The organism is Microcoleus sp. CAWBG640, from assembly GCF_020883015.1.
Taxonomy (GTDB): Bacteria; Cyanobacteriota; Cyanobacteriia; order Cyanobacteriales; family Microcoleaceae; genus Microcoleus; species Microcoleus anatoxicus.
Map to the genome: position 1 here is coordinate 1 of NZ_JAHRFC010000046.1, position 44,652 is coordinate 44,652.

Consider the following 44,652-nt stretch of genomic DNA (forward strand, 5'->3'; position numbering starts at 1 on the left):
ACATTCCTTCTTTTTACGATGAACCTGCTTACATTCAGCTAATGGCAGATTTGGTGGAAGAGGAAATTAAGAATGATTTAGCAGTAGCACATTTGCCTTCTCAGATTGGAATTGTGCTGATGAATCACGGTTGTCCGCACAAGGCGAAGGGCTTCACTTCCGGGATTGTGGAAAGTCAAGCTTTGTACGATCGCGTGCGGGAACGTTTGATGTATCGCTATCCTTTGATTTCGGTGGGCTGGCTGAATCACGACACACCGCTGATTGAATGGACACAACCGGATGCGACTTTAGCTGCGAAGAATTTGATCGATTTGGGTGCAACTGCGATCGTGTTTATGCCGATCGGATTTGCGACAGAAAATCACGAAACTTTGTTAGATGTAGATCATGTGATTGAGGGTTTGCAGAAGCAACGTCAGGGAGTTACTTATCGGAAATTGCCTTGCGTGAATGACCATCCTGAGTTCCTGAAAATGGCGGCGGAGTGGGCTAATCCGCAGATTGAAGCGTTGTTGAGTGAAAGTGCGATCGCGGTGAATCCAAATTTGGTTGTCCGGGATCACGTACATTCTCATGGGGATCATGGGCATAATCATGGGGATCATGGGCATTCTCACGGCGATCATGGGCATAATCATGGTGGGCACGGGCACAATCATTAATTAGGATCTGAGAAACCGGGTTTTTTGCGAAAATACTGCGTTGAAGACGACAGATTAAGTAAAAAACCCGGTTTTTTTTGTGGGAGTGCGTGAGTCGAGATTGATTTAGGTGAAAAGGGCGATCGGCCTTTGGTTGTTTGGAGAAGGGGCGATCGGCTTTTTGATCGGCAGGTGTGAATTCTTAGGAATCACGCAACATCCCGCAGAGATATTGCGCTAAAATAAAAACTAAAGTTTTTCCAAAATTTGAAAAATTGAGAAACTCTCAAACTCAACTACCGCCCCATCTGCAATTCTCTTAGAAAACGGAAGTTGTATTAATGACATCCCACACCTTAAACCTACCCATTCAACTACAGCAAGAAGCTGAAAAATTGGCGGCACTCCAAGGCATTTCCCTCGATGGGTTTATTCTCTGGGCTGTAGCTGAAAAAGTCGCTACCCTCAACCAGCGGAATGACGATCGCGCTTTTCCTGAAATCACCTATGTGCGAGGCGCTAGCGGCGAACTCATACCCGTTTTGCGAGGTACTCGGTTGCGGGTGCAAACAGTAATCATCGCAGCTCAAAAATGGGGTTTTTCGCCAAACCAAATTGCCGATGAATATGACATTAGTGAAGCTCAAATAAACGAAGTTCTCGCTTTTTATGCAGCCCACTCTCAGGAAATAGACGCATCTATTGCCACCGAGCAAATTATCGAAGCTGCCAATGTCTAAACCGCTATTGCATCTGGATGCTGATACTTCTATTAAAGCTTTGCAAGCTGCCCTTTTATCTCGCAGTCACGATGTCACTCGAACACCGACTGAGTGGATGCCTTTAGATGCTAGCGATGATGTTCAATTACTAGAAGCAACAGCGCGAGGGCGGTGTATTTTCACGTTTAATATCCGCGATTTTCAGGTTTTATCTCAGCGCTACCCAGAACATGGTGGCATCATTTTGGCGGCTCAAAACAGTTGGACATTATCTAGTCTAATTGCTTCGCTCGATCGACTGCTGTCAGAAACACAAGCTGCTGACTGGAAAGGGCAAGTCCGCTGGCTTAATCAGTGGCGTACCTAATTTTATCTTGATATTGAGGCAAAAAGTCGATCGCGGTCAAGGAAGATTGGGAACTTTGCTCATACCACCAATTCTCTCACAATTGCACCTTCGGAAATGCTCAATTCATCTGCCATCGGCTCTAAGTAAAGTTCGATCGCTTCTTGGATATTTGCCAATGCTTCGTCAATCGTTTCCCCTTCACTGATGCAGCCTGACAGTGAGGGAACATAGACGGTATATCCACCTTCGTCACTGGGTTCTAATACGACTTTGATGTTCATAATTTCGGTGTCATGAGCGCTGACTTTTCTATTATAGATGATTTCGGACGATCGCACTATCATAGCAAATAGCTGTAGGGTGCGTCGCCATCAGATATCTTCAAATGCGATCGAACATCTCACAGCGACGCACCTACAAAATGTACCACCATCAGATATCTTCAAAATAGGTAAGTCAGCGGAAGAACTGATGCTTGCTGACAACCTCTCAAATCTTGATGAGTTGCTTGAAGCTATTAGAGAAAAAATATGACTGCCAAAATAATTACTGATACTGCACTAGAGCGAATTTTAGCAATTAAATGGGAGCCTGACGATAGTCGCGTCAACTCTCACATTGCTCTTTTGCGAGAATACTTGAGGCGTGCGGCACTGTGGGCCAAGGCTTTAGATTGTACAGATGAATGGCCGTTTTTTGATGTGGCTGCTCATATCTGCCCTTTAGAATGTGCCGATGAAACTAAGGTTAAAGTGCTTAAGACTCATTTCACAGAGACACCGTTTTATGTGGCGGGTATAATTGAGAAAACCTGCGAGTGGTTCCTCCATTGGGATCGGATGAAAAATTTACCAAAAGTTAGTGAATTTACTTTACCTGAACCCTACGAACCTCTAATCATAATGTATGAACGCGGTGGCATATTCTCTATGGAACATGGATTTTTTGATTTTGCTGTTGGGAGTTTTCCTAGAGGTAAATGGCAGCAATACGACGAAAAAATTGCAGCAGAGTGGGCAAATCCTAAAATTGAAGCGTTGTTGAGTGAAAGTGCTGTGGCGGTGAATCCGAATTTGGTTGTCCGCGATCATGGGCATTATCATGGGGATCACGGGGATTCTCATGGGAATGGGCACAGTCATTAATTAGGATTTGAGAAACCGGGTTTTTGCGATAATACTGCGTTGAAGACGACAGATTAAGTAAAAACCCGGTTTCTTTGGTCGGAGTGCGTGAGTCGAGATTGATTTAGGTGAAAAGGTCGATCGGCCTTTGGTATTTTTAGGGAAAGGGCGATCGGCTTTTTTACAAGCAAGTGTGAATTCTGCTACCGGATCTCTTTAAGCTGATTGTAATTTTGGGGTACTGGTGCATTCAAACTCGGCTTTTCAAAACGAACAGCTTGACCGAGTATCAAAATGATGATCGTCAAGACAACAAAGAAAGACTGCGAACCTTGGAAGGGTTCGACTAATTCATTGATTTTGTAGAAATTGCCACAGTCGCACAAGCGGATGTTCGAGTCTTCAGGGTGGGAATGCCAATTGCAGGGTAATTTTTTGAGGCTGGAATTGTCTTTGTAAGGGCAGGTAGTCATCGGATTTTTCCTCGTCAAGTAAAGAGTGTTGATGTATTGAAGATTGGCAATATTTAGCTGTGGGGAGGCGATCGCATTTGAACGCGATCGCCAATCTTTTAAGATTCAGTCCGGTGAGGGAAGTGAATATTCAACATCAGAGTTGGGGATATTACAGAACCCGGACAACAGAGGTTATGAGCCCTATACCGCGTCAATAGAGAAAATTTTCCTTTGCTGAGTTTCTGTTCTTCAACGAGTTTCGGTTTACCCCCACGAATTTTGTATAGGCTGTCCACTGCGGCTTCTCCGGCAATGAAAATATTCACGTTGTACAATGAAGAATGACAATGGATTCCAGTGGCTGTGTCCGGTGGCATTTGGATCAGAAGCATCTCCAACAAGCAGCAGGAAAACAGCCGAATGTAGCTATAGCCGCGCCAGTGAGTCTCAATTAGTTCTGGACAAAGTTGTTGGATTTGGGACCACTTCTCGCTGGAAGTGTTGGCTTGCAAGAGAATGAGGAGAATTGCCCAAAGCAGGATGAGGCCGTTAGCCTGTCGGGGTTTTTCCGACGGGCGATCGTCATGTAATAAGTCGTCCATGATGCTACCTTGGAGGTGTATTTATTTGACTAGCGGCGGCTCCTCTGTGGAACGCCGTTTTTTGTGAGCGCTTATCTATTCATTTGCAGATATATCTACAAATGAATATCTAAATAGTAACCACGTTGCACAGAAGTGTCAAGTGGCTTCAATAAAAAAAGCAAAATGTAAATTAATGTTAATAAAATGCTCGATTCTGCATAAAAATCCAATCAGGTGCAGATTATTATAATAATATGCAGTATCATAGGTTATATGGATATGCAAAACCTTGACAAGTCTAAATTTGAGCAAACTTTCGCGGAACTGCCAGCCAAGCGCATGAAGGTGTTGCGGATGCTATTGGCTGGTCAGACGGATTCGGTGATCGCCCAGTCCTTGAATATTGAGCCCGGAACCGTCAGAACCCAAATTGCACAGATATGCAAAGCTTTCGGGCTAAACGACTCTTCAGGTGAACGTCGCTCTAGGCGGGCTGACTTGATGACCGTTTTTGCCAAATACAAGCCTGAGCTAGTGGGCGAAAAGTCCAAACCCTTTGATTCAGAACCAGAAGCAGAGGAAACAGCAACCAAAGTGATATCAAATTCATATTCGGATCGCACTGGTGAAAACATTCATTTTCGGACACCCAACTCTCCAAAACCTGATGACACTCAAACCAGATTTTTTACGCTAGTGTTAAGCGGTACTGTTAACGAAGTTGACAGGGCACGAGCGGAAGCTATTATTGCTCATTTAAAAAATGTTGTGGGAGATGTCGAGATGACACTAGAGGAAATCAAACCAGGTAGTGTATTGCTAGTTCTCAGCAGTTCCCCCGAAGACATTGAGGTGGTTGAGTGGATGTTCAAAACCGGGCAACTCCCAGAGTTATTAGGGTTTCCTGTTTTGGATGTGCGTTTAGAAAGTGTCTCAGAAGTTGGGTACGATCGCAACTCTTCAACGCCTCAAAACACTCAGTCTAGATTTACGCTAAAGTTAAGCGGCACTGTTAAGGAAGTTGACAGGGCAGGAGCGGAAGCAATTATTGCTCATTTAAAAAATATTGTGGGAGATATCGAGGCGACATCAGAAGTTGCGATCGCACCCAACTGTATCAACTTAAGCCAATGGTTCCAAAATGTTATTCAACCTGGTTGGCAGACACTTGAAGAATTCTTAAAAACACAGCAATCGGGTTTAGATTTCTGTTTTAGGCCTGCTGATGTCGTTGAATCTACTAGAGTTGCCAAGCTGATTGACTTTGGGGTGCAACTAGCCAAACATCGAGTAGCACTGGTTATTAGCATTACTCCAGAAAGTAATGAAAAAGTGGGAATTAGGTTACAAATTCATCCCGTAGACAGGCAAACTTATCTACCACAAAATATTCAACTGATTGTCCTAGATGAATTCCAAGAAACTTTTATGACAGTACAATCTAGACAAGCTGATAATTGGATTCAGTTAGAGTTCAGTGGCGAAGCGGGTGAACCCTTTAGTATCAAAGTTGCACTTGACAATACCAGATTCACCGAAAATTTTGTAATTTGAATTAGTATAAGATATCGAAAAAAACAGCAATGAGTAAGTTAGTTATCTTAAAAATCGGCGCTGGTGAATTGGAACAAGGTTTTCCAGTCACGCTACAGATTGCAGAAGATGGTTATTTTCCATTGACTGAAATCAGAGGTATGTTGCCACCAGCTCCAGAAATTTACCAACACTATAGCAGTTGGCATTTAGCCTACAACACACTAAGATTAGGTATGCGAAGGCTGGAACGGAGATTTGCACAAGCTACCAACTTTTCTATGGTTGATATTAAAGAAAAAGCCCAGATATTAAGCCATAGCCTAAATGAGTGGCTTAACTCAGAGCTGTTTCGTCCTATTAAAGAACAACTACTTGTAAACTTAGCTCCATCTGATGAATTCCGGTTCATAATTCAAACTGGAGATACTCGACTGCGACAACTGCCTTGGCATCTCTGGAATTTTTTTGAACTTTACAACAAAGCTGAATTTGCTTTCAGTTCAAATCAATATAAACGAGGCGAAAAAGCAACCAAAGCAATCTCTCGAAATACAGTTAGAATTTTAGCTATTCTTGGTAATAGTACAGGCATTAACATAGAGCAAGAACTAGAACTATTGAAGAAGTTACAAAATTGCGAAATTACATTTCTTGTAGAGCCGCAGCGAAGCGAGTTAAACAGATATCTTTGGGATGAAAAGGGATGGGATATCCTATTTTTTGCTGGTCATAGTTCGAGCCATAACAATTTTGAACAAGGTCGAATTTGTATCAATCAGATGGATAGCGTAACTATTGAAGAATTAAAATTTGCTTTAATAAAAGCCATCAAACAGGGGCTTAAATTGGCAATTTTTAACTCCTGTGATGGATTAGGATTGGCTTGCGAATTAGAGGAATTGAACATTCCACAAGTTATAGTCATGCGAGAGTCAGTTCCCGATCTAGTTGCACAAGAATTTTTAAAACATTTTCTTGTGGCGTTTTCAAGCGGAAAGTCTTTGTATGTTTCGGTGCGGGAAGCACGGGAAAGGTTGCAAGGTTTAGAGGATCAATTTCCTTGTGCAAGTTGGTTGCCTGTGATTAGCCAGAATCCTGCTGAAGTTCCCGTGACTTGGCAAGAGCTTCAACGCAGCACTAAGGCGATATCCCCAGAAATAAGCACCTTGGCAAAAAATGAGTTACTACTGGCGGGTGCTGTAAGTTTTTTAAATGAATTTCTGCTTGCAGGTACTGTAAGTATTTTACTTGCAGGATCATGTTATTTGTTAAAAATTGACCTCATGTTGTCCGCGATATTGAGTCCCGTAGCTTCACACGTCATTACCGAAGGAGTGAAGCAATCCCAGAAGGTGAAGCTCACTAGGTTGCATAAATCAGAAGGTGAATTTCATGAGGTTTCATAAATGACATGAAAGGCATTTCCCTCGATCGCTTTATTCTCTGGGCTGTAGCCGAAAAGTCGCTACCCTCAACCAGCGGAGTGACGATCGCACTTTTCCTCAAATCACCTATGTGCGCGGCGCTAGCAGCGAACTCGTGCCCGTTTTGCGCGGCACTCGCTTGCGGGTGCAAACAGTAGTCATCGCAGCCCAGAAATGGGGTTTTCCCCCAAACCAAATTGCGACTGAATATGACATCAGTGAAGTTCAAGTAAACGAAGTTCTCGCTTTTTATGCGGCCCACTCTCAGGAAATAGATGTATCTATTGCGGCCGAGCAAATTATCGAACCCGATAACTCGTCGGCGATATTCCCTTGAGGAGTTGGTTGAGGCGATCGCGCCAGAGAATCTTTATAATGAGATGGATAGTACAGTTGCTGTGGGTAACGAAGTTTGGTGACACAATCAAATCCTGGTGACGGTGCGAAGATTGGGAAAAAAACCCGGTTTCTTTGATAGTGCGCGGGCGACCAGAATTTGACAATTGACTATCCAGTTGTTACATTACCAACTTTTTCCTTAACTTGCGCTACTTTTGAATGGCTATCTCGCTGCAAAAACTCATCAAGTAACTCATAAAAACGATAAAATGCTAGTTCTTCATTGTTAGTATAAAACTCGATTATTCTTGCCCATGAACCTGATGTTGATACTTCATATCGCTTTTGCAACCAGGGTTGAAAGTCGCCATAAAATTCCATTTCCTTTTCTGTGGGTTCAACTCCCAACTCTTCTCTAGCTGTTCTATAACCGACTATAAACATAAAAAGATCGGTTGCAGAAGCTCGTCCGATATACATTCCTGGTTTTTTATGAATTTTATTCAACATCTCAAAAAGTCCGCTCATCTAAATAGTCTCCATAGATAGATAGATACAAACAACTTTAGTCTTCAGGTCTAAACACCCGCTCAAAAGGTTGATTTCGATAACGTCGATAAACATCAAAATCACTATCCAAAGTAGCAATTGCCGGAATATTCAGCCGTTCAGAAATAACAATTAGAGACAAATCAGCAAAATCTCCCGGTAAATCTGCATACCGTTCATTCAGTTCAGTAATCCGCGAAAAATCTTCAGGAAGCAATTGGATACATTCATAAAGTTCGATAGCAAGATCGCGAAGAAACTCATTTTGTGTACGCCAATCTTGACCAAGTAGCCACATAACCTCAGTGGCACAACTAGCAGTAGTTATCAGATTACTTGTACATCTTTCAAAGAAAACTCGCGCCTGTTGATGATAGCGATCTTTGACACTGTAGTAAGCTACTAGAACTCCACTATCTACAATAATTACAGGATGATAAGTCATTGCGGATGATATTGAGGATGTCTTTTCTGCAAATAAGTTTCGATCGCTTTTTTTCGATTTGCCCGTTCTGATAAATCAGGCGGCGCATCTTCTAACAGATGTTCAGGATGTCCCCCACGTCTTTCTACAATAGTTTGGCGCGGTTGCAAACTCAGCCAGCGTTCTTTAACTAAGCGTTTAATCAATTCATCGCTGGTAGTTTTCTCCCTTCCCAAAATTTCTACTAAATACACTTCTGTTTCCTTGTCCAATTCTATACTCAGCATGACAACCTCCGATTAATTATCCTAAATTATACATTACATTTTCGGTTCTTTCGTACTTACCATGCTATATTTTTAATCCTCATCCAAGTCGAAATTCTCTGGAACTAATCCATCGAAGCTATTGCGAGTAGGAAGCTCAGGCATATCTCCCAGCATAGCAACTGCTTCAGCAAGTAGATTCAGATTCTCTGGATCGGGGTGTTTTTGTGCTGCACGCACAGCCAAGATGACGATACGCAATCCTCCTCTCATGCGATCGACATCACGGGCTAGTCCATACATTGCTTGAAAGTCATTTTCCTCAATAATCCGATACTGTCCTGTTTTTGTCTGGAGGGTAGCAATGACACCATTGGCGATCGAACTGAGTGCTTCTGCGCCCTGCAAACGAAACTTCTCAAACGATGTCCAATTTGCACCGCTTCGCAACCTAAATTTTTTATTTGTAATTTGCATAGTTTCACCTCTTTACTATATGCTAACATAAACCCAACGAAAAAACAACGGCTATTAAATCCTAGCTTAAAATAATAGGACAGTCCTGGATACACTCCGACTAAAGAAACCGGGTTTTTTCCTGTTTTTGCGACGGTGAGCAAATATTCTCGCAAAAACCCGGTTTCTGACTACCGGTGCGTAAGTCCCACTTTAGTTAATCAGCGATCTTTTAGCGACACCACTCATACTGCTTGCTCTAAATCCATCGTTTATTTTACTCCGTTATTTATGCTTTCGTTAATATCTACGCAAATAATACGACCACAGACACACTAAAACCCGGTAACAAAACACTGGTTAAATTATCTTCCTTAAACAAAGTCATTGCTAATTTCAAAATCCCATTTTCCCGCAGGTAAACTTCAACTTTTTGCTGTACTCTGTCAAAAATCCAATATTCCCGCACACCCTGAACCGAATATAATTTTAACTTAGATTGCCGATCGCGCCTTTCATTTTCCTCACCCGGAGACATTACCTCAACCACCAACTCCGGCGCACCAGCCAAATGTCCAGACTCATCTAATATTTGTGCTAAACGCTCATAGCTTACCCAAACCACATCAGGGATAACATTGTCACCATCAGTGAAGATCAAACCAGCAGTGGTTGCAGCCTTACCTAAACCCGTCTCTATCGACCAATTATTTAAGGTTCTGCAAACATTGTCAACAATATTTTGATGTTCCCAGTGGGGGGCTCTTGTCACGACTAATTCTCCTTCGATTATCTCATAACGGTTGCCATTATCGGGTAATAATTCTAAATCAGCAGTTGTCCAGCGAACTCTTTCTGTAGTTGACATAGCTTTGACTCCGCTCTGTTCTATTTTGATTATATCTGATATCTTCCAGAAGTTCCTTGGGCGGGGGCGGGTTTATTATATTGTTGGTTTATAACATAAATTGTTGGTAAAACCCGCCCCTACAATGGCCTGTAGATACTGTCTTGATCTGTCAAGACAGTATCTACAGCCTTTTAACTATTCGGCCGCTGAATGATGGTTTCAACTACTCTGCGCTTGGCTTTTGGATCGATGCCTATTAGTCGCACGTATTCGCCACCGTGCTCCGCCAAACAAGTTTCCAAAGATGCAATCACTTGCTGTTCATCTGCGCTTTGAATGGTGGCGCAACTTTGCCATGAACCTGTTTTAAATCGGCGATTGTCTGCATATTCTATCCCGATTTTGCAGCCTCTTGTTAATAATTGTTGCACTTGTGCCAATACCTCGGAACTGAGCCGCGAAACCTTACTGTTACTAACTTCAGCAACTGGTGCAGCATAGGCTTTATAATATTTAGATGATGGATCGTTTAATTGACTTTGAGTCGGAACTTCGGCGGGTTGTTTTTCCGGTGTTTTCAAATTGAACAACCGCGATTGATTGTATTCATCGACTAAGCGCATTTCCTGAATCCGCTTTTGTTGTCCTACCATCAAACTGCCCATTTCTATTAAATGAGCGAGGCTGAAATTTGGGTTTTGAAAGCCGGGTGGTTCTTCCACACTGTTTACTAAACGCTTGGAAACTTGCTCGATTCCTATTTTGTGAATGAACTCACGAATCTGTTCGTCATAAATGCGCGATCGCAATGCACTGAAAAAGTCGATCGCCTGTTCGGAAAATTTATCCACCAAAGCCACAATATCGGCTTTCGACAAATTGTCAGACTCAAAAATGCCGCCCACAACCCCAATTTTATCATCCCGGCTCGGTTCCCAATAAAACTTCTCCATCCGGCCGTCGCGAATGAGTGGGGCGTACAGCGTGGCAAAGTCGTTTCCAGTCACAATAATCGGCACTCTATGCAAGGGAGTATCGTCATAACTTCCCGGTAACTGCACGTTATGTGGATTGTCAGCAATATTCATCAGAGTGGCATTGACCATCTGAGTATTAACAGTATACTGAGTAGTAGAATCGAATCTGCCAGCACCAGCATCCAAATCATTAATAAACACAGCGCACATTTCCCCGCGCACCCGAATTTGTTCCGCAGCTTCCCGATAGCGCAAGCGAATTAAACGCGAAGGATCTCCGGCATCGGGACTTTCTAATTCGCCTCCAGATATCATCACGGGTTCAAAACCCATGCGCCGGAAAACCAGTTCGCATTGAAATGTTTTGCCTTCTCCTTTGCGGCCGTGAATTCCCAATATTAGGGGAACTCTGACACCTGGTAAATTTAAAAAGTTTTTAGTGACGTGCACTGCAACTTTGTCGAGAAAACTAGGAGAAATATAATAACTCATCAGTAGATTTGTGGAAGATTAATTGCTTTTGCTGTTATGATTTTATGACAAAACTAACAGCCTACATCGTTAAACTGGATTTTTACCGTACAATCGAGACCTGCACATAATTTTTTAAGGAGCAATTCGTGAGTCCACAAACCTTACTAAAAGAACCCTTAGTCCAATCCGAAGCTAGTCCGTTTAGTTCCGAGAGCTTTGATAAATATGTAATGACAACCTACGGGCGCTTTCAAATCGCCCTAGAACGGGGCGAAGGTTGCCGTGTTTGGGATACCCAAGGCCGCGAATATCTGGATTTTGTCGCTGGCATTGCGACTTGTACTCTGGGACACGCTCATCCGGCTCTAATTGAGGCTGTAACCAAGCAAATTCAAACGCTACACCACGTTTCTAACCTTTATTATATTCCAGTACAAGGTGAGCTGGCACATTGGCTGGTAGACCATTCTTGTGCCGATCGCGTTTTCTTTTGCAACTCAGGCGCAGAAGCTAATGAAGCAGCGATTAAACTCGCCCGCAAGTATGCTCACGAAAAATTAAATATCTCTAATCCGACTATCATCACCGCCCATGCTAGTTTCCACGGGCGGACGCTGGCGACAATTACTGCAACGGGACAGCCGAAATACCAAAAGGGTTTTAGTCCTCTGATGCCGGGATTTCATTACGTGCCCTACAATGACATTGCTGCCCTGGAACAGGCGATCGCAGAACTGGACAAAGATGAACGCCAAGTCGCTGCCATTATGATGGAAGCGCTGCAAGGAGAAGGTGGAGTTCGCCCCGGTGATGTCGCCTACTTCCAACGAATTCGGGAAATTTGCGACGAAAAAGGTATTTTGCTGATTCTCGATGAAGTGCAAGTCGGGATGGGACGCAGTGGTAAATATTGGGGCTACGAAAATCTTGGTATTGAGCCGGATATCTTTACTTCTGCTAAGGGCTTGGGTGGCGGTATCCCGATCGGCGCTATGCTGTGCAAATCGAGCTGCGATGTATTTGAACCGGGAAGTCACGCTAGCACCTTCGGCGGCAATCCCTTTGCTTGTGCTGTGGCTTTGTGTGTCTGTCAAACTTTAGAACGGGAAAACCTTCTAGAAAATGTACAGCAACGCGGTGAACAGTTGAAAGCAGGACTGAACCAGATGGCGGCCACTTATCCCCATTTAATTGCTGAAGTGCGCGGCTGGGGCTTGATTGTGGGGCTAGAATTGCAAGCTGATATCCCCCTCACATCCGCTGATATCGTGAAATCGGCGATCGCCGCTGGTGTGCTGTTAGTTCCCGCAGGACCGAAAGTGCTGAGGTTTGTGCCACCACTGATTGTCACAGAGGCTGAAGTAGCCCAAGCTTTGGCAGCCGTGGAAAAAGCCCTTGCTTCCCAATCGGTTTAGTAAATCGACTGTTGTTTATGAAAGTCGGGATGGGATATTCCGACGACTATAAACATACATCGAGGGAAGATAAGGCTGCTGGTGGCGCATCTCAATGAAGTGTCAAGAATTCTCGCCCTTGAGTCGAAGGGGGAGTATATCAAAATCGCAACACCATTGAGTTGATTCGGAATTTGATAGTTTTGAGGGGCTTCTTCCCAGTCTTGCTAAGCTGGGGGAAGCCTTTGTTTATATTTCCCGATTTCCTGATTTAATTGGCTGCACGGGGGAGTAATCCTATCGTTAATAGTTCGGCGGAATTCACGATGGACGAACAGCGTCGCAAAACTGATCTTAATATGCTCCGAGCGCTGCTGGAAAATCCTGGGGACTCAGGAACAGATTTGATTTTGAAGATTGACTCAAAGTCGATCGACTCTGAGTCTGTGGAAACGCTTTACTTGGAAGTGCCGCCACTGACACCAGAAGGTTTAGTCAAAGCGGCGAAATTTTTTCAGAAGGTGATTGCACCCTTAGAGCAAGCGCGGGAAAATGCTCAATTGCCAGCCACCCCCCAAGCATATCTCTCTTTTTTAGCAGAAGTATTGCAAACAGTGACGCGCAGCCCTGACTTGCACCAAGTCTACCCCCTGCTGAGAAATAATTTAGACAAACTTGACCAGAACTTTGCCCAACTGCTGCGCCAGTGGGCAAGTTCGGTACTGCCGGTGGCTACTTCTGTTGAGACAAGACGCCTAGGCGCCCTGATTGGCAATTTGAGCAAGGCCATCGGGCGGTTTCCCCTGGGTAATAAGGCAAATAATTTGGAAATCGAAATAGCAGGTTATGAAACAGTAGCTAAGGTGTTTACTCGCTCTTATTTTCCCCAAGATTGGGCGGTGCTGCAAAATAATCTGGGTAATGCTTACAGCGATCGCCTCAAGGGCGATCGGGCCCAAAATCTGGAACAAGCCATCGCTTGTTTTAAAAATGCTCTACAAGTTCGGACTCCCGAAAAGTACCCCGAACAGTGGGCGATGCTGCAAAACAATCTGGGTAATGCTTACACCGATCGTCTCCGGGGAGATCCCGCAGATAATCAGGAGAAGGCGATCGATTGCTATCAAAATGCCTTGCGAGTCCGCACCCGCGAGATTTTTGGCGGAGAGTGGGCCAGCACTCAAAATAATCTCGGCCGCGCTTACAGTCGCCGACTCCGAGGAGACAGGGCCCAAAATTTGGAACTGGCGATCGCTTGCTACTACAATGCCTTGCAAGTCTACAACCGCAAGTTGTCTCCCCGCCACTGGGCCACAACTCAAAATAATTTGGCCAATGCTTATTGCGCTCGCCTCCGGGGAAATAGAGCCGAAAATCTGGAATACGCTATCAACTGTTATCAAAGAGCTCTGGAAATACGCACTAGGGAAGGTTTTCCCGTTCAGTGGGCGACAACTCAAAGTAATTTGGGCAGGGTTTTGATCGATCGCATCAAAGGTGACAGAATCGAAAATTTGGAAATGGCGATCGCCTGCTATCTTGATGCTTTACAAGTTCATAGTAGGCAAAAATTTCCCGAACGATGGGCGACACTACAAACTTACCTGGGCAAAGCCTACAGCCTACGAGTCAAAGGTGAAAAAGCTGACAATATCGAATTAGTAATTAGTTGCTATCAAAATGCTTTGCTCTTTTGCAATCGCCAAAAGTTTCCTGAACGTTGGGCGATGTTGTGCGCTTACCTTGGCCGCGCTTTGAGCGAACATCTCAAAGGGGAAAGAAACCGCAACCTCAAAAGTGCGATCGCCTGCTATCAAAATGCTTTGAAAGTATACACTCGCACAAACTCTCCAGAGCGTTGGGCGATGCTGCAAAACCATTTGGGTCAAGCTTTTTGTGAATTGACGGATACCGAAAGCTCGTCTCACCTTCAAACGGCGATCGCCTGTTATCACAATGCAGGCCAAGTCTACACTCGCGAAACTTATCCCCACCGCTGGGCTCAAACTTTGTTTTATTTGGGTCAGGCTCACCGACTTAACGGTCAATTGCTCCGAGCTTACAGTGTTTTTGCTGCTGCTGTCGATACTGTGGAATTCTTGCGCTGCGAAGCTACGGTTGATTTGTTTGATGCCGGCGATCGATCGATGCCCCAGAAGCTAAAATTTACTCGCACCTGGACTCGACTCTACAAAGTCCTGGTACAAGTTTGCCTGGAACTGGGCGCAACTAAACCGGGCTATTATGCCAAAGCGCTGGAATACACAGAACGCCACAAAGCTCTGAATTTGGTAGAACTGCTGGTGAAATGCCAACTAACTCCTAAAGGCGACATCCCCCCAATCATTCGAGAGGAGTTGGAGTGCTTGCGACGGGAAATTATGGCCCAACAGCAGCACCAAGAACAGGGAGTTACTGATGGTGTGAGTGTCCTGATTTCCCCTGGGGATGATAGCCAAGGTTTGAACAGTGGTTCGCTGTTGGGGAACTCGGATTGTACGCACCTCAATCAACTCTGGCAGCAGTTGGACGGGTTGATAGCTAGGGAAGTGGAGCCAAAAGACCCTTTCTTGAGTTTAGTTCGTAAAGTTCAACCGATCGGGTTTCACGAAATTCGGGAATTGTTACCGGATGACAATTGTGCTGCGGTGGTGTGGGCTAGTTTGGGGGAGGTATTGGTCGCTTTTGTGGTTCTGAGTGATGCCACATCTCCCGCTGTACACGTATGTTCGACCAAAAATGCTTTGGATCTCGAAAATTGGATATCAGAGTACCATAGCGCTTATTCTGACCAAAAAGGTCGCTGGATCAATCAGCTCCAGGCTAGACTCAACCGCTTGGCCACGTTGCTGGAAATAGACCAAGTAGTTTCCCTGGTACCGGAAAATTGCGATCGGCTAATTTTTGTACCACACCGATTTTTACACGGTTTGCCCCTCCACGCTTTGCCCCTGGGGATGGGAGAGTTATTTTTTGAGGGCGTGACAAATTCTCGGTTTCCCGGAGGCGATCGTACCGGTTCGGATTTGGATACCCTCATCGGTTCAGACTTTTCTCAAGGTTCGGCTTTTAACAACCTACAACCACCTGGTACTTATTTGATCGATCGATTTGCCGGAGGAATTCGTTATGCTCCTACCTGTCAGCTATGGCGGTTGACACAAATTACGCGCAGCGGTGCTATTGGTAGATATCGACCCCGATTGCAGCAACTGGTAGCAGTTCCCAATTTTAATAAAGATGGTCTCTACAGCAATATTGAAGTCGCCCATATTTGCCAATATTTTTCCAGTGCGGAAGTTTTGCGTCCTAAGCAGATCAACAAACAAGCTGTTAAGAGTGCTGTTGCTGCTAATCTGCATGGGGATGTAGCAGTAACAACAGGACAGTTATCCTCGAAAAAAGTCGCTCATTTTGCTTGTTTAGCCTTGCAGAATTTGGCTTCACCTCTGAAATCATGTTTGTCTTTTCAAGATGATTGTTTGACTTTAGAGGAAATCTTTAATTGGGATTTTCGGCAATACTTTTTAGTCACTTTATCGGCTTGCGAAAATGACAAAAGTGTAGTCAGCCATGATGGTGACTGTGTGGGATTTGCGGCGGCATTGCTCTATGCTGGCACATCTACTGTTGTCAGCAGTCTGTGGAAGGTAAATGATGTTTCGACGCTGCTGCTGATGAGCAAATTTTATGAAAATCTGGCCAATTTTCCGAGGTTACAAACGGGAGATGTGGCTAACGCCCTCAATCATGCTCAAAGGTGGCTGCGAGATTTGAATGGCGAGGATTTGGATCTGCTGCTGGCTGATTTTCAACCTCAAATTTCCCAAATGTTCGACAGACTTCCTCAAAGTTCTCGCCTTAGTGCTGAAGCTTCTTTGCAACAAATTCGTAATCGCAAGCCTCATCCTTTTGCTAATCCTTATTACTGGGCTGCATTTACGGCTGCTGGGGTTTAGTTATTGGTTATTGGTTATTGGTTATTGGTTATTGGTTATATCAATTCCTCTATTCATCAGAATTATTCATTTCTCTCTGTGTTCTCTGTGTTCTCTGTGGTTAAATCATTCCGATGCAACCATAAACGATATTATTCGGTATTGATTATTAGTTGGTTCCTATTACTAATATCAAATTTACTTGCCCCAGGCGCTATTCCGATAACAAATCAATTAAAAACCCGACACCGACAAATTACTTAAAATTGTCAGTATCGGGTACAAATTAAACAATTTACCAGCAAAAGTTTAGGACTTTTTGCCAAAAACTTGTTCTTTTATGGCTTGAATTTCTTGACCTAATTGTTGACGGTTGGAAGAACGCAACAAATACCGATAGACAAACCATACGGTATATCCAATACCTATTAGCTCAAAAGTCGGTGCTAACAGAGGAATGTCATTAAGTTCATTTACTACGCCCAAAAGCACTTTCAAAGAAACAATCGACACTAAAATTAAACCGACGACTGTTAGCGGACTTTTGTACTGCTCGTAAAAAGCGCCGATATAAGCAGGAAGCTCGGACAAAATTGAGATAACTTGTTCTTTTATCTGCTGAGCTTGATTTGGGTTTTCTTCGGTGACAGTAACTTTTGTAGTACCGATCGAACTTTCTGTCTCATTACCCGTTGGAATTTCGGTGATGATCACAGTTGTTTCTGGTTCGTTTGATGAAGTCATTTCTTCACTCGCAATAGTTTTTGGTTGATTAGCGGCAGGTATTTCAACTGCTGCTGCGACTGTTGCAACAGGCGATATTTCGACTGCTACAACAGACGATTCGACTGTTTCCACCGTTGGTGCTTCGACTACTGTAACTTCTACTGCTGGTTCAACAGTCGGGGGTTCGACTGCTGTAACTTCCACTGCTGGTTCAACCACCGGGGTTTCGACGGTTTCTTGCACCGCAGTTGCGACTCCTGAAACCTCTGGTGCTGATGATGGTTCAACCACCGGAGTTTCGACTGCTGTAACTTCCACTGCTGGTTCTATAACCGGGGTTTCGATAGTTTCAATAGTCGGTGTTGCGACTGTTGAAATCTCCACTGCTTGGTGTTCTAGGGTGGGAGTTTCAGGAGGAGTTTCGGCTTTTGAGGTTTCTGGGGTAGGAGTTTGGGTCACTGCACCAACAACGGGTAAATTCAAGTTATTAATAGCTGTTTGTAAGCGGTCTCGATCCGTTCCTCGCTGGTGAAGGATTACCCAAGATTCTATCAAATCGGGGCCGTGCATTGCGCCGGTCAAAGCCGCTCGGAGCGATCGCATAATTAGCCCTTTGTTAAGATTTTTCTCTTTACTGAGCTTTTTAGTGATTTTCTGAGCTTCGGCCGATGTTAGCGTTGGATGACTTTCCACAACTTCTAGAACAGCTTGCAAAGCCTCTGCTACCTTTGGCTGCTGCAATTGTGCGATCGCCTCTTCTTCATATTCCACCGCTGTGGAGAAGAATACCTTGCACATATCAACAGCATCGGTTAAACGCACCAGACTCTGACTGATTAAAGTAGTTATTTGTTCAAGCCAAGGGCGATCGGCCACAGCATCAAACTCATAACCAGCTTTCTGCCAATAAGGTATCAGCAAATCAGTCAATTGTGGCACCGGCATTTTGTGCAGGTATTGACTATTGAGCCAATTTAGTTTATCCCAATCAAATTTTGCACCAGCTTTATTAACTCGATCGCAATTAAATACTGTGGCTGCTTCCGACAATGTAAATATTTCTTGCGTAGAATCCGGCGGAGTCCAACCAAGCAAAGTCATGTAATTGACCAAAGCTTCCGGGACATAACCCATATCTTTAAAATCAGAAATCGAGGTAACGCCATCGCGCTTAGAAAGTTTTTGCCCTTGGGTGTTTAAAATCAGTGGCGTGTGGGCAAATTCTGGGATTGTCGCCCCCAAAGCTTCGTAAAGCAAGATTTGTTTGGGAGTATTACCGATATGATCTTCGCCACGGATGACGTGGGTAATGGCCATGTCGATGTCATCAACGACTACGGCGAGGTTGTAGAGAGGTTGGCCAATGTCGCCGCCGATGGAAGCCCTAGCAATTACCATATCGCCGCCGAGGTCGCTACCTTTCCAGGTAACAGTATCGCGTACCATGTCGTTCCAGGAGATTGTGCGATCGTCCTCAATGATAAAGCGAATCACAGCTTGCCGCCCTTCAGCTTCAAAAGCTTCGCGCTGTTCGGGAGTCAAGTTGCGGTGGCGGTTATCATAGCGGGGAGCTTGTTTATTAGCTTTTTGTGCTTCCCGCATTTCGTCAAGTTCGGCTGACGTGGTATAGCAGCGGTAGGCGAGTCCTTTGTCTAGGAGAATTTGGACGGTTTGGCGGTATGCTTCCAAACGCTGGGACTGGAAAATTGGGCCTTCATCCCAGTTCATTCCCAGCCAAGTGAGTCCTTCGAGAATATTGTCGGTGTATTCACTTTTGGAACGTTCTAAGTCTGTGTCTTCTACCCGCAGGATGAATTTGCCGCCTTGGTTACGGGCAAACAGCCAGTTGAATACGGCGGTTCGGGCGGTACCGATGTGGAGGTTTCCGGTGGGACTGGGGGCTAGACGGACTCTGACGTTCATGTAGATTTTTGCTTTTAGATTGGGTGCGATTTACTGGCGCTTGACTTTGCTGTTGCTCAGAATACAAATTTTAGTATATGTGGCATCTTGTTGATAGTAGCATTGGGGGCGATCGATCCTAAATAGTCCTAGAGACAGAAACCCGGTTTTTTACCTCTTTGCTTCTCTTCCTCTGCGTCAAGAGCGTCCTCTGTGGTTCAATCCTCAAAAACCATTAATTCTTGTAAAATACTAATGCGCGTCTGTTTCTGCTCCCAGCGATCGCCTTTTACCCATGCCTACTGCCCAAACTGAATTCCCCGAATCTGTCGAAATTAAACCTGTACCATCCTGGCAAATAAAGCTTCTATACGACGGTGAATGCCCTCTGTGCGTGCGAGAAGTCAATTTTTTGCAGAAACGGGATGGCGGCCGAGGTTTGGTGGCATTTGTGGATATCACGGAGGATGACTACAACCCGCAAGCCCACGGCGGCATCGACTACGAAACGGCGATGGGGCGGATTCACGCGGTGTTACCCGACGGTACAACCATTAAAAATGTAGAAGTATTTCGCCGGATCTATGAGATTTTAGGGATGGGCTGGGTGTATGCTGTGACTAAGTTGCCGATGGTTGGGGCGATCGCCAATTGGCTGTACGGAATTTGGGCCCATTGGCGGCTACCTTTGACAGGAAGGCCGGATTTAGCGACGGTTATGGGCGATCGGGCTAAACGCCTTGAGTGCGATAATCCGAGTCGTTGTCGGGTGAATGATGATACTTAAATTAACTAAGGTTGTTGATTTTCGGGCGATCGCAACTGGTGCCTCACCCATACTCGAAAAGCATCAAGTATAGTCATATCATCCTCGGTTTCGGCCATCTGCAAAAATTGATTGATTATTTCTGAAGGAACAATCGGAAAAGTGTTACTGTACTGAGACAGCGCATATTCTCCGTTCTGAAGTTGAAAAAATTCTATACTCCCTCCGAGATATCTCCAAATTTCAGGAACTCCCAGGTTTTTGTAGATAGTAAAGCGATTAGTAGATGGACTGGTAAGATCGACTTCAATGATTAAATCAGGTGGCGGGTCGATTGATAAGTTAATTTTTCTGCCACGAATGCGATCGACATTTTGAATATAAAAACAGGAATCTGGTTCTGCACCCTGTTTTAAATCTTCACGATTCAGAGTTGTCGAACCAAATCCCTTACGTTTCAACTTTAATTCATCGCTTAAAGTAGTCACAAACTGTCTGAGTAAACAATTAAGAGTTTCATGCAAATCCGATGGCATGATAATTTCTAATACTTCTTGATAATAACAAAACCGCGAAGACCTGTTGTCTCCAGCTTCTGCTAACAAGCTTTGGTAAGTCTGCCAACTGATACTAGATATTAACACCCGTTGTGTGGTTTTTTCTGGGGAGGGATGAATGAGCGTCGCAGTCATGTTTGCCTCCTGATTAATCCAGAAAAAGGTTTATTACAACGCTAAACTTACGAGAGAACGGGACAGACGGGGCTCGAACCCGCAACTTCCGCCGTGACAGGGCGACACTTCCAGATCAAGCGCTCACCTGTTTTCAACTGTCCCCGCATAACTTGAAAATTACCACACACCTACTTAAAAGTCAAGAATCAAGAAAAAATAATTGAATATCGTACTTAGGTTCAGGGGCCTTGTCTGAGAAATTAATAGGCGCCGTGACACCTTCTAAAAAGTAGGCGTACTGGCCGTTGTTTATTGGATAATACTTTTTGTCCCAGTCAAGCGTATATCAGCAAGTTTTCGTATTTCAACCATTGTTCCTTCCCTCGTCTTCCATCAGACTCTTGAACTGAGCATAGGCTCGTTTCCAAGCTTCACTACCGCCCTTCTTACACTCCCACAATTTCTCGATCGTCTGGGTTTGGTTCAGTTCAGAACGAATTTTTTGGATCAACTCTATAGCCTGTTTTTTGGTCAAGTTCAGACTTGTGAACCGCTCCCCGTCCACAGCTAAAGTGTTACTATCTGGCTGGTTCACGGCTTGAACCGCTGGTTCTGCGGGTTCACCACAATCCAAAAGCCAAGCTCGTTTAAGCGCCTCTACCGCTTCCTCTTTTTCTGGCTTGTTTAGAATGCCCTCAGCCTCTATCCGGCGCTGTTGCTCAGAAATATAAGCACTGGTAGCCAGTTCATCAACAGCATCAGCCACGACAACAGCCTCACGCATAGACTCAAATTCTTCAGTCTGAGCTAGTTTGAGGGCAATCCGTCGGGATTCAAAGCAGCAAGCAAAACCGCCCATTAGAGACAGCCCAGTAACCCAATTGTGCAGCGGAATCTTACGGCTGAGAGTGAACGGTGGTGCTAGCCAAAGAATTAACCCAGAGGTTGTTAACGCGCAAACCTTCAAAATCTGCATAACATCACCCCCAAACCGAATAAAACAGCAGCTATGCCTGCAACCAAAATCCCTTGCAGGTCCAGGAGTGTGATGCGGAATTTCAAGCACAGCCAGTCGTCTAGTATCCAGCCTAGAACCCAACACAGAACTAGGATTAAGTACAAGGCTCTCACCAAAATCTGTAACCCAGAATTGAGCGACGCTATCCAGCAGAGAAAACTGGAAGCGATCGCACAACTCACAAAAGTGTTGAAAAGTGCGATCACCCTGCTCATGGTTTTGTCCCTTGTAGCTTGGCTTTAATTTCGCTGATGCGACTTTCGGCATTACTAGCTGCTTGTTCTAGCCCCATACCCAATCGAGCGTAAGCAGGACGCAAGCCGTGCAAGTGTTTACCCAGACGTGCGTCAGCGCGCTTTTTTACGAGTTCGTTGTCGGCAACCACGCCCTCATATTTGCGGTGGTGTTTGTGGACTTTGGCATCGGCTTCTTCAATCTTGCCCGCAGCCTCATAAGCTCGTTTGGCGTGACGTGCGCCCTCAGTTTTCTCCTTTGCCAGCGTCTTCATCGCATCGGCTTCTTCTTCTGTGAAGTAACGGGGTTTTTCGATGATGGGGACTGAGCGTTCACTTGCTGCGAACTTCCCAGGATTTAGCGGACTGATTGCGTCGGCACCGGTTGGGGCTAAAACGGTGGAATGGTTAATAGCGTGGCTACCATGAGCTAAACCGCCCGATTTCTCGTCATTTTTAAAGATTTTGTTCATGCGTCCCATTTATTTGGCTCCTATTTGAATGTTGATGCGGACTGGGGGGAATAGCTTGAGGAGGTTGATTTGTCGCCACATGGACATAGCCAGCACAAATACCCCTACAGAAGCGAGTGCAAGTGCGATTAGTTGCCCAAAATCAACCCAGTCAAAGAAAGTGGAATTATGGCGGGTAAAGTTGCAGACAGGAAAGGAACCGTCATTAGTCCAGTCAAGGGTGTCTACACTGTCTACAGCTTGTAGCTTAAGCAGTTCAGATGTTTTGTCTACACTGTCTACACTTGCAACTTTATTGGTGTCTACACTGTCTACAGCTTGTAGCTTAAGCAGTTCAGATGTTTTGTCTACACTGTCTACAGTCGCCGTCTCAAGGGATTCACCGTCAACTAGGTACAGTTCTAGCAACGCCTCCCATGTGGCAGTTTTGCTGAGTTTCCCAAACTGTTTGGCATCTTCATTGGTGAAACCGCGGTCGTAGGCGATCGCTTTGAGCTTGTCAATGCGACGGCTCATTGCTCCCCCAGTTCCGCCAATCTTAGGCGGGAAATTAGCTCCTGGTAAGCCGATTGCTCGGCTTCAAAAACCTCCAAAGCTCGCAAAGCACCACGGTTTTTAGCCGCTGTATTTTCCGCTTGATTCAAAATCGAATCTCGCTGGATAGCGATCCGTCTCTGCTCTGCGATCGCGTCCAAACTTGCTTGAAATCTCGCAGCCAAGGCAGTCGAACGGGAATTGCTATTTTGATATTCGGTCTCGATTTTTTGTTGCAAACTGAGCGAGCTACCAACAGAAACCGACAAGACACCAGAGACTTGGGTTGGTAAAGCGCTTTTTTTCAACCTCTCGAAAGTTTCGCTATCCCCCCCGATTAGAGCTTGCAGCAACTCCACACAGAGTTGCGAGTATTTGGTTTTTCGAGCTCTGCCGGTGCGAAGTTTTTCGACAGGAATTTGGTGGTCCAACAACTCGCCAAAAGCCCGAACAAATGCTGACTGGTCTAATCCACAAAAAAGCTTGGCTTCGGCAGAGGAAAACCACTTTTCGGGAACAGACGCTGGAATTGATTCACGGCAGTTAAAGTGATTTTGACTTTCTTCAACGTCAACAATTTCAAGATTCATAGGCTTTTCAATGGTACGCAAATCAGTTGAATCAATTCAAATTAATTCTGAATCGATTCAGAATCGATTCAGAATCGATTCAAGTCGATAACCCAACATTAGAAGAAATCAAAGTACCGAGGTACTGGTCAACGACCAATTATTGGTCGGTGACTAAAATTGATTTGAATCGATTCAAACTCACAAAAAAAAGCCCCATCCACAAGGGATGGGGCTGCAACTATTCAATCAGGGTATAACCGTGAGTAGATCTCACCCAAGAGCCTCTTTATATAAGGCTTTGGTTCTCGGTATTTGGGGTCGGATTCGGCCTTCAAATAGTTATAAAGACTGTATAACGGAATCTCTGTTTCTCTCGCGATTTTATAAACAGACCACTGCGTCAGTCGTCGAAAAGTTTTCGGGTCTAGTGATTTGTGTGATATATTTGTCATATCGCCTGCTTGGTTTAATCAAGGTGATCCGCCCCTGGCTGTTGACATCAGCGCAGGGGTATTTTAAATGGGCAAATCATGAAAAGACTCATCACCAACGATAGAGGCAGACAGAATTTTAACAAGATCCAGCACTTCATTGGTATCTTCAAAAAATTCTGGAGTCTCTAAGTTAGCAAAAAGCGCGTAATCATAAAGGTCAGCGTCGTCCATGAACTCGTTAAAACTACCACCAACTCTTGCAGTCCCGCAGATTGCTGTAAGCAAACCAAGTTTTTGCTCGATGCAGAGTTTTTCAAAATTATCCCCAAACTCTCTTCTCAAGGTCCAAGAAATATTGCACTTTGAGATGTCTTCTGTAGTCGAATTACTATCGCGAACAACCATTAACGTCATATTCTCCGCAAAAGCTAAGGTGATTAGGTTACAAAAAGGAGCTAGAAGGGGATGGGGTCGTAAGCCTCAGAGTCGTCAAAATTCGTGTCTTTCTCTGAGGCTGGAGGCTTTGGGTACTCACCCCTTAACTCGCGTAATTCACACATTTGGCTGTCAAGCTGAACTACCAAAATACCCGTCAATCGGATAGCAGCTTCAACGAGCCTGGGATATTGATCGAGTTCGTATTTACCAGAGGCAATCATTGCCGACAGTAATTGGACTGCCATAACCTCGCCGTGAGGTTGTGGGTAATTCGGATCGTCAAAATAGTCGCGAATTTTTAGTTTTTGCTCAAATGTAAGCTTTTCCATTTCGTCTGAAACTCCCACACTTTCCGTTTGTAGTCGTACACAAAACCACGAGATTTAACCTCGAAAAACAATTCATAAACCCTGACATCACTTTTAGTAGGAAACACCTCTAATGCCCGAAGGATTTTTGTTCTGAGCGCTGGGGTAATTCGTCTCCCGATCGTCAGCACATTGGTTGGTAGTAGGACGTTGTTGGCAGACGGCGAACCTTCGAGGTCGGGGTCGTTACCACCAAGTTTTGACCGAAAATCGACAGAATAGATCAACCGCAGGTATCGCTTGGCTGCGAGTTCGCCACATTCTAAGTCAGGATATTCGCTGTCGGCTGCAAAAAAAGAGGCGCATCGAGGAGAAATGACGTACATAAAATCACCTCACAAGCACCACCTACGATCGCTCACACTCCAGCGATAGCCCATTTTTTTGAGGTTGCCGTACAATACCAATCGATCCAAAGTCTTGCATCGAGGGAGGATTGCGATCGCCTGCTCGTATTTTTTGAGTTTGATTTTTGACATAATAGATTCAGAGGTTGGTAAGGAAAGGCGATCGCCGGATCTACCCAGAGCGATCGCCCGTAGCTTGGTTAGAGCGTTAATCTTGCGGCGTCACCCGCAAGTCTGGAGAGGCGTGTAGCGAACCTCAGTATTTGATTGTCAATAAGCTTGGTTAATAAAAATGTCCCAAAAATGGGACATTTTTATTGGGAGGCCGTCTTCCCCTCTGATTATTTTTGCCCTGGCCAAGAGCAAAATCGGCGGGGAATGACGACGGGCAAAACCGTTGATGCGCAAAGGTTTGTCGAAAACCTCAGCCCTACAAAAATGTCCCAAAAATGGGACGTTTTTCGCAGATTTGCGTGGTTGTGCGGTTTCGCTGACAGTTGAAATCGCTATAAAATCCAGAAATTGATACCTGGGCTTTAGTATGAACTTCAAGCGACGAATCGAATGGCGCAAATGGCTAGGAGTGGCGGGATGGGTAGCACTGGGCTACTTCATCGGGCGACCGGAACAACTCAGCCGGATGGCGCGGAATCTAGAGAATCACCTAGTCGGAGACCAGCGGTACATTGTACCTGTAAGGGTGAGAACCACAGATGCGCCGGTGTTAGTGCACAGGCAACCACCAATAGTTGCGAGTGCGCCACAAGGTCATAGTTGGAATCAGTTTTCTGACTCGCAAGGGCGGTTTTCTGTGCTGGTGCCATCTGTGCCGATCAAACAATCGACAGAACGAGACGGGCAGTCTTTCTCTGTAAAAACCGCAAACGAGTTTTACTCCTTCAGTTACTCAACAAATTTCCCTGGTGCGGAGCTAATTACAGAGCGAGGCAAGCAAATGATGATGGAAAGAGCGGTCGATAAAGTTGACTTTGAGGAATTCACCGTTATAGGTAGGCGGAGTTTTGGTCTAAATGGAGTCCCAGGCGTAGAAATTCATCTACGACACAAAGATCCTAATGCGCCCATCATGATCACTAGAAAGATGTTTCTAAATGATCGGATGTATATGTTGAGTGCAATGACTCCCTTCCCTCAAAACGCACAGACATTTTTGAGTTCGTTTCGCCTGCACTAGACGGCAGTGCTAGACAAAACAACAGACCGTAATTTCAGCCTCCCCAGACACTAACTGGGGAGGTTTTCTATTTAGTTTTCAAGGTTCGGCGAAACCAAGACTCTCGATTCCTCACAGCGAGACAAACGCAAAGTTACAAACGCATGAATCACCTCGTCGGCAGTGCAGTCATAAATCTGCATAATCTTCGGAACCAACAACAGGTGTGGCGAAGAGATACCTCTTTCCCATTCACTGATTGTTGATTCACGGACTCCAAGAAGGTCGGATACCTGTCTTTGCGTTAGCTTTACTCGTTTTCGTAGGAGCACAGGAGTTAATACTTGTTTTCTTTCTTGTGTCATAGTATAGTAAATCTAACGGAAAAGCGCAAGTGATTTATCGCAAGAGCTTTTCCGCTAGTCCAGATAAACAACAAAGTAGGCAGGCTGATGATTGGCGTCCGCAGCCTGCCTACTACAAATATAAGAGTTTCCGGCAGCAGACCCCTTTCGCGACTAGCCCTGTAAGCCCTGATGAGCGTGAGCAGCGAGAAACTGTCGGTTCCGGTAACTCCACAGCACAACCAAATCAAAGATATCTCTTGTCTGCGCTTTTTACGTAGACAAGCCCGCCACCTAGAAAAATAATTCCGTGAAAATGCGGAAACCACAAATCGGGTCATGTGCCGTTTCGACACCAGCAATCCTGATTTCTACGGGCAACCAACGAACACCCCCCGACAAGCCGCCACCACCGGGAAGCGGTCGCAGGGATTTCAGTAGTGAGGTAACACCATGCGGTAAGACGATTGTTTTTTGAATTGAAGAAATTACAGCGTTTTTTGCGCGATCGCACAGCTTCCGTGCGATCGCCTTCCTCTCAACCTAGGAGTAACAAATGAAGACACAAATAAGCTTAGTTTTTGACGATTTGACGACCAAGTTAGCAATCGTGGAAGTGCGCAAGTTGCCGAAAGTAATCCACTGGAAAGGCAATTATTTCGCTCAAACAGATGCCAGTCAATTCTGCTACGTGAAGACAACTGGCGAAGACTTGACGAATATTGAAACCCCAGGGTGGCAAATTCTGCCTCACCGAGAAGACTACAAATAGCCTCCAAAACCTGTCGCGATCCACTCCTGTAGTGCGATCGCTTTCCCTTCATTAACCCCACCAGAAAGAAGAGAAATGCTAGCAACAGAAACGCCAAAAGCCAGTCGGACTCCCACAACTGAAATGGGTATCAAAGAAGCTGAAGAGATAACGGCCACCATAAAAAACGGGTTCGAGAACCTGGGTGCAAAACTCCTTGAAGCAAGAGAACGAAAAGCCTACAAAGCACTGGGTTACAGAAGCTTTGAATCTTACTGCCTGACAGAATTTGGCAAATCAACCTCCAGTGCTTACCGGATTATTGAAAATCAGAAAGTGATCGACGAACTGGAGGCAGAAGTAGCGCGACAGTATAACGAACTGGTATCGCTAAAAATCACCGGACCGCAAGTCCAACTGCTCAAGAAACTGCCAGAGGTAGGAAGTAGGTTACAAGCAATAGAATTTGCACAAAAGCTGGCAAAATCAGAAGAAAGAAACCCCACAACCAAGCACTTAGAATTAGCAGTTTACAAATTTTCTAACAAGCCAGAACACTACAGAGATGCAATTCAAGACATTTTCAGTCAAGGCGTAAGGGTAGAGGTACTGAACACGCCCAAAACCAGCAGAGGAACGGTTAGAAAAGTCGATAAATTCGGTCAAATCTATGTCGAATTAGACGACAGTGGAGTCAAGCCAGTTTGCTTTGAAGCTCACGAATTAAGGGTTTTGAAAGATTCAGAAAAACCTTCAACCCCTTTAAACGACAGCATCGCTAGCAAGGGAGATAGGGTCGTTTTGTTTGCGAAGGGTTTAGAGGGGAGACAGGGAGAAATTTACACGTACAAAACCGGCAAAAAAGCCTTAGTAGTTTTAGACGGGGTGACACTGCCGATCGACGTAGCTTACTCCGAGTTAGAGCTAGTGAAAGAGACTTATAACACAAATTCTGACACAGATAAAAGTTGGGATGAAAATTTAGTTTGGGAAAGTGGAAAAAATACTTATTACTACTTCCCTAACGAGGACAAAATCTATAGCAATCGCTGGCCAACCGGACTAACCCTAACGCCTTACTCACACCGTGGGACACCAGCAGAATTCGTAAAGAATTGGGAGGAAAGATTCGCCGGACAAGTAGTGGAGTCCCTGGTCAAAGATTCTGACTTAAACAGCTTACTGATAGCTCAATTGATTGCTTTACCAGAACAGAAAAAAGAAAGTTTTGTTAGTAATTTGTTTAAAAGTTTAGCGCAATTTTTGCCAACCAATCACGCAAAATTAGAATCAGCGGTAGACACCGCTGCGGAAGTAGAGATTGAAAAACTAAGAAGACAAAACCAAGAGTTACAAGAGCAGTTAGTCGAGGCTGAGTCGGCAATAGTAGAAATGGTGGAACTTTGCCAAGGTGGAATCGAGCTAACACAGTCACCACAAAACCAGTTAGACAATCCTCTGCTCCATAGTGAACCACACCAAACGCCAGAAAACACGCCAACTAAAATCACTTTAGAGCCTTGGGAAGTTTGTCCGCCACAAGTAGGATTCCTTGTCAAGATTCGCGACAACGACGAGGATATGAGAATAATCGAGCTAGACACCCCTGACGGCAAAGTCCTCGTAGAAAATAAAAAAGGGGAGAGAATTGCGGTTTACTCCACTTTTATTCGCGTGATAAGAAAACAGCCGCTAGTAGAGGAGTTCCTCAAAAGAACAAGCAACCAAGAGAATGGTTTGTCTGAAGACTTGAAACGAGCAATAGAACGGGAAAGGTCTGCAACTCTAGAACGGCTAACAGAGTTAAACGACGTGATCAAAAAAGGGAAGTCAAAGAAGCCGACAGAAAGGGAAACTAGAAACTTAGCCTCGCTAAAAAGCAAGTTAGAAGATTTAGAGTTAATAACTGAATTCAAGACAGGTCAAACTGTGTGTCACCACAGGCAACCAATGATTTTCGGGAAAGTGGCGGGCATTAATTTTTCATCAGGAGGGATTCCCGGAGTCTGGGTCAAATACTTTAAAGACGGGGAACTTCAAAAACGCACAGTGTCTGAGGAAGTTAAAAAGCTAACAATTTTAGATTTTTAGCGGAGAAACCAGTGCAAACTTTACCAACTCTGCTATCAATTCCTGACGACTGGCCTCTTGTCCCGGTTAAAGGCAAGCGGCCGTATAAAAAAAATTGGACCACCCACGAATACGTTCGCCTAGAAATACTAGCCGAGCTAGAAAGTGGGAAAGCCACCGGCATCGGGCTGAAGCTCGGAAACGGACTGCTAGCAGTCGATTTTGACGGGGAATCTGCGGTCAATCTTTTAGTTAAATTAGCTGGAGAAAACAGCCTAGCAGAGTTTACCAGGACCACCGCATGGACTAGCGGCCGTCCTGGTAGGAAACAAGTCCTTTTCTCGGTACCAGAGAAAGATTGGAGCCGCTTAAGAAACCGAAAAATTTACACCGGCGTTACAGACCAGGACGGGAAAGGGGAGTGCCTAGAATTTCGGTGGCTGGGAACGCAGAGCGTTTTGCCACCAAGTCTGCACCCGGACACTGGCAAACCTTACTGCTGGCTAAATTCACCACTAAAAAATCCCCCGGTGTTGGTTCCCGACTGGCTGGTTGAAGTGTGTGAGAATTGGCACAGCGAGTATGTCAGCCCAGAAGACCTAGAGTTGGTCAGATTTCCAGCCAGACTTTTTGCCAGCTTTGGCCGCCAGTTAGCGGTTTGGCTCTTAGCCCGTCGGTTCGACAGCTCACGCTGGAACCACGCAGGCAAGTCCAAAGGTTCGGGAGTTGGGAAATTCACCCTACTGGCAGCCAGCAAGATTTTAAACAGGAGCCCCGGTCATGTCAGAAAACTACTAGGCTCAGCGAAAAAATCCGGCTTAGTTCGAGATTACAGGCAGTCAGGGGACTGGGTAACTGTTTACTACAGCAGTTTTGAAAAAGCGATCGCCCTCTCCGGGGTAGAAAAAATCGGCCCGATCGCGGCCGTAAGCATTGACCAATTGTGCAACCTGCCAATAATCGCCACAGAATTGGAGGCTCAAAGCTTGCAACGCTCTTCCTTGCACAGTCAGCGACAGGAAGAGCTGGGGCAAATAAAAGCTCAGGGCTTAGACCCTGGGCAAACTCCGACTGAAATAGTCAAACCGAGCGATCTGCACACCTGTGGCTATCCGGCGCGGGTACTGGGAAAGAGCGATCGGTTTTTCTATTGCAGTTCGGAATTCCGCTTCTACGGAGGCAGTCACGCTGCGATCGCACAGTCGCGGGGAATTTCCACCGCGACTGTGAGCCGCCACCTTTCCAACCGCTACCGGTTAAAAGCCTCCCCTGTCAGGAATTTCCGTGAGGAGTTGGTGCCGCTAGTCGGAAAACAGCTTCTGGAAAAAATTCCGCAAGTCAAGGGTTTGCCCCCAGGACTCTGCCAGGAGGAAGGACTGCTTTTCCTCAAAGGGGACTGGTGGAAGCCGCATTGCAAGGTCTACTTGTTAGATCACCGCCTTGTTGCCGCCAAAGTCCGCCGAAAAAAAGTCAAGCAGTTTTTAGATAAGCGAGACTTATAGGGGTAAAAAATTTTTCGGGGAGAATTAGAGGATAAGATTCTCTTATTAATTCTTGAATTTGGGAGCTTTGGAGGACTGAAGAGTTGGCCAAACATTTTTCAAAACAACCGGAACAAGGAAAAACAAAAACGATCACGGTTAAAAAGTGTCCCATTTTTGGGACACTTTCACCAAACCTCTAGTGGGGGTTTCGGGGCGATTTTGCTGCGTTTTTGAGACAATTTTGAGACAAAACCGCGATCGCCCATCACCGAAAATCGCTGAAACCCAGAGCCGATGGTGGGATTTGAACCCACGACCGTTCGATTACGAATACTTTGAAAAGTCAATCTGCCACTGAAAGCGATCGCATTCGTGACAGACGGCGTAGCGAAGCAATATGAGTCGATCTTGGCTCAACGCCTTAGCATCCTTCGATCGGCGGAACGAAGCATTTTACGGTCACAGCAACTCCGTCCGGGCCTAATTGTGCGATCGCAGCACGGACGCAGCGAATAGATCGAACAGCCGGGTCTAGTTTGACGGCACCACCTTTTGTGATCCGCAACTTCCCTTCAGAAGTTGACAAATTGTCAATCAAATCCAGAATCCTTTCCGCTTCTTCTTCTGTCACCGCACGGACACCCGATTTGATTTTGGAAGCACCCCACAGCAGCCGGCCGTAGACATTCCCCTTGGTATACAACAGGTTGTCGAAGTCGCGACACCATTCCAAATCTTCGCGGGGATTTGGAACCTGAGTGTGCCACAGACTGCCAGTTTGCTTGGGATAATTTTCCCCCCAGGTAAGTACCAATTGTCGCGGCACATCAAATTCCGCAAATTCGTCCCCTGGTTGTACCGGGTAACAAATAGGAGTCTCGCAAGCTTTAGCGTAAGCAAGCTTTTGTAACTCCGTCAGGGCCGTCATCTGGTTGGACAAGCCCGCAATCCCATCACCGTTGTAAAGTAAAACCTGCGTGCCACCGTCGCAATCGAAAAAGTCGATACTGCCAGCAATATCAGTGTCATCGCGATCGCAAACCTCTGTCAGTATTTTTTTATTTAATGCCGTCAGCTCAGCAACTTGATCACTCAATCCAAGCAAACCAGGACCGGAATAATCGTAGCTAAACACACTACTACCGCAGGCGTAAGTGCCGCCACCAAAAATTTCAGGAAATGACACAGAAGGCTCCATTTCGCAGATCTTCTTGAGTGCCATTTTGTTGATACCTAAAATCACTTCCAGTTGCTTGTGCAAGCCTACTAAACCAGGTCCAGAATAGCTGTAAGGAATCGTCGCACCGTCGCACTCTATCGAACCCGCATTTTTAAATTCTGGGAATCTGTCATCATCTTCTTTCTTCTTCTTCTTCAACTTATCACCAATATCTTTGCAGCATTTTTCTAATTCCTTTTTAGTCTCCTCCGCCGTTTTTTGAAGCTTCCCTAGCTTGGTCTCAATGTCGGGGGTAGGTAGGTCAGCAACAACAGTTAAAGTTTGCGGAACTTCCACTTGCATTGCCAACCCTTGAGGAACCTCCACTTGCAGTGCCAACCCTTGAGGAACCTCCATTTGCATTGCTAGTCCCTGGGGAACTTCCATTTGCATTGCCAACCCTTGAGGAACTTCCATTTGCATTGCTAGCCCCTGTGGAACTTCCATTTGCATTGCCAACCCTTGAGGAACCTCCATTTGCATTGCTAGTCCCTGGGGAACTTCCATTTGCATTGCCAACCCTTGAGGAACTTCCATTTGCATTGCTAGCCCCTGGGGAATTTCTACCTGCATTTTCAGGTTTAAATTTTTAATAGTTTCTGTCAAGTTCTCAAAAAGGGATTCCAAAATCAGAATCCCCAAAAGAACAGGAGCCACTGTCTCAATCATTGCCTCAGCGTTCAATTCTGGGATTTTGATTACACCTTCCAAGGTTGTCGTAATTAAACCCACAATCGGATTTAACAGATCAGTAATGCTAGACAGTATAGTTTTCGGCAGTTCTTGAAGTTGTTCCATTATTGGGGTAATCATTTTCATGATTTGTCCCAACAGCGGACTAAAGTCAGGGTTTTTCAGTTCCTGAACGTCCAAGTCTAGCTTTTTTAAATAATTAACAATTGGAGTTAACAAATTAACCCCGCCCTTATCAACTTGGTCGAGAGAAGTAAGTGTAGAAAGTCCTTGCCTGGAAGAATCGATCGGCCTCAAATTTATCCTGCCTGTTGCGCCACGAATCGGGGCAGTGAGGGCACCTCTGGGAGTTGTATCGAGTCCGGCAATGGGTGCTAGTTTTGGCGATCGCGAATCGTTAGTGGGTTCATCAAATTGAGGTGCGATCGGCGCGAAAGGATCAGTTCTCCCGGAAGTTTGGGTTTGAGTTTGTGGCTGGTATCGCGTCCGATTATCAAGCCTGGGGTCGCCGATGGGCGATCGTTTTTGAGGTTGCACTTGAGGCTTTTGATCTCCTTTCAAAGCCTGATCCACTTGAACTGCAGCAATCCCTTTCAATCCAGCAATAGCGATGACCTGTCCCACCTTATTACCAAGGCCAATGCCAGCCGTAGGAGCAGCACTCTTCAGTCCCAGCGGTATAGCACCAGTAACAACAGAAGCTTTTGCAGCAGCAGTTCCTGTAGCAGCCACTTTCGCGACAGGGACGATCGGTGCCACTGTTAGAGGGAGCACACCAATCCCAACCTTTGCCCCGGCAGCGGTAGCGGTAGCAGCTTTAGCAGCAGTGGCACTTTTGACTACACCAATGCCGATTTTGATAGCAGCCGGAACAAAAGCGAGTGGGGCTGGCATTGTTTATCCTCCGTTTATCCCATTCCAAAGGTTAGCCTCAGCGCGTTTTATTTCGTCGATAATTGGTTGTAAATCCGCATCAATTTCTACACCTTGCAGCATCTTATTTATTTGCTGCAATTGCTCAATAGCACGCACATCTATGTGGTCTCTGATAGCGTCAAACTGTTTTTGTTTCTGAGCTGTCAATTCATTCACTCGCTCGCTGACTATTGTAGCGATCATGTTGCAGTCACATCCGCACATTTTTCTAGGAGGGGGGGGAGGGGGTGAACCTGAGTCAGGGAGAATAATAGGGGGAGTGAGAGTCGAAAGATCGGGGTCAAAATCTATAGAGTGAAAGCGGAACCCGACAGTAAAGCGACTTTGACTGGGTGACTTGTAATATGTTTCATCGACTCCATAAGAGCGAGTACGCCGCGACGAAATAAACTCCAGCTTGGTTAGTTTGGCTGAAAGATAACTATGGCCTCCGGTCTGAACGTCGCTATCGATATTGCTTAAAACAACATTGCTAATATCAACGCTATCCATTCCTGACGCATAACTGAGGGGCGACACTATAGGTTCTCCCGTATAAAAAAAAACAACTTCACCTTCTTTAGTCCACTCGTAACTAAAAGGATAACGCTTGGTTTGAAGTATCTGCCTACATCTCAGCATTTTAAATTACATTAATTGTTTCAAGAAAAACAAATCCAGAGGTGCTATAGGAGAACCAAAACTATACTCTGAATAAATGTCTATAGGCGCAACAGGATTAGGTGGGTAGCCTTTCACAAACACAGGCTTTGTTGGTTGAATTGGTGAATAACCTCCCCTGGTGTGCCATTCCATTGTACTAAATACTTTTAAACTATAGTTGTTCAAAAAAACAACTGTATCTGTGTCTGGAGTGGTAATTCGCTCTAGGCTCTTACCGAAAGATTGTCGAACGCCCAATTCTTTTTCAATCTTGGGATTATTCAATCTAATTATTAAATCTAAATCAACCTGAGCCGATCGCCTAACACTATCCATCCCCGTCGGCGGGTTCCAAACTCCAAAATTGCGATTACCTTCTTTCCTCATACTTTCTCCGCTGAACTTACCCTTACAGAAGCCGATCCTGCGGTGCAAATAGCAGAAATTACATTTGCAGCTTGAGCCGAATCTATAATCAACAAATTCCGCAAAGGCAAAGGATGCGCGGAATTAACCAAGGTTGCACCAGAACCATACCTGATCCAAATCTCAGCAGATGGAAGCGACAACGATAAAGCATAGATTTTAACAATCCTTCTATTTGCATTCGCATTCAAGATAGTCGTCGAACTAGAAGATACGTTCACCGTTGTAACCACATCCTCGGTCAAACGCTCGTTAATCGTCGCCAATTGCCGATTAAGATTGTTGCAACAATTCATACAACATAATTGTAAACGATATTATTGTGGTCTTGCAAAAAGCTCGACTTCTCGACAACATAGCCTGTAATAGATACCCAGTCATTTTGCAAACCAACATCTGTGTTGTTTTGCAGCAACCCGTGTCCTCGATCGATCATCTTTGCGTGAATGCTCCAGCCAAACTTGATACCGTAAAATTCCAGATCGGTGAAAAATTCATTGACACCAGTGAGAAAAATTGGCTTCACACTGTACAAGTCAATCATCCCCACTTCAAAATCTTGGCCGCTGGGATTTCGTAAAGAAACCAGCAAACCTTTTTTGGGATTTGAGCGAAACAATTGATTCTTTTGCTCCTTCTGTGCCAGAGTGTCACTTGGCAAAATCATGGGAGCAAAAGTTTCAGTCAGCGAATCAATTTTGCAGGCGACGCGAATAACCGCCATGTGTCCCTGATAATTGATAGCGGTTCCCAGTACAGTTGCACTGCTCGGCGTATATAGAATCGCCTCTTGATTGCTAGTTGCTGGGGTGATTCGGGCTGCGACTTGAGCGACGCGATCGGGCATATCTATAGCCACATCAATCCCTCCGTCTAGCGCCAGAAAAACTCATAGGAGAACTGCTGTACGATGTTGAACGAGAAAAAGATGTGAGGGGAGCCGTTCTACTTGGTGCGACTTCCGGCGCTACAGAAACGAGAGCGGAACTCATGCCACCAATCTTCGGTTTAGCAGGCGCTGGTGCGCCACCAATTCCAAGAGATGCAGTAGCTTTTCCCACGAGCTGCTGACCACTTTTGACGGCTTGAGCGCCAACACCTAAAGCGGTGCTAACGGCCTTGCCTGGATCTTTTCCAAACTGAGAGCCAAACTTTTCAACAGCTTGCCCGTACTGATCGACTCCTTTTTCTAGTGCACCAACAAGCTTTTCTTCTAGCGGGCGAACTGCGGACTCGATCGCCGATCTCGTGAATTCTTGAATGCGAGCAACTTGTAGTTTCTTAGCTTCAGCAAAAGAAGTTCCGGGTGTCCACATTTCATGAGTCCCAGGGGCCTGCTCATCCGGTATGTAATTGGGCGGGTAAGGCTTGCCGGTTTTTGGATCTGTAATAATTGGAGGTCCTGCGGTGACAGTGCCAATTACCTGATAAGACTGCAATTGTGGTCCACCGATCGCTGTATAGCCCCCGCTAGAAGGATTGTACGTACCATAGACTGATTGAGAGCCTGCTGCCATAATTTCTCACTCGTGAAAGGAACCTAAAAAAACTAAATTGAATTAGGATTGGGCATTGCTACCGATCGCGGAACCAAAACCCTAATCTGAAAAACATACTGATCGAATGGTTTCGCCACACCGTCGGACACAACCTCAACTAAACTAATATCCGGTCCAAAAACAGACAATTGAGAATCTTGGCTAGTATCCTGTTCCTCCCAGAGTTTCAGCAACAAGCCAAGTATCAAACTTTCAGCAGTATTAATTGCTGCTGCAACTAGGGCAGTAAAAGCCGCCGGAGTGCGGACACTTCTGAGGTCAGCCTTATTGAAAGTAACTGCTGTCGCCGTCTGCGTAGCACCAGCTCCAAAAAAAGCAGTAAGCGGTCTATCTATTGCCATAATTAAATCAAGTTAGGATTGGGGAACGTAGAAACAGTATCATCCTGAAAAATTTCAATTTCCGAAAAATACCTTCGCTGCCATTTATTGAAGCGGAATTCGAGACTCTGCTCAAATGGCTTGATGACAAATTGAGAGTCTGTACTTTGGTCTTGATGTCTGAGCCACCGCAAAATCAAAGCAAGAGCTAACTGCTCACTGCGGTTGGTTGCAGCAGGAGTAAAATCATAACTAGGAGTAAGTCCGACGGGAGCTATTAAATCGTTTTTCAGGATTACCAAATTAGTCGCACTTTGAGTAAATCCTGATCCAAAAAAATTAGTTGTTAGCGGTTCACTTGGCATTAGAACATTACCACTCTAATTCTTGCGCTTGCGACAGCAGGAAGGGAAACACCACTAAGGTTTTCCACCCACAAAGTAATCTGACTGTTTGACAACCAGACTGGCTGTATGCGGATATGCCTTTCCCCATTGGGAACCTGATTCCGAATAAAGAAACCTTGATAGGCTGACTCGAAATAGATAGGAATAGGAACGGAGACAACAAAACTCTGCCGAAAACCTGGAGGCATAGCAGGCAAATTCAACACAACATCAAACCGTCCTAAGACTTTAGCTATAGCCCCTGGGGATATATCCTGCGCATATTCAGCCACAATACTATTCGCAACAGACACCGTATTTACCGTACCGAACAACCGCCCCAGTCTCATCTGATCCCAGTTCACCCCATCTATCGGGGCAAGTAGACTCCTCAAATTCCCTGAATTCTCGGCCATGTCTTCTATCCCCAGGTACCTCCCATCTCCCTCAGCCTGGGTCAAGTAAACCGGGTGCGGATCGGCTGCTGCAACATGGGCTGTCACCGCTGCTGTTACTTCGACATCACGAGCGATCGCTGCGGGGATGTCCGCGTCGGTCAAAGCTGTAGCAGTCTGACGATACCTCCCATCCCCCTCAGCCTGGGTGAGATAAATAGGATGCGGATCGACTGCCACAATGTGAGCGTTAATAGCCGCTGTTGTCTCTGTGTCTCTCGCAATTCCAGCGGGAATTCTACTGTCTGGAATCTGAGAATTCAAATCAATTAGGTTACCCATTAATTCAGTACCGCTTCTGACACCAACAAAGAAGAAGTTCCTGTTGCAGTAATGCCACTTATAGCGCCTAAATAACGTGGAGAATTACTAAAATCCTCTTTCCACATGAATCCAGGATGAAGCGGTACTTCAAAAACGGTCGAACTCACGGTAGAGCCTTCACGTAGAAAAACCGTGGTGTTACCCGCATTGTAAATACTGTAAACAGCCCTATTGGAATTAGCAGGTAAAATTACTGAAGCTGTAGCAGTAGCGCTAACAGTAGTCGTAGTTTTTGGACCTCGGATGTCCTCGACAACATTAACACCCGATCTTGGGTTTAGGTCATAGAGCATAGTTACTAGACTGGCAGGTCAACAACATAAAGTTTTTTCTTGAAACTTACAGCGCACAATTCTTTTTTCTTGAGTAGTTGCAAAACCTGAGATTTGCTCAAAAAATACTTGGCGCAATAACTGCGAAGCGAAATACAAGTAGGCGGATCTACCTGAGTTCCGGCACTTAAGTAAAAAGTGCCGGGGTAAGTTTTAGGATGTATCTTATATTTTCTTCGCATTTATACACAATAAAAAAATTACCCGCCGAGTAACCGACGGGTAATATAAATTGATATTAAAAAAAATATTTATTGCTTTAAATAAATATTTAAAGCGTCACTTACAACCTCCCACATCTTCTTTTTTTCATCCAAAGCTCGCTGCTTAACTCTAATTAACAAGTCGCCCGCTATCTTTACAGTCATAAGAGTTGATTGCATAGTGTGTCGCCTGCAATAAATAAATACTTAAATAATTATTGCGCATTAGCCCGCGGAATGGCAACCACAAAAATCTTCGACGCAATTCGCTCGTCGAGTGTTTTTACCTTTAAACTCGACGAACGATTTTTCGGACAAAAACCTTCCCAAAAAAGGGCGATCGCTCCTAAGCTGAAAACAGCTAATCAGTACAGGCGACAACGATGATTTCACCGGCGAGGCTTTTCCCAGGATACGAGTTTAATGAATCGACAGGGAGGATAACGATTCCGATCGCCACATTGGGACTGACACCAACCGAGGCGAATGCGACGACGGGTAACGCAATGGAACTTGTTCGACAAACCCTCGACAAAATGGCGATTTTTGTCGCGCGTTTGGAACCCGTCGCCCAACCAACACGAAGCGTAATCGGAAAACCCGATCCAACGATCGCAATTGGATCAGATCTGCCACCGGGAACATTGCGACAGACTTACACGGTGAGCTTTGATTTGCAGCCAATCGTGCTGGAATTGGTACCTGAACCAACCCCGCCTACCATCTAAACACGATCGACTTTTCACACCAAAATACTAGAGCAACCAACAACCATGAAAATTTCACCCGTGCAACTTTTTCCAGGATACACATTTGAATCTGGCGAAATTAGAATCCCGATCGCAACACTAAGTGGTCTAACAGCAGCCGAAGCCAATGCGACAACAGGGAACGCAATGGAGATTTTTCGACAGCTAGTAGAGCACTTGCAAAACCAAGTAACAAGCCTCGCGCCGACAGCTCGACCAACAAAAGCCACCATCACAAAACAAAATCTTTCGATCGCCTCTGGTGTCAACGTAACACCAGGAACCCTGCGACAAGCTTACACTCTCACCTTTGATTTGCAGCCCACAGCCTTGGAACTGGCTGCGGAGCCTAATCTGTAAAAACCTATAAAATAAAATGGCAAAACCAGAAGGAATTACTTTCAGGGGGGATAATTACCTCCCCGATTGGGGAAATACCCCAGTCAATTACTCGTATACTTTCAAAATACCAGACGGACTGAGTACCGCAAATATAGACACGATCATTGATACCGTTGGTGGCGAACCAGCGGGAACAAAAGGCATTCCTTGCGACGACGAAGAAGGATATGCGTGGACACCTAGAAAACTAAAATTTTGGTTTTCCAGCGGCAAAACCGTTTCAGTACCAGCACCCAATAAAACACAACTGGTAACTCAGGCGACGACAATAGCACTTCTTCTGTCAAGTATTCAACGGGTAGTCTGTGTTTCTTTAGAGGGAGAGACTTGGAGAAATATGATAGACCTACTAGATCCAAACACAGTCCTGTTACCGCCAACACCGCTCCCAATTGCCGACACGCCTCCCGGACAAAAGGAACCCAGTTATGTAGGTTCAATGAACTACGAAACCGACGGGTCGCGAGAATTCTCCAAGGCTTTCAAAATGGCAACCAACTTACCCGGCAATGTGCCCTACGCAGAGTATGCGACTGCGATCAACAACTGCCTCCTGTCAGGGGGACCGCTCAACACATCGCAAACTAGGTGTCCAGGCTTTAGGCAACTAACATTTGACCATCGACGTTTTCGAGTCGTAATGTTACAAAACCGTCGAGTTGTCTCCACAAACAGCGCGAACGAAGTTGTAAGCTCTACAACTTCTGCGAAATCGGAATTACTTGTGCCTATGAGCAGTAGAGTACCCGCCGATATTAGGACTTGTGCGCTAGCATTGCGAGCTGTCCCCCACACAATGTGCTTGGGGTACAGGGGGGAGTGGGATAAGCGATTCGCTTCCAAAAACCCAGGCGTTCTTCCGTAACACGTCATCATGCTTTGGCGCAGCAATTACACGTCAGATTCTGGCAAAACGTTTTACTACGTGTCTCTGTACGCAGGGTCTGACTGGCTGCCGGAAATATACCAAGCTTTGGCAACCAAAGGCAAGGGATTTTGTGACTTACCAGCCTCGATAAACCCTCGCTACGCTCTTATCACAACAGAAGATGGGAATACCGCAAAAATAGAGTATCCCTTTGCACCGGGGACAGCGGAATGGTTCCTGTTCTGGCAACAAATCGAAGGCAATCCGCTAATAATTACCAGTAAAGGGATTGGAGAAACAGTAAAAAGAGGAACACAATGATGCGATACATTGCGATAAAAACCGAAGTAAACAGTGACGGAAGTATCACTATTTCCGGGATGCACAAAATCACCCACGGATCTTCCGGGGTGTCGGCAGAATGGATAGATGTTAAAATTGCAAAAACCAACACTATCGAGCCGTCGAAATGTGATTTTATCTCGTTCGACGACAAAGAAAGCGCGACAGAAGTCTTACTTGAAGCAGACTTAGACTCCGATAATATTGTCGTCGTCGGAGTCGAAGTTGACTAGCGCGGAAAGAATAAAAACCCTCAAAACTATCCGAGGTAAAGACTTGAAAATTCGATACACTCAGGATAGTTTCGAGGACACCGTTATCAGCCAACGTCAATTTTACGACGAAAACGGTGTTGCAATAGCGCCTGTTACACCCAAACTTTTAGAACGCCAAGTGGTTACTAACAATCCAATAATCGCAAAAGTTGGAACCTTAGAACCTAGATCCGTTTCAGTTTGTTTTGGTTCTAAGGTAAACAAATCTGGCGAAAGTAATTTTAAAGTCTTCATACCTTACCACCCTGGGGATGCAGGCCACAACGAACAGATTCAAGAGGTTCTCAACTATACCTCTTCAAGTCAATCAGTAGAACCAAAATCGCCATTGAGGCTAACCTACTCCGGCGAAAACAGATAAACAATGGCTAGTTCGACAGTTATCCTTGATACCGTAATTTCTCCAGCCACCCCTACTTACTCCGATTGGTTTTCGGGAGCGGACTTTTTAGTATTTCAGTCAAATACAACTGGAGAGTACACGCTGACTGGAGAGTTTATCGAAGTAGCAATCGCGCTCTTTGCTGAAACAGCACCAGGAATTGAAAGGTTGTGCAAAGATTGGATTGAAACAATCAATACCATAGACTTAATCCAACTGCCAGGAAAATACAGAAACGACTGCTTTCCAATGCGGATACTAATCAACCCGTCCAGCGGTTTTCACGCTCAAATAATTGCAATACAATGTTAAGCAATACGATGTTAAGCAACCCAATAATCGAGTCCTCACAAGGGAGAGTAAAACTAACATATCCCCACTTGCCAGATTTTGAGTTAAAAATGGATTTTAATCCCATTATTGAAAAATTTGGACTTACAGGGTTTTTCTGTTTGTTACACTGGCAAGCCAAGCCTTTTGGTTTAAGACGATGGGGAATTTACGATGCTGGCATTGACCAATACTTTGCAACAACCTGGGACTGCATTGACGTGAATTGCACCGGATTCCCACTACAAATAGAGGAAATAAAGGTGACGACAGTCCCAACAGCGGTACTTTATTTTAAAAACGCAAGAACCGAACAACGTAACTATCTTTCTATCGTAAAATGCTTGAACCAACTCCCGACAAATTGACGACTTTTCTTTCTTTGACTGCGGGGATTCTAGAGGTTTTAATAGAATTCGACTATATAGACAAAAGAGCTGGAGGATTAGCGCTAGGAATTAGCCTAGTATTTTGGGGTTTTCTCACAAATAATCTGACATTCAAAATCGAAAAAAAATCAAAAAAATTATGATTTACATCTACGCCCTAGAAATTGCAGTTCTCCTAATAAGCCTGATAGGAGGGTTTTCTGTCACCGTAAAATATTTGGTGCGATTTCAGAGAAGGATCGATCGGCTACTAATTTTAACTAGCGTAAGTGCTGAACGAGTGAAAGATTTGGAACAATTCTTGGAAAAAACCACCGACTTTCGGGCAAAGCAAAACTTAGAAGAATCCTCGCTTCCTGAATTCAATACCGATTTTATTTAAAACAAATGCACCGATTATCTTTTTCAATGGACCTAAGCGCCTCAACCTCCCTACTTTGGGGAAGTCTTAAGCTTTTTTACCCAGATGCCAGCGAACCAATCGAATATGTTGCGACCTCTGGCTGCGCGCAGTGGCAGCAACCGGGCGACGAGTGGGTTAGGGGGAAAGGGCCAATTCCGTCGGGCTTTGCTTACAAAATCCCGACCACACCCTACTGGCTAGAGACGAGAGGAATCGAAGGATACTTCTTCCACGTCACACCCGATCCGGTGTCCGAATCTGGAAATACTAGAAGTGAGTTAGGTATCCATTTTGATGCGAATGCGCCGGGAAGCGCGGGGTGTATCGTGCTGAAAAATTTATCGGGATGGGAAAGATTTTGCGATCGCATGGAGGCGATCGCAAAATTAGGAATTAAGTCAATTCCGCTCTCTGTCAAATACAGATAAGTTGACTCAAAGCCTGCTGTGAAGCCGATCGCCTGCTGTGAGCGATCTACTGCTGTGAGTTGATCGCTTGCTGCGGGCGATCGTTAAAAGATCTCAAATGGGTTCTATACAAGTGGGCTCAAATACTAACTCCGACGTAAACAAGCCTTCGCTTATCAAAAAAGCTCTTAGTCCTCGATAGTAATGTAACAGTTGCGTCCTGTTCGCCCAGTTATCACCATTCCCACCAGTAAAAAATTCGCCCGGATAAGGGTCAAGGAAAGTGCCAGTGGTGGAGATAAAACAGTCTAAGAATTCTTTATCCTCACAAAGAATCCCCTTAGTAAAATCCCAATCATTGCCAAACACCAACTCAAAACAGCTCAAAAATGCGGACAGCCTGTCAACCAACTCTTCAGACATAAAGTTATAAAACAATATTTAGATTCCTCCTATTCCTAACACACCACTTGCAAACTACTCGGGCAATTGAGATTGATTGATGACATGGCCGTAGTGCTGAAGTATCATTTTGCCATCCCGGTGGCCGGCTATCTGTGCAACTTGTGGCACTGATAAGCCACTTTCAAGGGCTTGACTTAAAAGAGTGTGTCGCGTAGCGTAGGGCTTCCTATAAGGGATACCCAACGCTGATAACGTAGGTTTCCAGCATTGAGTACGGAAATTACCATGATCTATGATTTGCCCCTTGGGACTTTTAAAAATTAGACCGCAAGCATTCTCGGTAATTATTGAACCAAAAAGAGCAAAGACGCGATCGGACATCCTTAACGTCCGAATAGAATCCCTAGTTTTAGGATTCTTTTGGATTTTTTTGTATCCTCCTCTTTCACGAGAAATTGATTGTTTGACAAAAATGAGTCGCTTTTCTAAATCAACATTTTCCCAAGTCAACCCAACAGCCTCACCTGTTCTAACACCAGAAAAAAGCAGAAATTGCACAAACGGCGCGTAAGTTGGATAAAACCGATCAATGTGGCTTAAGATTTTTTGGATTTCCAAATCTGAGAAGGGAGTCTTTTTGCCATCAGATAGTTGTCGCTCTTGTTCGGTCGTTAGGCGAGAGCGGATTTTTTTAAGCGGATTAGCTTTCGCCAAACCTTCATCTATTGCCCACAGCAAGCACGATCGCAACATGGACAGTCTGCGATTAAACGTGCTCGCAGCCAGTTTGCTAACTTGTAGCCACTCAATATTGTCAAGCGGAGGATTCTCCGATTTAACGATCATCGCCCGGACGCAAGCGTAATGGTCGGCTGCGGTTGAAATTGGCAGGTCAAGAGAGGCAACCCAGGCGTCCCAAAGTTCAAGCCAGCAAATTCTGGAACTAGCTTTTTCTGGAAGCGGATTTTGAGCGGCAGATAATTTATGGCGATACCTTTCCAAGGATAGATCGAAATTTCCAGCAAGAATATCGTTTTCAATTTTCGTGGCGATCGCTGCGACCAATTGCCGATCGCGCTTATTGTCCCACTTTCCACCGGGCAAAGGTGAAAAAGAAAATCTAGCGCCCTCGACAGTAAACTGAAGTCGAATCGCTTTCCTATCTTTTGACGGATTAATATTCATTTTGAGTGGATTTTAAGCGCAAACTACGTTAGCGGTAGATCCGACAAATTTATGAAAATCGTAGAATCTTTACTACGAGAGAACGGGACAGACGGGGCTCGAACCCGCAACTTCCGCCGTGACAGGGCGGTGCTCTAACCAATTGAACTACTGTCCCTCGTTTTTGCCTTTCTTTCAGGCACAATTTCTATTATGCTTATAACCGTA

General features: G+C 45.1%; 58 protein-coding genes, 2 tRNA genes and 1 pseudogene. 26 read left to right on the plus strand and 35 right to left on the minus strand.

The annotated features are described in order from the left end of the window. The 3 genes from AAFP11_RS20325 to AAFP11_RS20335 all read left to right on the plus strand — a co-directional run. On the plus strand, window positions 1-665 hold a 665-nt coding region (locus AAFP11_RS20325), incomplete at its 5' end, for a ferrochelatase (RefSeq protein ID WP_341738694.1). A gap of 320 nt (window positions 666-985) precedes the next feature. Beyond that, on the plus strand, window positions 986-1,384 hold the full coding sequence (locus tag AAFP11_RS20330) for a DUF433 domain-containing protein (RefSeq protein WP_341738695.1): 399 nt from the start codon (window positions 986-988) through the stop codon (window positions 1,382-1,384). After that, the gene (locus AAFP11_RS20335; protein ID WP_341738696.1) at window positions 1,377-1,733 is read left to right on the plus strand and encodes a DUF5615 family PIN-like protein; all 357 of its coding nucleotides are present in this window, start codon (window positions 1,377-1,379) and stop codon (window positions 1,731-1,733) included. Before AAFP11_RS20330 ends, AAFP11_RS20335 begins: the two co-directional genes overlap by 8 nt. Window positions 1,734-1,792: 59 nt before the next feature. Here AAFP11_RS20335 and AAFP11_RS20340 read toward each other — a convergent pair whose 3' ends face one another. Then, complete coding sequence (locus AAFP11_RS20340) at window positions 1,793-1,996, minus strand: type II toxin-antitoxin system HicB family antitoxin (protein WP_293212897.1); 204 nt, start codon at window positions 1,994-1,996, stop codon at window positions 1,793-1,795. 37 nt (window positions 1,997-2,033) lie between these two features. On the opposite strand from AAFP11_RS20340, the gene AAFP11_RS20345 reads away from it, so the two are divergent. Together AAFP11_RS20345 and AAFP11_RS20350 are read left to right on the plus strand one after the other, a co-directional pair. Then, the gene (locus AAFP11_RS20345; protein WP_341738697.1) at window positions 2,034-2,249 is read left to right on the plus strand and encodes a hypothetical protein; all 216 of its coding nucleotides are present in this window, start codon (window positions 2,034-2,036) and stop codon (window positions 2,247-2,249) included. Beyond that, on the plus strand, window positions 2,246-2,860 hold the full coding sequence (locus AAFP11_RS20350; protein WP_341738698.1) for a hypothetical protein: 615 nt from the start codon (window positions 2,246-2,248) through the stop codon (window positions 2,858-2,860). The genes AAFP11_RS20345 and AAFP11_RS20350 overlap by 4 nt, the downstream gene beginning before the upstream one ends. Before the next feature lie 182 nt (window positions 2,861-3,042). Here AAFP11_RS20350 and AAFP11_RS20355 read toward each other — a convergent pair whose 3' ends face one another. Together AAFP11_RS20355 and AAFP11_RS20360 are read right to left on the minus strand one after the other, a co-directional pair. Further along, on the minus strand, window positions 3,043-3,312 hold the full coding sequence (locus AAFP11_RS20355; RefSeq protein ID WP_341738699.1) for a hypothetical protein: 270 nt from the start codon (window positions 3,310-3,312) through the stop codon (window positions 3,043-3,045). A gap of 98 nt (window positions 3,313-3,410) precedes the next feature. Continuing rightward, window positions 3,411-3,896 carry a hypothetical protein gene (locus AAFP11_RS20360; RefSeq protein ID WP_341738700.1) on the minus strand — a complete coding sequence of 162 codons (486 nt, stop codon included), beginning with the start codon at window positions 3,894-3,896 and terminating at the stop codon, window positions 3,411-3,413. A gap of 261 nt (window positions 3,897-4,157) precedes the next feature. On the opposite strand from AAFP11_RS20360, the gene AAFP11_RS20365 reads away from it, so the two are divergent. From AAFP11_RS20365 to AAFP11_RS20375, 3 genes are all read left to right on the plus strand, one after another. After that, complete coding sequence (locus tag AAFP11_RS20365) at window positions 4,158-5,432, plus strand: DUF1822 family protein (RefSeq protein WP_341738701.1); 1,275 nt, start codon at window positions 4,158-4,160, stop codon at window positions 5,430-5,432. A 29-nt stretch (window positions 5,433-5,461) separates the two neighbouring features. After that, window positions 5,462-6,820 carry a CHAT domain-containing protein gene (locus tag AAFP11_RS20370; protein ID WP_341738702.1) on the plus strand — a complete coding sequence of 453 codons (1,359 nt, stop codon included), beginning with the start codon at window positions 5,462-5,464 and terminating at the stop codon, window positions 6,818-6,820. 109 nt (window positions 6,821-6,929) lie between these two features. Beyond that, window positions 6,930-7,175, plus strand: coding sequence for a DUF433 domain-containing protein (locus AAFP11_RS20375; protein WP_341738703.1), 246 nt, complete (start codon window positions 6,930-6,932; stop codon window positions 7,173-7,175). A gap of 170 nt (window positions 7,176-7,345) precedes the next feature. On the opposite strand, the gene AAFP11_RS20380 is transcribed toward AAFP11_RS20375, so the two are convergent. The 6 genes from AAFP11_RS20380 to AAFP11_RS20405 form a co-directional block, all read right to left on the minus strand. Then, window positions 7,346-7,705 carry a hypothetical protein gene (locus tag AAFP11_RS20380; protein ID WP_341738704.1) on the minus strand — a complete coding sequence of 120 codons (360 nt, stop codon included), beginning with the start codon at window positions 7,703-7,705 and terminating at the stop codon, window positions 7,346-7,348. 37 nt (window positions 7,706-7,742) lie between these two features. Further along, window positions 7,743-8,171, minus strand: coding sequence for a PIN domain-containing protein (locus AAFP11_RS20385; RefSeq protein WP_341738705.1), 429 nt, complete (start codon window positions 8,169-8,171; stop codon window positions 7,743-7,745). Continuing rightward, window positions 8,168-8,437, minus strand: coding sequence for a hypothetical protein (locus AAFP11_RS20390; RefSeq protein WP_341738706.1), 270 nt, complete (start codon window positions 8,435-8,437; stop codon window positions 8,168-8,170). Before AAFP11_RS20390 ends, AAFP11_RS20385 begins: the two co-directional genes overlap by 4 nt. Window positions 8,438-8,509: 72 nt before the next feature. Further along, window positions 8,510-8,893: a hypothetical protein gene (locus AAFP11_RS20395; RefSeq protein WP_341738707.1), complete on the minus strand. Its 384-nt coding sequence runs from the start codon at window positions 8,891-8,893 to the stop codon at window positions 8,510-8,512. A 286-nt stretch (window positions 8,894-9,179) separates the two neighbouring features. Then, window positions 9,180-9,740: a Uma2 family endonuclease gene (locus tag AAFP11_RS20400; protein WP_341738708.1), complete on the minus strand. Its 561-nt coding sequence runs from the start codon at window positions 9,738-9,740 to the stop codon at window positions 9,180-9,182. A 173-nt stretch (window positions 9,741-9,913) separates the two neighbouring features. After that, window positions 9,914-11,191: a ribulose bisphosphate carboxylase small subunit gene (locus AAFP11_RS20405; protein ID WP_341738709.1), complete on the minus strand. Its 1,278-nt coding sequence runs from the start codon at window positions 11,189-11,191 to the stop codon at window positions 9,914-9,916. Window positions 11,192-11,319: 128 nt separating this feature from the next. Here AAFP11_RS20405 and AAFP11_RS20410 point away from each other — a divergent pair, with 128 nt between their 5' ends. Continuing rightward, window positions 11,320-12,588 (plus strand): aspartate aminotransferase family protein, encoded by a 1,269-nt coding sequence (locus AAFP11_RS20410; protein ID WP_341738710.1) that lies wholly within the window; start codon window positions 11,320-11,322, stop codon window positions 12,586-12,588. A gap of 305 nt (window positions 12,589-12,893) precedes the next feature. Then, on the plus strand, window positions 12,894-16,526 hold the full coding sequence (locus tag AAFP11_RS20415; RefSeq protein ID WP_341738711.1) for a CHAT domain-containing tetratricopeptide repeat protein: 3,633 nt from the start codon (window positions 12,894-12,896) through the stop codon (window positions 16,524-16,526). A gap of 288 nt (window positions 16,527-16,814) precedes the next feature. On the opposite strand, the gene AAFP11_RS20420 is transcribed toward AAFP11_RS20415, so the two are convergent. Both AAFP11_RS20420 and gltX read right to left on the minus strand, forming a co-directional pair. Beyond that, the gene (locus AAFP11_RS20420) at window positions 16,815-17,249 is read right to left on the minus strand and encodes a CAAD domain-containing protein (RefSeq protein ID WP_341738750.1); all 435 of its coding nucleotides are present in this window, start codon (window positions 17,247-17,249) and stop codon (window positions 16,815-16,817) included. Between the two features lie 468 nt (window positions 17,250-17,717). After that, a pseudogene (gene gltX, locus AAFP11_RS20425) lies at window positions 17,718-19,154 on the minus strand (glutamate--tRNA ligase); the annotation flags it as partial. A gap of 274 nt (window positions 19,155-19,428) precedes the next feature. Between gltX and AAFP11_RS20430 the strand changes: the two are divergent. Further along, window positions 19,429-19,920, plus strand: a complete 492-nt coding sequence (locus tag AAFP11_RS20430) for a DUF393 domain-containing protein (RefSeq protein ID WP_341738712.1) — start codon at window positions 19,429-19,431, stop codon at window positions 19,918-19,920. A gap of 5 nt (window positions 19,921-19,925) precedes the next feature. Here the strand turns inward: AAFP11_RS20430 and AAFP11_RS20435 are convergent, their stop codons facing one another. The 11 genes from AAFP11_RS20435 to AAFP11_RS20485 all read right to left on the minus strand — a co-directional run bounded on the left by AAFP11_RS20435 (window position 19,926) and on the right by AAFP11_RS20485 (window position 25,122). Beyond that, complete coding sequence (locus AAFP11_RS20435) at window positions 19,926-20,591, minus strand: Uma2 family endonuclease (RefSeq protein ID WP_341738713.1); 666 nt, start codon at window positions 20,589-20,591, stop codon at window positions 19,926-19,928. A 58-nt stretch (window positions 20,592-20,649) separates the two neighbouring features. After that, window positions 20,650-20,735 (minus strand) — tRNA-OTHER (locus AAFP11_RS20440). Between the two features lie 202 nt (window positions 20,736-20,937). Continuing rightward, the gene (locus tag AAFP11_RS20445) at window positions 20,938-21,549 is read right to left on the minus strand and encodes a hypothetical protein (protein WP_341738714.1); all 612 of its coding nucleotides are present in this window, start codon (window positions 21,547-21,549) and stop codon (window positions 20,938-20,940) included. Further along, window positions 21,537-21,806 carry a hypothetical protein gene (locus tag AAFP11_RS20450; protein ID WP_341738715.1) on the minus strand — a complete coding sequence of 90 codons (270 nt, stop codon included), beginning with the start codon at window positions 21,804-21,806 and terminating at the stop codon, window positions 21,537-21,539. Before AAFP11_RS20450 ends, AAFP11_RS20445 begins: the two co-directional genes overlap by 13 nt. After that, the gene (locus AAFP11_RS20455; RefSeq protein ID WP_341738716.1) at window positions 21,803-22,297 is read right to left on the minus strand and encodes a hypothetical protein; all 495 of its coding nucleotides are present in this window, start codon (window positions 22,295-22,297) and stop codon (window positions 21,803-21,805) included. The genes AAFP11_RS20450 and AAFP11_RS20455 overlap by 4 nt, the downstream gene beginning before the upstream one ends. 9 nt (window positions 22,298-22,306) lie before the next feature. Continuing rightward, on the minus strand, window positions 22,307-22,813 hold the full coding sequence (locus AAFP11_RS20460) for a hypothetical protein (protein WP_341738717.1): 507 nt from the start codon (window positions 22,811-22,813) through the stop codon (window positions 22,307-22,309). After that, entirely contained in the window at window positions 22,810-23,421 is a 612-nt protein-coding gene (locus AAFP11_RS20465; RefSeq protein ID WP_341738718.1) for a hypothetical protein, read from the minus strand. Before AAFP11_RS20465 ends, AAFP11_RS20460 begins: the two co-directional genes overlap by 4 nt. A gap of 497 nt (window positions 23,422-23,918) precedes the next feature. Next, on the minus strand, window positions 23,919-24,251 hold the full coding sequence (locus AAFP11_RS20470; RefSeq protein WP_341738719.1) for a hypothetical protein: 333 nt from the start codon (window positions 24,249-24,251) through the stop codon (window positions 23,919-23,921). A 41-nt stretch (window positions 24,252-24,292) separates the two neighbouring features. Beyond that, window positions 24,293-24,604 carry a hypothetical protein gene (locus AAFP11_RS20475; RefSeq protein WP_341738720.1) on the minus strand — a complete coding sequence of 104 codons (312 nt, stop codon included), beginning with the start codon at window positions 24,602-24,604 and terminating at the stop codon, window positions 24,293-24,295. Further along, entirely contained in the window at window positions 24,574-24,969 is a 396-nt protein-coding gene (locus AAFP11_RS20480; protein ID WP_341738721.1) for a hypothetical protein, read from the minus strand. Before AAFP11_RS20480 ends, AAFP11_RS20475 begins: the two co-directional genes overlap by 31 nt. A 9-nt stretch (window positions 24,970-24,978) precedes the next feature. Then, window positions 24,979-25,122: a hypothetical protein gene (locus AAFP11_RS20485; RefSeq protein ID WP_341738722.1), complete on the minus strand. Its 144-nt coding sequence runs from the start codon at window positions 25,120-25,122 to the stop codon at window positions 24,979-24,981. A 409-nt stretch (window positions 25,123-25,531) separates the two neighbouring features. On the opposite strand from AAFP11_RS20485, the gene AAFP11_RS20490 reads away from it, so the two are divergent. From AAFP11_RS20490 to AAFP11_RS20505, 4 genes are all read left to right on the plus strand, one after another. After that, entirely contained in the window at window positions 25,532-26,185 is a 654-nt protein-coding gene (locus tag AAFP11_RS20490; protein WP_341738723.1) for a hypothetical protein, read from the plus strand. Window positions 26,186-27,064: 879 nt separating this feature from the next. After that, window positions 27,065-27,280 carry a hypothetical protein gene (locus AAFP11_RS20495; protein WP_341738724.1) on the plus strand — a complete coding sequence of 72 codons (216 nt, stop codon included), beginning with the start codon at window positions 27,065-27,067 and terminating at the stop codon, window positions 27,278-27,280. 75 nt (window positions 27,281-27,355) lie between these two features. Further along, entirely contained in the window at window positions 27,356-29,350 is a 1,995-nt protein-coding gene (locus AAFP11_RS20500) for a hypothetical protein (RefSeq protein ID WP_341738725.1), read from the plus strand. Between the two features lie 11 nt (window positions 29,351-29,361). Next, window positions 29,362-30,831 (plus strand): bifunctional DNA primase/polymerase, encoded by a 1,470-nt coding sequence (locus tag AAFP11_RS20505; RefSeq protein WP_341738726.1) that lies wholly within the window; start codon window positions 29,362-29,364, stop codon window positions 30,829-30,831. A gap of 403 nt (window positions 30,832-31,234) precedes the next feature. Here the strand turns inward: AAFP11_RS20505 and AAFP11_RS20510 are convergent, their stop codons facing one another. The 10 genes from AAFP11_RS20510 to AAFP11_RS20555 are packed head-to-tail and all read right to left on the minus strand — an operon-like array spanning window position 31,235 to window position 38,066. Continuing rightward, window positions 31,235-33,619, minus strand: coding sequence for a hypothetical protein (locus AAFP11_RS20510; RefSeq protein WP_341738727.1), 2,385 nt, complete (start codon window positions 33,617-33,619; stop codon window positions 31,235-31,237). A 3-nt stretch (window positions 33,620-33,622) separates the two neighbouring features. After that, a complete protein-coding gene (locus AAFP11_RS20515) occupies window positions 33,623-34,282 on the minus strand; it encodes a hypothetical protein (RefSeq protein ID WP_341738728.1) in 660 nt (219 codons plus the stop codon). Between the two features lie 6 nt (window positions 34,283-34,288). Beyond that, entirely contained in the window at window positions 34,289-34,690 is a 402-nt protein-coding gene (locus tag AAFP11_RS20520) for a hypothetical protein (RefSeq protein ID WP_341738729.1), read from the minus strand. Beyond that, on the minus strand, window positions 34,687-35,025 hold the full coding sequence (locus AAFP11_RS20525) for a hypothetical protein (RefSeq protein WP_341738730.1): 339 nt from the start codon (window positions 35,023-35,025) through the stop codon (window positions 34,687-34,689). The genes AAFP11_RS20520 and AAFP11_RS20525 overlap by 4 nt, the downstream gene beginning before the upstream one ends. Beyond that, entirely contained in the window at window positions 35,022-35,588 is a 567-nt protein-coding gene (locus tag AAFP11_RS20530) for a hypothetical protein (RefSeq protein ID WP_341738731.1), read from the minus strand. Before AAFP11_RS20530 ends, AAFP11_RS20525 begins: the two co-directional genes overlap by 4 nt. Before the next feature lies 1 nt (window position 35,589). Next, window positions 35,590-36,246, minus strand: a complete 657-nt coding sequence (locus tag AAFP11_RS20535; protein WP_341738732.1) for a hypothetical protein — start codon at window positions 36,244-36,246, stop codon at window positions 35,590-35,592. 32 nt (window positions 36,247-36,278) lie between these two features. Continuing rightward, window positions 36,279-36,629, minus strand: a complete 351-nt coding sequence (locus AAFP11_RS20540) for a hypothetical protein (protein ID WP_341738733.1) — start codon at window positions 36,627-36,629, stop codon at window positions 36,279-36,281. Window positions 36,630-36,631: 2 nt separating this feature from the next. Further along, the gene (locus AAFP11_RS20545; protein ID WP_341738734.1) at window positions 36,632-36,973 is read right to left on the minus strand and encodes a hypothetical protein; all 342 of its coding nucleotides are present in this window, start codon (window positions 36,971-36,973) and stop codon (window positions 36,632-36,634) included. Continuing rightward, a complete protein-coding gene (locus AAFP11_RS20550) occupies window positions 36,973-37,731 on the minus strand; it encodes a hypothetical protein (RefSeq protein WP_341738735.1) in 759 nt (252 codons plus the stop codon). The genes AAFP11_RS20545 and AAFP11_RS20550 overlap by 1 nt, the downstream gene beginning before the upstream one ends. Then, window positions 37,731-38,066: a hypothetical protein gene (locus AAFP11_RS20555; RefSeq protein WP_341738736.1), complete on the minus strand. Its 336-nt coding sequence runs from the start codon at window positions 38,064-38,066 to the stop codon at window positions 37,731-37,733. Before AAFP11_RS20555 ends, AAFP11_RS20550 begins: the two co-directional genes overlap by 1 nt. Before the next feature lie 479 nt (window positions 38,067-38,545). Here AAFP11_RS20555 and AAFP11_RS20560 point away from each other — a divergent pair, with 479 nt between their 5' ends. The 11 genes from AAFP11_RS20560 (at window position 38,546) to AAFP11_RS20610 (ending at window position 42,876) form a co-directional block, all read left to right on the plus strand. Continuing rightward, on the plus strand, window positions 38,546-38,695 hold the full coding sequence (locus AAFP11_RS20560) for a hypothetical protein (RefSeq protein ID WP_341738737.1): 150 nt from the start codon (window positions 38,546-38,548) through the stop codon (window positions 38,693-38,695). Then, window positions 38,692-39,036 (plus strand): hypothetical protein, encoded by a 345-nt coding sequence (locus AAFP11_RS20565; RefSeq protein WP_341738738.1) that lies wholly within the window; start codon window positions 38,692-38,694, stop codon window positions 39,034-39,036. Before AAFP11_RS20560 ends, AAFP11_RS20565 begins: the two co-directional genes overlap by 4 nt. Before the next feature lie 45 nt (window positions 39,037-39,081). Further along, on the plus strand, window positions 39,082-39,417 hold the full coding sequence (locus AAFP11_RS20570; RefSeq protein WP_341738739.1) for a hypothetical protein: 336 nt from the start codon (window positions 39,082-39,084) through the stop codon (window positions 39,415-39,417). A 16-nt stretch (window positions 39,418-39,433) separates the two neighbouring features. Further along, window positions 39,434-40,324: a hypothetical protein gene (locus tag AAFP11_RS20575; RefSeq protein ID WP_341738740.1), complete on the plus strand. Its 891-nt coding sequence runs from the start codon at window positions 39,434-39,436 to the stop codon at window positions 40,322-40,324. A 9-nt stretch (window positions 40,325-40,333) separates the two neighbouring features. Next, complete coding sequence (locus AAFP11_RS20580) at window positions 40,334-40,648, plus strand: hypothetical protein (RefSeq protein WP_341738741.1); 315 nt, start codon at window positions 40,334-40,336, stop codon at window positions 40,646-40,648. Beyond that, window positions 40,645-40,902, plus strand: coding sequence for a hypothetical protein (locus AAFP11_RS20585; protein WP_341738742.1), 258 nt, complete (start codon window positions 40,645-40,647; stop codon window positions 40,900-40,902). Before AAFP11_RS20580 ends, AAFP11_RS20585 begins: the two co-directional genes overlap by 4 nt. Beyond that, complete coding sequence (locus tag AAFP11_RS20590) at window positions 40,895-41,305, plus strand: hypothetical protein (protein WP_341738743.1); 411 nt, start codon at window positions 40,895-40,897, stop codon at window positions 41,303-41,305. The genes AAFP11_RS20585 and AAFP11_RS20590 overlap by 8 nt, the downstream gene beginning before the upstream one ends. 3 nt (window positions 41,306-41,308) lie before the next feature. Further along, complete coding sequence (locus AAFP11_RS20595; protein WP_341738744.1) at window positions 41,309-41,638, plus strand: hypothetical protein; 330 nt, start codon at window positions 41,309-41,311, stop codon at window positions 41,636-41,638. Between the two features lie 89 nt (window positions 41,639-41,727). Next, window positions 41,728-42,024 carry a hypothetical protein gene (locus AAFP11_RS20600; RefSeq protein WP_341738745.1) on the plus strand — a complete coding sequence of 99 codons (297 nt, stop codon included), beginning with the start codon at window positions 41,728-41,730 and terminating at the stop codon, window positions 42,022-42,024. Window positions 42,025-42,184: 160 nt separating this feature from the next. Continuing rightward, complete coding sequence (locus AAFP11_RS20605) at window positions 42,185-42,427, plus strand: hypothetical protein (protein WP_341738746.1); 243 nt, start codon at window positions 42,185-42,187, stop codon at window positions 42,425-42,427. Window positions 42,428-42,453: 26 nt separating this feature from the next. Next, entirely contained in the window at window positions 42,454-42,876 is a 423-nt protein-coding gene (locus AAFP11_RS20610; RefSeq protein ID WP_341738747.1) for a L,D-transpeptidase, read from the plus strand. Between the two features lie 93 nt (window positions 42,877-42,969). Here AAFP11_RS20610 and AAFP11_RS20615 read toward each other — a convergent pair whose 3' ends face one another. From AAFP11_RS20615 to AAFP11_RS20625, 3 genes are all read right to left on the minus strand, one after another. Continuing rightward, window positions 42,970-43,278: a hypothetical protein gene (locus AAFP11_RS20615; RefSeq protein ID WP_341738748.1), complete on the minus strand. Its 309-nt coding sequence runs from the start codon at window positions 43,276-43,278 to the stop codon at window positions 42,970-42,972. A 54-nt stretch (window positions 43,279-43,332) separates the two neighbouring features. Further along, a complete protein-coding gene (locus tag AAFP11_RS20620) occupies window positions 43,333-44,445 on the minus strand; it encodes a site-specific integrase (protein WP_341738749.1) in 1,113 nt (370 codons plus the stop codon). A gap of 83 nt (window positions 44,446-44,528) precedes the next feature. Next, window positions 44,529-44,602, minus strand: a tRNA-Asp gene (locus AAFP11_RS20625). Window positions 44,603-44,652: the final 50 nt, after the last annotated feature.

Coding starts and splice junctions, on each gene's coding strand:
- AAFP11_RS20330 (WP_341738695.1), top strand. CDS start 986: ATGACATCCCACACCTTAAACCTACCCATTCAACTACAGCAAGAAGCT.
- AAFP11_RS20335 (WP_341738696.1), top strand. CDS start 1,377: ATGTCTAAACCGCTATTGCATCTGGATGCTGATACTTCTATTAAAGCT.
- AAFP11_RS20340 (WP_293212897.1), bottom strand. CDS start 1,996: ATGAACATCAAAGTCGTATTAGAACCCAGTGACGAAGGTGGATATACC.
- AAFP11_RS20345 (WP_341738697.1), top strand. CDS start 2,034: ATGATTTCGGACGATCGCACTATCATAGCAAATAGCTGTAGGGTGCGT.
- AAFP11_RS20350 (WP_341738698.1), top strand. CDS start 2,246: ATGACTGCCAAAATAATTACTGATACTGCACTAGAGCGAATTTTAGCA.
- AAFP11_RS20355 (WP_341738699.1), bottom strand. CDS start 3,312: ATGACTACCTGCCCTTACAAAGACAATTCCAGCCTCAAAAAATTACCC.
- AAFP11_RS20360 (WP_341738700.1), bottom strand. CDS start 3,896: ATGGACGACTTATTACATGACGATCGCCCGTCGGAAAAACCCCGACAG.
- AAFP11_RS20365 (WP_341738701.1), top strand. CDS start 4,158: ATGCAAAACCTTGACAAGTCTAAATTTGAGCAAACTTTCGCGGAACTG.
- AAFP11_RS20370 (WP_341738702.1), top strand. CDS start 5,462: ATGAGTAAGTTAGTTATCTTAAAAATCGGCGCTGGTGAATTGGAACAA.
- AAFP11_RS20380 (WP_341738704.1), bottom strand. CDS start 7,705: ATGAGCGGACTTTTTGAGATGTTGAATAAAATTCATAAAAAACCAGGA.
- AAFP11_RS20385 (WP_341738705.1), bottom strand. CDS start 8,171: ATGACTTATCATCCTGTAATTATTGTAGATAGTGGAGTTCTAGTAGCT.
- AAFP11_RS20390 (WP_341738706.1), bottom strand. CDS start 8,437: ATGCTGAGTATAGAATTGGACAAGGAAACAGAAGTGTATTTAGTAGAA.
- AAFP11_RS20395 (WP_341738707.1), bottom strand. CDS start 8,893: ATGCAAATTACAAATAAAAAATTTAGGTTGCGAAGCGGTGCAAATTGG.
- AAFP11_RS20400 (WP_341738708.1), bottom strand. CDS start 9,740: ATGTCAACTACAGAAAGAGTTCGCTGGACAACTGCTGATTTAGAATTA.
- AAFP11_RS20405 (WP_341738709.1), bottom strand. CDS start 11,191: ATGAGTTATTATATTTCTCCTAGTTTTCTCGACAAAGTTGCAGTGCAC.
- AAFP11_RS20415 (WP_341738711.1), top strand. CDS start 12,894: ATGGACGAACAGCGTCGCAAAACTGATCTTAATATGCTCCGAGCGCTG.
- AAFP11_RS20420 (WP_341738750.1), bottom strand. CDS start 17,249: ATGACTTCATCAAACGAACCAGAAACAACTGTGATCATCACCGAAATT.
- AAFP11_RS20430 (WP_341738712.1), top strand. CDS start 19,429: ATGCCTACTGCCCAAACTGAATTCCCCGAATCTGTCGAAATTAAACCT.
- AAFP11_RS20435 (WP_341738713.1), bottom strand. CDS start 20,591: ATGACTGCGACGCTCATTCATCCCTCCCCAGAAAAAACCACACAACGG.
- AAFP11_RS20445 (WP_341738714.1), bottom strand. CDS start 21,549: ATGCAGATTTTGAAGGTTTGCGCGTTAACAACCTCTGGGTTAATTCTT.
- AAFP11_RS20450 (WP_341738715.1), bottom strand. CDS start 21,806: ATGAGCAGGGTGATCGCACTTTTCAACACTTTTGTGAGTTGTGCGATC.
- AAFP11_RS20455 (WP_341738716.1), bottom strand. CDS start 22,297: ATGAACAAAATCTTTAAAAATGACGAGAAATCGGGCGGTTTAGCTCAT.
- AAFP11_RS20460 (WP_341738717.1), bottom strand. CDS start 22,813: ATGAGCCGTCGCATTGACAAGCTCAAAGCGATCGCCTACGACCGCGGT.
- AAFP11_RS20465 (WP_341738718.1), bottom strand. CDS start 23,421: ATGAATCTTGAAATTGTTGACGTTGAAGAAAGTCAAAATCACTTTAAC.
- AAFP11_RS20470 (WP_341738719.1), bottom strand. CDS start 24,251: ATGACGTTAATGGTTGTTCGCGATAGTAATTCGACTACAGAAGACATC.
- AAFP11_RS20475 (WP_341738720.1), bottom strand. CDS start 24,604: ATGGAAAAGCTTACATTTGAGCAAAAACTAAAAATTCGCGACTATTTT.
- AAFP11_RS20480 (WP_341738721.1), bottom strand. CDS start 24,969: ATGTACGTCATTTCTCCTCGATGCGCCTCTTTTTTTGCAGCCGACAGC.
- AAFP11_RS20485 (WP_341738722.1), bottom strand. CDS start 25,122: ATGTCAAAAATCAAACTCAAAAAATACGAGCAGGCGATCGCAATCCTC.
- AAFP11_RS20490 (WP_341738723.1), top strand. CDS start 25,532: ATGAACTTCAAGCGACGAATCGAATGGCGCAAATGGCTAGGAGTGGCG.
- AAFP11_RS20495 (WP_341738724.1), top strand. CDS start 27,065: ATGAAGACACAAATAAGCTTAGTTTTTGACGATTTGACGACCAAGTTA.
- AAFP11_RS20500 (WP_341738725.1), top strand. CDS start 27,356: ATGCTAGCAACAGAAACGCCAAAAGCCAGTCGGACTCCCACAACTGAA.
- AAFP11_RS20510 (WP_341738727.1), bottom strand. CDS start 33,619: ATGCCAGCCCCACTCGCTTTTGTTCCGGCTGCTATCAAAATCGGCATT.
- AAFP11_RS20515 (WP_341738728.1), bottom strand. CDS start 34,282: ATGCTGAGATGTAGGCAGATACTTCAAACCAAGCGTTATCCTTTTAGT.
- AAFP11_RS20520 (WP_341738729.1), bottom strand. CDS start 34,690: ATGAGGAAAGAAGGTAATCGCAATTTTGGAGTTTGGAACCCGCCGACG.
- AAFP11_RS20525 (WP_341738730.1), bottom strand. CDS start 35,025: ATGAATTGTTGCAACAATCTTAATCGGCAATTGGCGACGATTAACGAG.
- AAFP11_RS20535 (WP_341738732.1), bottom strand. CDS start 36,246: ATGGCAGCAGGCTCTCAATCAGTCTATGGTACGTACAATCCTTCTAGC.
- AAFP11_RS20540 (WP_341738733.1), bottom strand. CDS start 36,629: ATGGCAATAGATAGACCGCTTACTGCTTTTTTTGGAGCTGGTGCTACG.
- AAFP11_RS20545 (WP_341738734.1), bottom strand. CDS start 36,973: ATGCCAAGTGAACCGCTAACAACTAATTTTTTTGGATCAGGATTTACT.
- AAFP11_RS20550 (WP_341738735.1), bottom strand. CDS start 37,731: ATGGGTAACCTAATTGATTTGAATTCTCAGATTCCAGACAGTAGAATT.
- AAFP11_RS20555 (WP_341738736.1), bottom strand. CDS start 38,066: ATGCTCTATGACCTAAACCCAAGATCGGGTGTTAATGTTGTCGAGGAC.
- AAFP11_RS20560 (WP_341738737.1), top strand. CDS start 38,546: ATGGCAACCACAAAAATCTTCGACGCAATTCGCTCGTCGAGTGTTTTT.
- AAFP11_RS20565 (WP_341738738.1), top strand. CDS start 38,692: ATGATTTCACCGGCGAGGCTTTTCCCAGGATACGAGTTTAATGAATCG.
- AAFP11_RS20570 (WP_341738739.1), top strand. CDS start 39,082: ATGAAAATTTCACCCGTGCAACTTTTTCCAGGATACACATTTGAATCT.
- AAFP11_RS20575 (WP_341738740.1), top strand. CDS start 39,434: ATGGCAAAACCAGAAGGAATTACTTTCAGGGGGGATAATTACCTCCCC.
- AAFP11_RS20580 (WP_341738741.1), top strand. CDS start 40,334: ATGCTTTGGCGCAGCAATTACACGTCAGATTCTGGCAAAACGTTTTAC.
- AAFP11_RS20585 (WP_341738742.1), top strand. CDS start 40,645: ATGATGCGATACATTGCGATAAAAACCGAAGTAAACAGTGACGGAAGT.
- AAFP11_RS20595 (WP_341738744.1), top strand. CDS start 41,309: ATGGCTAGTTCGACAGTTATCCTTGATACCGTAATTTCTCCAGCCACC.
- AAFP11_RS20600 (WP_341738745.1), top strand. CDS start 41,728: ATGGATTTTAATCCCATTATTGAAAAATTTGGACTTACAGGGTTTTTC.
- AAFP11_RS20605 (WP_341738746.1), top strand. CDS start 42,185: ATGATTTACATCTACGCCCTAGAAATTGCAGTTCTCCTAATAAGCCTG.
- AAFP11_RS20610 (WP_341738747.1), top strand. CDS start 42,454: ATGGACCTAAGCGCCTCAACCTCCCTACTTTGGGGAAGTCTTAAGCTT.
- AAFP11_RS20615 (WP_341738748.1), bottom strand. CDS start 43,278: ATGTCTGAAGAGTTGGTTGACAGGCTGTCCGCATTTTTGAGCTGTTTT.
- AAFP11_RS20620 (WP_341738749.1), bottom strand. CDS start 44,445: ATGAATATTAATCCGTCAAAAGATAGGAAAGCGATTCGACTTCAGTTT.